Raw genomic sequence first — 56,794 nt, forward strand, 5'->3', positions numbered from 1 at the left:
CGCGAGCGCAGCCGCCAGCCCGCGCCCGTCGAAGAAGCCGCCCGCCGCGACAACCGGCACCTGCACCGCGTCGAGCACCTTCGGCAGCAGCAGCGTGGTCGGCACCGCGCCCGTGTGGCCGCCGCCTTCCGCGCCCTGCACGGTGACGATGTCCGCGCCGAGCTCGACCGCCTTCGCCGCATGCTTCGGTGCGCCGACCGTCGGCATGCAGACGATGCCGGCGTCCTTGAAGCGGCGGATCGTCTTCGCGTCGGGCCCGCGGCCGTAGCTGACCGCGCGCAGCCGGTGCTTGATCGCGAGATCGACGACCTGCTGCGCATTCTTCTGGAACATGTGGAAGTTGATGCCGAACGGCTGGTCGGTCAGCGACTTCACTTTCAGGATCTCGGCCTCGACCTGGTCGGGCTCGAGCGTCGCGCCGGCCAGAAAACCGAAGCCGCCTGCGTTGCCGGTCGCCGCGACCAGGCGCGCGTCGGCGACCCAGCCCATCGCGGTCTGCACGATCGGATAGCGGCAGCCGAGCAGGTCGCACAGCGGCGTATGAAGCGTCGTGCTCATGCGGCGGCTCCGTTGATGGCGGCCGGCGCCGCCGACGCGGTCGCCTCGCCGCGATCCGCGCCGTTCGGCTGCCGCTGCGAGCTGGCCATGCTGCGCGCGTCGTAGCCGCCGAGGCGATCGCCGCTGACCAGTTCGTTGTGCGCATGCGCGAAGTGGTGCCACGCGAACGCCGCGTCCATCGCCGCGCGCTTGCCCTGCAGCTCCTCGACGTGATTCAGCGCCTGCTTGGTCAGCGTCAGCCCGAGACGCGGCATCGTCGCGATCTTCGCGGCGATCGCATAGGTCGCGTCGCGCAGCCGCTCGCGCGGCACCACGCGGTTGACCATCCCCATCTGGTACGCACGCTCGGCCGGCATCCGCTCGCCGAGAAACAGGAATTCCTTCGCGATGCGCGGGTTCAGCTCGTACGCATGCGCGAAATACTCGACGCCCGGAATCCCCATCCGCACGACCGGATCCGCGAAGAACGCGTCCTCCGACGCGACGATCAGGTCGCACACCCACGCAAGCATCAAGCCGCCCGCGATGCACGCGCCCTGCACCATCGCGATCGTCGGCTTCGGCAGGTCGCGCCAGCGGCGGCACATGCCGAGGTAGACCTCCTGTTCGCGCGCATACAGGAACTCGCCGCCTTCCTTGTCGACGTGGTCGTACCACAGCGACGCGCGCTCGAACGACTCGTGGATGTCGCGGCCCGGCGTGCCGATGTCGTGCCCCGCCGAGAAATGCTTGCCCGCGCCCGCGAGCACGATTGCCTTCACCACGTCGTCGTGCGCCGCGCGCCGGAACGCCGCGTCGAGCGCATAGGTCATCTTCGAGTTCTGCGCGTTGTGGTATTCGGGGCGGTTCATCGTGATCGTCGCGATGCCGTCCTCGACCGCGTAGTCGACGACACCGTCGCCGAACGTCATCGGGGTCGCTTCCATGTCGGACCTCATCCCCGGCGCGGCGCCGGATTGTCGCGCACGATCGCCGCGCGCAGGTTGTGCGGATCGAGCGCACGCACGATGCGCAGGTCTGCCGCGCTCGGCGCGGGCGTCGTGCCGAGTTCCGGATGCGCAACCAGCGGGAAGCCGGTCGCGTCCTGCACCTCGGCGAAGCTGACGCCTGGGTGCAGCGAGCGCACGCGGATCGCGTGGTCGGGGCCGCCGAAATCCATCACGCACAGATCGGTGACGATGCTGCGCAGGTCGACGAAGGTCTTCATCCCCGGCACGCGTCGCGCCGGGTTGTAGCCGACCGTACACACCATGTCGACTTCGCCGGCGACAAACGTGCGCTTGCCGTGGCCGCTGACGAAGAACGAGTTCGCATGGTTCGTCGAGTTGCCGGGAAAGCCGCGCGCGCCGAGCAGCTGCGTCTTCGGACGCGCGTAGTCGTCGCCGAGCCACGAGATGTTCGCCTGGCCGAAGCGGTCGATCTGCGTCGGCATCACGAGCGCATGCCGGCGGCCGTGCCACAGGCAGTCGAACACGCGCTCGTAGGTCATCCAGCCGCTCGCCTTCACGCGATAGCCGTCGGGGCGCGGGCCGAGCGGCACCGGCTCCTCGACGAGATACGCTTCGCCGTCGGTCAGCATCAGCCCGTCGTTGTACGCGAGCCGCGCGAGGCCGGCCGCGAGCCGCGGGCCCGTGCCGATGCCGGTTGCCAGCACTTCGCCGTCGTCGCGCCAGAGTTGCGCGGCCGCGACGATCATCAGTTCCGCGAGGGAATGGTCGAGAGATTCGCTCACAGGCGCTCCTTTACAGAATCGGCAACGGCAGCGTCGTCACATGCGACAGCCCGCCGACGCCTTCGAGGTACTGACGTTCGTCGCGGCCGACCACGTCGCGCAGGTACGCCGCGGTTTTCTCGTCGTGTTCCGCGCTCGCGCAATACGCGCGCAGGTGCGGCAGGTCCCAGCCATAGGCCGGCGCGCACGAGGTCGGGTGTGCGCCGCCCGGTGCGTGCACGACGCCCGTGACGAGCGAGCGCTCGAACGGATTGCGTTTCGCGGCGTCGAGGTCTTCGCTCGCGAGCGACGCGTCGAGCGTTTCCGCCGATACGTAGCAGCGTTGCGCGGCGCGCGCCATCCACGCGTCGAAGAACGGATCGGGGCCGTCGATGCGCGTGTTGCCCTTCCAGTCGGCCGCGTTCACGTGCAGCAGCGCGACGTCGAGTTCGAGCGCCGGCATCGCGAGCAGCGTCTCGCCGTCGTCGTACGGCGATTTCACCGTGCGCAGCCCGGGCGCGTGATCGAGCAGCGCGGTGCCGAGCCCGGCGCGCGTCGGCAGGAACGGCAGGCGCGCGGCGGCCGCGCGCAGGCCGAGCTGCAGCATCCCTTCGTCGAGTTCGAGCACGTCGACGCGGCCCTGCTCGCGGGCACGGCGGAAATGCGGTTCGAGCGGAATCGCGTCGAGCGACACGAAGCCGAACACCACCTTGCGCACCTTGCCGGCCGCGCACAGCAGGCCGACGTCGGCACCGCCGTACGCGACGATCGTCAGGTCCTTCAGGTTCGAGCGCGCGATCTCGCGCACCAGCGCCATCGGCTTGCGCCGCGGCCCCCATCCGCCGATGCCGATCGTCATGCCGTCGGCGAGCTGCGCGATCACGTCGCGCGCGGACATCGTCTTGTCGAGAGGTTTCATCGTCATCGTGCTGGCTTACCGGTATCCGATGCTGAAATCGTGGCCCCACTGGCTCACCTTGGTGGCCTCGAACACCGCGTGCTTCGACCAGTCGACGGTCAGGCCGCCGCAGCCGTATTCGAGATCGAAGCCGCCGGGGGTCTTCATGTAGAACGAGATCATCTGGTCGTTGCAGTGCCGGCCGAGCGTCGCGGACAGCTTCACGTCGTGCGCGGCGACGCGATCGAGCGCGCGCCCCACTTCGTCCATCGAGTCGACTTCGGCCATCACGTGCACGCAGCCGGACGGCACCGCCATCTCGAACAGCGCGAGGCTGTGATGGCGCGCGTTGCGGCAGTGCATGAAATGGATGCGCTTCTCCGGTTCGGCCGGATCGGGCGTGAACTTCACGCGGTAGATGTCGGACAGCTCGAAGCCGAGCACGCCGCGCACGAACGCGTCGGTCGCGTCGAACTGCGGCGCGGGCAGCACCGCGTGGCCGAGCCCCATGCCGCCCGTGACGAAACGCGGCACGCCCAGCGGCGACGCGAAGCGGCGGAAGTCGCAGCGCGCGCCCCAGTAAAGCTCGTGGCGGTTGCCGGACGGGTCGGTGCACCACGCCATCGCCTGCACGCGGCGCAGCGCGGCCTCGTCGCGGCTGGCGCGCACGGCCTCGACGCCGGCCTGTTGCAGCGCAGCCAGCGCGGCGTCGAACGCGGCGCCATCGGGCAGTTCCCAGCCCGACGCGAAATAGCGGTCGGTCGTGCCGGGGACGATCAGGTAGCGAAAATCGCGCTCGTCCATCTTCAGGTACAGCGCGCCGTCGGGCGCGTCGAGCGCCTGCATGCCCAGCACGTCTTCCGCGTAGCGGCGCCACGCATCGACGCGGGTCGCCTCGACGACCACGTAGCCGAGTGCACGGACATCGATCATGTCGGCCTCCTCCTGGTTCAGAATCCGTTGTTCGTGAAGGGATTCTGGCCGCTCGGGGATGGCGTCACATCGTCTGTTGGGACGAGAGGCGGCGCGGAACCGGGAAAGCGCGACGACGCGCGAAAGCCCGGCGGGACGGGTTTCGCGGATAGAAACGAACGGGGAACGGGGGTAGCTTGCCGCCGCCGGGTTGCGGCGCGGCAAACGGCATCAGTCGAACGGGTTCAGGAGTTTCACACCGGTTCGCGCGAAATCGCCGACGTTGCGGGTAACGACCGTCAGGTCGTGGATCAGCGCGGTGGCGGCGATCAGTTTGTCGAGTGCGTGATCGGGCTGCGGCACGCGCAGGCGGCCCCAGAGCTGCGCGATTTCGGCGTCGACGGTCAATACATGGCGCGCGTGGTCCTGCACGATCGTCGCGAGCCACGCGTCGAGCCGCGCCGCCTGTTTCGCGTCGCCGCGAGAGCGCACGAGATCGACGCCGCGCTGCAGCTCGGAAATCGTCACGATCGACAGGTACAGCGGGTCGTGGTTGTCGCGCGCGTGCCGGAAGAACGACAGCACGCCGGCATTGGCGCGCGATTTCTTGCGTGTTTCGCTGATGACGTTCGTGTCAATCAAATACATGAGAACCCTCGCCGGAATCGTCCCGGCGCTCGAAATCGGCGTCTTCGCCCACGTTCGGCATGCTTGCCAGCACCTCGGCCAGGCTTCTGCGTTTCGGGCGGTGCAGCGCGTCGGCCAGGATGGCCCGATGCTCCGCTTCCGCACTGCGGCCGTGCGCCGCGGCCTGCTCACGCAGACTCTGGATGACGGTCTTGTCTACATTTCGCACCAGAAGATCAGGCATGTTTCACCTCCACTCGAATTGATAGCGATGATATCAATCGGTGTAAGAAATGCAAGCATTGCTATCACCCGATGGCCGTCCGGCTTTGCTACCGAACGCAGACCAACGCCGGCGTTCAGTGCGCCGGACAGGTTGGACTGCTGTCTGCTGCAATGTAGACGCCCGGCACCGGCAGCGTAAGCTGGCCGTCCGGCCAGCGCGGCGCCCCTCAGAACCGATACGAAATCCCGATCTGCAAAACCGGATACCACCGATAGCGCGACATCACCTTGTTCAGTTCATCGAGACCGCTCGCAATCAGGATCTGGCTCTTGACCGGGCCGGCCGCGGCCGCCAGTTCCGGCGACAGCGTATACGAGCATCTCGGCATCCCGTATGCGACGCCGAGGTCGGCGACGAACCCGAGCCCTTTCGACGCAGGCCGATGCCCGTAGCCGATCCCGACATACGGCATCACGGTCGGATAGCGCGCCTGCGCGGTCGCGTACATCCCCGGCAGCGCCGGATAACGCTTGCCGCCGAATGTATAGGTGCCGTTGGTCGGCACCGACACGCCGGTGACCTCGTCGTCGTTGAAGCGCAGCCCGACGGTGGCGCGAAAGCCGCTGCCGCGCCACGGGAAGATGTCCGCATACAGGCCGCCCTGTCGCAGTTTCACGTCGTCCTGATAGAGATTGCCGGCCACCGAGAAGTCGTGCGACAGGTTGATCGCATTGAAGTCCGCGTGCGCGCCCAGCATCGAATTGAAGCTGACCGCTGCACCGATGCCGGCGCCCTGCGTGCCGCCTTGCAGGAAAATCTCCTGCGCATGCGCGCTGACCACGAACATCGCCCCCAGCACTACCCATTGGTTCATTGTGATTTTCACGGGCGTCTCCCCCGATAGGCGCCGGGCGCGCATGACCGCCGCACGCGATCGCTGTCGCGATGCATCGCGCGTCCCCGACACGGCACTTCGCAAGCAAGCTTGCTTTTCGACGGATCGATCGCGTGTTGCCCGGTCGCGTTGCCGATACGGCACGCTCCGCACGTGCCTCGCGACAGGCGGCCGACCGCGGTGAATCCGGTCCCCGTTTGTTTCGTTTTCCGCTGCGTCGACGGCCGCCCATGCATCGCCGCGCAGGCCCGGCACGGTTTGCATGGACGCATCGACTTCATCGCAAGCGATGTGCCATATCGCGCAAGGTGAATCGGGGCAAGCGTTGCCGCGATCCGGCGCACGCGATGCGGGCCGGAATCGGCGGAAATGTTTCAGGAACGTATCGATATTCGATGCGCGTCGACGGAAGCGCGGCGTCGAGCGGATCGGAGGCGCGCGACGCGATAGCCGCCGGACCAAGCCGGGCGGCATTCAAAGCGCGCAAACGCGTCTCGACGACGCATCGCGCGCTGACGTCCATCGTCGAAAATGTTGCAGCGACGTGACCTCGGGCGGGTCAAAGGAAGTGCGGATGCACGCTCGTCGCCGCGAAGGCAGGGAGACTACCGATGTGTGCGCATCCATCTGTCGCGCCTGAAGCCGGACGATGCGCGTCGAGCCGAGCGTCGCGGCTCAGCGTTTTCTGGAACGCTTCCGCGAAGTGTTCCAGAAAACGCAGCAGTCGCGTCGGGCCGAAGAAACGCAGGCTGTTCCATTCGGCTGGAGGTGCTGTTCCAGCGCAATGCCGCCGTTCTGCACGAGCGGCTCCCGCCGAACCTCACCCCCGCATCCCGACCACCACACCCGCCGCGATAATCACCAGCACGAGCAGCGAAAGCAGCGCATACGTCCGATCACGCTCGCGCACGAACCACCCGAGCAGCAATACGACGCGCGCAACCGGCAGCAGGATGAACAAGCCGACGCCGGCCTTCGCGAATGCCGCGCCGCTCCGCGCGAATTCGCTCGCGCCCGCCGCCGGCTGCCACGCGCCGAGCAGCATCCCGACGGCGATCAGCACGCACGCGCACACCGTGCCGCCGCGGAGCAGCGCGGCGACGGCCCGCTCGCGACGTTCGACGCCGTCGGCCGCGCGCGTCATGCTGCGCCTCCGGGCGCGTGCACGCCCAGCGCGGTCGCGAGCATGTCGATCGCGAGCAGCAGCAGCACGACGACGAAAAAGACCCGCAGCTTGTCGGCCGGTACGCGCATCAGCAGACGCGCGCCGACGATCGCACCGATCACCGAGCCGAGCGCGATCGGGCCGGCCACGCGCATGTCGATGTCGCCGCGCACGAAATAGGCGCCCGCGCTCGCCGCCGCCGTCACGCCGATCATGAAGTTCGACGTGGCCGACGACACCTTGATCGGCAGCCGCAGCGCCGTATCCATCGCCGGGATCTTCAGCACGCCCGAGCCGATGCCGAGCAGCGCGGAAATCAGGCCTGCGCCGTACATCAGCGCCATCCCGAACGGCACGCGCCCGACCTGGTAGCGAATCTCCCGGCCCGACGCCGGATCGGGAAAGCTCGCATGCAGTCGCAGCACGCTTGCCCAGCTCGCGGCATCGGGCGGGCCGTCGGCACTCGCGTCGCGACGCCGCGCCAGCATCTGTTTCGCGGACACCGCGAGCACGCCCGCAAACAACGCATACAGGAACGCCACCGGCACGCGGCCGATCAGCAGCACGCCGGTGAGCGCGCCGAGCGTCGTCGCCGTTTCGAGCACGATCGCAAGCCGGACGTTGATCAGTCGCCCCTTCAGGAACGACGCCGCGCTGCTGCACGAGCACGCGATCACCGACACGATGCTCGCGCCGATCGCCGTCTGGATGCCGACGCCGAACAGCAGCGTCAGCAACGGCACGACAAAAATCCCGCTCGCCATCCCGAGCACGCCGCCGAGCGCGCTGGCGCCGAATGCGGCGACGAACAGCCACAGCGCTTCCATGCCGCGCGCCCGCTACGAGCGCTCGCCGGCGCGCCGGCTCAGGCGCGTGACGAAGCGGATCAGGTCGCCGCGGTAATAGAGCTTCTCGAAGTCGATCGGCCGGTTCGCGTGCGTGTGCGACGTGCGTTCGATCAGGAACACCGGACTGCCGGGCGCGATCGCGAGCGCCTGCGCGACCTCCGGCGGCGCCGCGACGGCCTCGAGGCGGTATTCGGCATCGACGAGCGGCACGTCGTAGCGCTGCTCGAGCAACGAGAAGATCGGTTCGGCCTCCAGATCGTGCGCGACGATCTGCTCGCCGAGTTCGCGCGGCAGATAGGTTTCGTCGAACGACACCGCGACGCCGTCTGCCAGGCGCACGCGCCGGATCCGCATCACGTCGGTGCCGGGCGGCAGCGCCAGTTGCCGGGCGACTGCGGCATCGGCCGCGACGATCCGCTGGTCGACGAGCCGCGCGGTCGGGGTCCGTCCGAGCGCGTGCATGTCCTCGACGAAGCCGGTCAGCTCCGTCAATTCCTGCGTGATCTTCGGTTCGGCGACAAAAGTACCCTTGCCGCGCCGAATCTCGACGAGACCGCGTGCAACGAGGTTTTCGACCGCCTTGCGCACGGTCGTCCGGCTCACGCCGAAGCGCTCGATCAGGCGCTCCTCGGGCGGAAGCTGGCTGCCGGGCGGCAGCGCGGCGGTCGAGATTTCGGCGGCCAGCGCGGCCTCGACTTTCGCATAGAGCAGCGCGGTATCGGATTCGGGTTTCATGCCAGACATCATGACGTCACGACGTCATGATGTCAATCGGTCGTTACAGCCCGTAGCCGCCCGAAACATTCAACTGCTGCCCGGTGATGTAATCGGCCCGGTCCGACGCCAGAAACACCGCCGCGCGGCCGACGTCGTGCGCCTTGCCCCAGCGCTTGAGCGCGAGCATCTTCTGCGTTTCGTCGATCCATGCCTGGTCGAACTGCCCTTGTTCGAGCAGCACCGGAAACATCCCCGCCTCGATCACGCCGACCAGGATCGAGTTCGCGCGAATGTTGTAGCGGCCCTCCTCGCGCGCGAGCCCCTTGACCAGCGCCTCGTTCGCCGCCTTCGGCGCGACCGACAGCCCGTCGCGATCGGGCCAGCGCAGATGGCCGGCCGAGCCGAGCGTCACGAACGAGCCGCCGCCCGACGCGCGGAAATGCGGCAGCGCCGCCTTCGCCGCGCCGAAGAAACCGATCGTCTCGACCTCGATCGCGCGGCGCCAGTCGTCGTGCGTCAGGTCGCCGATATGGCGCTGGTTCACGAACGGGCCGGCCGCCCACACGACCGTATGCACGCGGCCATGCGCGTCGATCGCGGCCGCGAACGCGGCGTCGAGCTGCGCGGGATCGGTCACGTCGACGCGATGCGTGGTCGCCGCGACGCCTTCGTCGCGGATGTCGCGCGCGACGCGCTCGGCCACGTCGGCCTTGCTCCGATAGCCGAGCGCGACCGGCACGCCGGCGCGCGCGAATTCGAGCGCAACGCCCTGCCCGATTCCGCCGCTGCCGCCGAACACCAGCACCGCGCCCTGCGGAAATCCGTTGTCGTTCATCCGTTCATCCCGTTGAAGTGGCGTGGCGGCGCTCAGGCCGCCGCTTCGCTATCCGCGCGCAGCCGGTACTTCAGCACCTTGCCGGCCGCGCTCGTCGGCAATTGCTCGACGAACGTGAAGTGCCGCGGCACCTTGTAGTTCGCCATGTTGCGGCGCGCCCAGTCGTTCAGTGCGTCGGCATCAGCGTGGGCGCCCGGCCGCAGCACGACGTACGCATGCCCGACCTCGCCGAGCCGCGCATCGGGCACGCCGACCAGCGCGACCTGCGCGATCGCCGGATGCGCGGCGAGCAGCCGCTCGATCTCGGCCGGATAGCAGTTGAAGCCGCCGACGATGAACATGTCCTTGATCCGGTCGGTGATCTTCAGGTTGCCGTTCGCGTCGACGCAGCCGAGATCGCCGGTATGCAGCCAGCCGTCCGCATCGACGGTTTCGCGCGTCGCATCCGGCTGGCCGAAGTAGCCGCGCATCACGTTGTAGCCGCGCACCCAGATCTCGCCGGTCTGATCCGGCCCGAGCGCCGCGCCGCCCGGTCCGGCGATGCGCAGCTCGACGCCCGGCATCGGCCGGCCCGACGTCAGCGCGACCGTCTGCGCGTCGTCGCCTTGACGGCACAGCGTCGCAAAACCGCACGACTCCGTCAGCCCGTAGCCGGTCAGCACCGTCTCGAAGCCGAGCTCCGCGCGCATCCGCTCGATCAGGCTCGGCGCGATCGCGGCCGCGCCCGTCACCGCGATCCGCAGCGACGACAGGTCGCGCGTCGCGCGATCGGGCGCATCGAGCAACGCGTAGTACAGCGTCGGCGGGCCGGGCAGCACCGATACGCGGTCGTCGGCGACGCGTCGCAGCACGTCGGCCGGCTGGAACACGAGGTGCGGCAGCACGGTCGCGCCGCTCGACAGCGCGGCCAGCCAGCCGGCCTTGTAGCCGAACGTATGGAAGAACGGATTGACGATCAGGTAGCGATCGTCCTGGCGCACGCCGGCGATGTGCGCCCACGCCTGCGCGGCGCGCAGGTTCTGGCCGTGCGCGGTCATCACGCCCTTCGGGCGGCCAGTCGTACCCGACGTGAACATCAGGTCCATCACGCTATCGGGCGTCACCTGCGCTTCGCGCGCACGCACCGCGTCGAGCGGAATCGCCGCGCCGCGCGCGAGAAACGCGTTCCAGGTTGCATCGTGCGCGCCGGCCGGCGGCTCGCCGTCGAACACGACCACGCATTCGAGCGTCGCCGGCCGGTGCGGCGCGAGCATCGCCGGATAGGATTCGCCGAGGAAGGTGCCGCAGCAGAACAGCAGCCGTGCGCCGCTGTCCTGCAGGATGCCGCCGACCTCGATCCCCTTCATGCGCGTATTGATCGGCACGAGGATCGCGCCGACGGTGTGGATCGCGAGCGTCGCGACGATCCACTGCGGCAGGTTCGGCGCCCAGATCGCGACCCGGTCGCCGGCGTCGATGCCGCTCGCGAGCAGCGCGCGCGCCGCATCGAGCCGCGCCGCATCGAGTTCCGCGTAGGTCAGCCGGCCGTGCTCCGACTCGATCGCCGGATGCGCGCCGTGGCGCGCGGCGGCCCGCGCGATCAGCGCGGGCGTGGTCAGGATTTCGTTGTCCATCGTCGTATGCATCGTCGAAACAGGAAGGCCGTGCGCGCCGCCGGCGCGGCACGGCTCAATCGGGAAACACCACGCGCAGCGCAGCGCTCGCGGGTCGCGCACAACAGGCCAGCGTCCAGCCGGCGGCGATCTCGTCGTCGTCGAGCACGTGATTGCCGTCGAGCGCGACCTCGCCGCGCTCGACCCGGCACATGCACGCGCCGCACTGCCCCATCCGGCAGGAATTCGGCGCCGGCAGCCCCGCGCGCAGCATCGCGTCGAGCAGCGTCTCGCCGGGCGCACTGTCGAGCGCGAATGCCGCGCCGTCGAGCACCGTCTCGATCGCCGCGCCGTCGCCCGACGCGGTAGCGGCCGCAGGTCCGGCCTGCGCGGGCGCCGGCGTATCGGGCAGCGACGCGAAGCGCTCGACATGCACGCGCGCACGCGGCAGGCCGAGGCCGAGCATCGCGGCGAGCGCGTTCTCCATGAACAGCGCGGGCCCGCAGATGAACGTCTCCTGCTGGCTGAACGGCCGCGCGAGTTCTTCGAGATGCCGCTGCTGCGGGATGCCCTGCACGCTGTCGAGCCAGTGGATCACGCGCAGCCGGCCCGGATGACGCTGGGCGAGCTGCTGCAGCTCGTCGCGGAAAATCACCGAGCGCTCGTCGCGGTTCGCATAGATCAGCGTCAGCATCCCGCGCCCGTGCACCAGCGCCGACTTGAGGATCGACAGCACCGGCGTGATGCCGCTGCCGCCCGCGAACAGCAGCAGGTCGCCGTCGAGCGTGCGCGGCGTGAACACGCCGGCAGGCGCGAGCACGTCGAGCGCATCGCCCGCCCGTATGCGATCGCACAGCCAGTTCGACGCGCGGCCGTCGCGCACGCGCTTGACGGTGATCTTCGGCGCGGCGTCGATGCCGGGCGCGCTCGACAGCGAATAGCAGCGCGCGACGGCCGCCTCGGCGCACGGCACGTTCAAGGTCAGGAACTGCCCGGGCCGGTACGCGAACGCATCGCGCAACGCGGCCGGCACGTCGAAGACGAACGAGCACGCGTCGTCGCTTTCGGCGATCACTTCGGCGACGGTCAGGCGGTGGAAGCGCGAATCGCTCATGGCCGGCTCCTCACGCGCTGCCGGCCACGCGCCGGCCGCCGTCGGTCCCGCCGGCTGCGCCGCTCGCGAAATGCGCTTCGTTCGATGCCAAAGCCGGCGCGACGCATGCGAACGCGTTCAGCACGTTCGCGGCCGCGCCGCCCAGTACGCGCACGACATCACGCACGCTCGGCATGCCGGAATCGTACGGTGCGCGGCGCGCGAGCGGCGGCATGGACGTGATGCGCGCGCCGGCGACGGGCGCGGTTTTGCCGTTCGGTCTGCTGATCATGATCGTCTCTTGCTGATACGGGAAAACGCGCATCACGCGGCCGCGCGGCTCGCGGGCGCGCCGGGCGTCGTATACGCGCCGTCGAGATAGACGAGCGGATCGACGTCGCCGCTCATCAGCACCTCGCGGATGCGCCCGATGAACACCGTATGCGTGCCGTATTCGAAGCGGCCGTCCTGCTCGCAGACGAAGCTCGCCTGCGCATCGCGCAGATACGGCACGCCGAGCGACGAGGCCTGCCAGTCGCCGGTCGTGAAGCGCGCTTCGCCCTTCAGGCGGCCGCTGCAGTCGATCGCGATGCCTTCGTGGCGCGCCGACAGCACGTTCACGCAAAAGCCGGCGCCCGCATCGAGCGGCGGGTGCAGCGACGCGCTGCGGTTGATGCAGATCAGCAGCGACGGCGGATCGGTCGACAGCGAATCGACCGCCGTCGCGGACATCGAGTAGCGGCGGCCGTCGTGCGCGCTGCTGATGACCGTGACGGAGCGCGCGAGGCGGCGCATCGCGAGCAGCATGTCGGTGCGCAGCGGATGGATGGAGAGATCGCTCATCATTGGACTCCGTCAAGTTCAGTCGTGGATGGCCGGAGCGGCCGGCCGCCGGCCTCGGCCGCCTGCGCGGCCAGGTGGTCGGCGGCGATGAACCCGAAGGTCATCGCCGGACCGAGCGTCGAGCCCGCGCCGGGATAGCTCGCGCCCATCATCGACGCGCTCGTGTTGCCGATCGCGTAAAGACCGTCGATCGGCGCGCCGTCCGCGCGCAGCACACGGGCCTGCGCGTCGGTGACGAGCCCGCCCTTCGTGCCGATGTCGCCCGCGTCGATCCGCACCGCGTAGAACGGCGCCTGGTCGATCGGCCCGAGGCACGGGTTCGGCCGGTTGCGCGGATCGCCGTAGTACGTGTCGAACGCGTTGTCGCCCTTGCCGAATGCTTCGTCGATGCCGGTCGCCGCATAGCGCGCCATGTCGCGCAGCGTGTCGTGCAGGCCGGCCGCATCGACGCCGATCCGTGCGGCGAGCGCATCGATCGTGTCGGCTTTCACGAGCACGTCGCGAAACGCGGCGGGAATCCGCGCGTCCGGCATCATCGAGGCGGGCATGATCGGCCCGCACGGATAGTTGCGCCGAAAACGCGCGTCGAACACCATCCACGCGGGCACGCTCGCGCCGGTGCGCGCATGGTCGCGATACATCGCCGGCACGAATTCGGAATACGGCGCCGCCTCGTTGACGAAGCGCCGGCCCTGGCCGTTGACGATCACGCAGCCCGGCAGGTTGCGCTCGACGAACAGCGCGCGCTGCTTCTCCTCGCCCGCGACGCCGACCGTCGGCGCGCCCCACACGTGTTCCATCAGCGCCAGCGCGCCGCCGAGCCGGTGCCCTTCGGCGATCGCGTCGCCGGTGTTGGCCGGCGGCGTCGCGCTCCATTCCGTGCGCGTCGGCTGCGGCAGGTAGCGTTCGCGCATCGGCTGGTTGCGCTCGAAGCCGCCCGCCGCGAGGATCACGCCGCGCCGCGCGACGAGCGTCACGAGCTGGCCGAGACGCTGCGCACGCACGCCCGTCACGCGGCCGTCGGTCTCGATCAGGTCGCGCATCGGCGCATCGAGCCAGACCGGCACGTTGCGATCGAGCAGCGCGCGGCGCAGGCCGCCGACCAGCGCGTTGCCGAGCGTCAGGCGCCGGTCGCGGCGCGTACGGCGGCGCATCCGGACGTCGAGCCAGTAGCGGCCGAACTGGCCGAGCGCGAGCTTCATGAAGCCCGGCCCGCGCGAGAACAGCGTGTGCGCTTCCTTCGACGTCACCGCGACGCGTCCGCCGATCAGCGTGCCGGGCGACGGCGGCCGCAACCGCTCGAATTCGTCGCCGAGCAGCGCGCCGTCGAACGGCAGCGGATCGAGCGCGCGATAGCCCGGCATTGCGCCCGGCAGTTTCTGGAAGTAGTCCGCGTACTTCGGCAGCGCCTGGTAGCGCACCGGCGTGTTCGCTTCGAGATAGCGCAGCATCTGCGGCGCGTGGTCGAGATACGCATCGAGCTTGTCGGCCGGCGACGCGCCGGCCGTGCACGCGTCGAGATAACGGCGCGCCGCCTCGCGCGAGTCGGTCGCGCCGAGCTCGGCGATATGGTGGTTGCACGGCACCCAGATGCCGCCGCCCGAGATGGCCGACGTGCCGCCGTACAGTGCGGTCTTCTCGATCACGACGACGGACAGGCCGCGATCGGCCGCGCGGCACGCGGCCAGCAGCGCGCCCGCGCCCGACCCGACGACCACGACGTCGAACACATGTTGCCGAGCTTGCGTGTCGTTCATCGCGGCCTCGTCAGATGAAGTAGTCGGTGTTCTCGCGGCCGAGCATCACGGCGCCGAGGTTCTGGCCGAAGCGGTCGACGTTGTTCGCGTAGTGCGCGCGCGCAGCATGCAGGTCGAGGAAGCGGCGCACGAGCGGATTGCGGTGATAGATGCCGTTGCCGCCCGCATAGCGCAGCAGCGCGTTCGCGGCCTGCGCGCAGCGCTCGGCGACCTGCGCGGACTGGTAGCGGAAATGCACGCGGCGCTCGATCGACACGGCCGGGCCGCCGGTAACCGACGCCATCAGTTCGGCGAAATTGCGCCTGAGCAGCAGCTTCATCTCGTCGATCGCGACCGCCGCGTTCGCGCACGCGTTCTGCGCGCCCGGATCGTCGGTCGTCTTCGCGCCGCTGTTGGCCGACACGCGCGTCGCCGCATACGACGTGAAATCGTCGAGCGCGCCCTGCAGCGCGCCGATGCACGACGTGCATACCGCGCGCACGAAGATCTGCGCGAACGGCAGCTTGAACAGCGGCGCGTCGTTGACCGCGAGGCCGGGGCTGGTGCCCATCATCCCGTCGATCGCCTTGTGCGTGCGGTACGCGGGCACGAACACGTCGTCGACGACGATGTCGTGGCTGCCCGTCGCGCGCAGGCCGAGCACGTCCCAGTCCTGCTCGATCCGGTAATCGGATTTCGGCAGCAGGAAGGTGCGGTATTCGGGCGGCTGGCCGGCCTCGGCGGGCGGCACCAGCGCGCCGAGGAACACCCATTCGCACAGTTCGCTGCCGCTCGAGAACTTCCAGTGCCCGGACAGCCGGAAGCCGCCGTCGACCGGCGTCACGCGGCCGACCGGCATATAGGTCGACGCGATCAGCGTCGCCGGGTCCTTGCCCCAGACATCCTGTTGCGCGCGCTCGTCGAACAGCGCCAGTTGCCAGTTGTGCACGCCGACGACGCCATACACCCACGCGGTCGACATGCAGCCGCGCGCAAGCGCCATCTGGATGTCGAAGAACGTCTGCGGATCGAGTTCGTGGCCGCCGTAGCGTTTCGGCTGCAGCACCTTGAAGAAGCCGGCGGCCTGCATGTCGGCGATCGTTTCGGCTGGAATGCGGCCCTGCGCTTCGGCTTGCGCGGCGCGGGCGGCGAGCGTCGGCGCGAGTGCCTCGGCGCGGGCGATCAGCGTGGCGGCGAGTGCGTTGGAATCGTTGTCGCGATGCACGTGTGTCTCCTGTCGATCAATGGGTTCGGCGCGACCATCGCCGCGAGCGAGGTTTCTCGCGTTCGATGGTCGCCGCCGCACGACCGCGCCGCATCGTCCGAAGGGACGACGGGCACAGCCAGCGTCGCGTCACGCGCAGGCGCGCTCCTTCACCTTGTTGAAGAACGGAATCACGTGCTCGCCGATATTGCGGATCGTCTCCATCTGCGCGTCGTGCGGCACCGTGCCCATCTGGCACAGGAACAGCACTTCGTCGACGCCGGCTTCCTGCAGGCGGCCGACATAGCCGATGCAGTCGTCGACCGTGCCGTACGCATGGTTCGGGTTCATCATCGCGAGCGCCGGATCGGCGAAGTTCACGACCACCTCCTCCGACGCGAAACGCGAGCGGATCACCATCTCGCCGGTGTCGGCCTGCACGAGGTCGTCGCCCCACTTGTCCGGGTCCGGACGCTCGCCGCCCGTGTACCAGTAAGCGAGCGACTCCATGAAGTAGCGCTGGCCGCGGATGCCGATCTTGCGGGCCTTCTGGCCATCGGCCATCACGACCGTCGGGCACAGCGCCGCCAGATGCTGCGTCGGGCGGAAGCCGACCTGGTCTTCCGGCTTGCGGTTCGCCCACGCGTCGCGATAGACCGCGTTCTTCTTCGCGACCTCATCCGGGCCGCCGAAGCCGAGCACCAGCGCGCCCAGCCCGCGCTGGCCCGCGCGCAGCAGCGCGTCGGTGTTCGTGCACGCGAGATACATCGGCGGATGCGGATCCTGCAGCGGCTTCGGATGGATCGGGCGCTTCGGAATCTTGATGTAGGTGCCGTCGTGCTCGATCTCGTCCTGCACGAACATCTTCGGCACGAGGTACATCGATTCGTCGATCATCGGCTGCAACTCGTTGAGGTCGTAGCCGAACGCGCCCGCTTCCTGCTGGCTGCCGCCCTTGCCGACGCCGAAATGCACGCGGCCGCCCGACAGGATGTCGAGCAGCGCGACGCGCTCGGCGACCTTGATCGGATGGTTCATCGCCGGCGGCAGGCACACGACGCCGTGACCCAGCCCGATGCGCGTGGTGCGGCCGGCCAGGTACGCGAGGAAGGTTTCCGGCGCGCTCATGTGCGCATAGTTGGTCAGCGACGTGTGCTCGACGCACCAGATCGTGTCGAACCCGACCTGCTCGGCGAGCAGCGCCTGCTCGACCGTTTCCTTGAACACCCGATGGTCGCCCTCGCGCGACGCGTCGGTGGTCTGGGCTTCGTAGATGAGGGAAAACTTCATTGCGTGCGTCTCCATGTATGTTGGACGAGTCGGGGTCGCGCAGGCCGTCCGCACGATACGGACGAATAGCGACGGTCCACGGATGGAAGTGTCGGCGTGCGGGCCGGTGCAGGCATCGTCTGTTTGGAGTAACGGCGTGCAAGCGGGGACAGAGGGGTTTCACCGTCGTCCGATCGGACTGCGTGACACCGTGCACGGCGCGCTAGCATCGAACGGCGGCGCGTTGCGTGTCGCGCACCACGACAAGGGAGAGACGGAAATGAAGGTATCGATGCTGCTGTATCCGGTCGACGATATCGACACGGCGTTGCCGCTGTTCGTCGACGGACTGGGCCTCGGCGTGAAGTTTCGCGACGGCGACCGCTACTGCGCGCTCGACGCCGGCCCGCTGACGATCGCGCTGGTCGCCGGCGACGAGCAGATCGTCGAGCGTGCGGCGCTGACGCTGCGCGTCGACGAGGACGACGACCTCTACGCGGCGATGGCGCGGGTCGTGAAGGCCGGCGCGTCGGTGCGCGTGCCGGTGCAGGCCGGGCCGCACGAATACCGCGCGGTGCTGGAGGACAGGAACGGCGCGCTGCTCGTGATTTCGCAGAAGCGCGCCGCGTGACGCAGGCCGGCCGCGCGCGCGACGGCGCGCGTCACGCGGCGGCCGTGCCCGGCGCGCGCAGGTCGCTTGCTTCGAGCAATTCGAGCAGCGTGCCGGCCGGCTGGCTGAGCCGCTTCGCGGCCAGCGCGATGAATTCGATGTCGGGCAGCGCCGGCAGCGCGTCGCCGTTGACCAGCGGCGCCAGGCCGCGCGTCGACAGGTAGTGCGACGTCGCGGTGAGCCCGAGCCCCGCACGCGCCGCCGCGATGCAGCCGGGCTGGCTGCTGCTCGAACAGACGACTTCCCAGCCGATGCCTTTTTCCGCGAGCGCGTTCAGCACGACCGCGCGCGTGACGCTCGGCTCGGCCACCAGCACCAGCGGCAGCGGCCGCTCCAGATCGACGACGGTGCCGGGCCGCGCGACCCACTCGAGCCGCGCGCGCAGCAGCGGCGTGCCGCGCCGCTCGCCGAGCCGCCGCTTGCCGATCATCAGGTCGAGCGCGCCCGCGTCCAGCAGTTCGTAGAGCCGGCTCGTCATGCCGGTCGTGATTTCCAGCGCGACGTCGGGGTGCGCGGCGCGGAACCCGGCGAGCACGTCCGGCAGCGCGACGAGCGCGAGGTCGTCCGGCGCGCCGAGCCTGACGCGCCCTTTCAGGCGCGGCTTGCGAAACTGCGATTCGGCGCGGTTCAGCGCCTGCAGGATCACGTTCGCATGCACGAGCAGCGCCTCGCCGTCGGCCGTCATCGCGATCGAATGCGTGTCGCGCACGAACAGCCGCCGGCCGACGCTCTCCTCGAGACGACGGATGTGTTCGCTGACGCTCGACTGGTTGAGCCCGAGCTGCCGCCCCGCTTCGGTGAAGCTGCGGCAGTTGGTGACGGTCGCGAACGTCTTGAGCCAGACGGGATTGAGCATCCCGCATTGTCATCGGCATTACCGATGACAGTCAACGCCTTAAGGCAGCTTCCCGATGACCGGCGGAATCGGTACCATCGAGCGCTTGAAGGATCGGCCGGCCGCCGCAAGCGCCTCGCCGCCGGTCCGGCCGTCGCACCACGAATTTCGTCATGTCCCGGGAATCCTCACACTCCGCGCTGCTCTGGATCGTCGCCGCAGCATTCTTCATGCAGTCGCTCGACACGACGATCGTCAACACGGCGCTGCCGTCCATCGCGCAAGCGCTGCATGCGTCGCCGCTCGCGATGCAGCCCGTCGTGGTCGTCTATACGCTGACGATGGCGATGCTGACGCCGGCGTCCGGCTGGCTCGCCGATCGCTTCGGCACGCGCCGCGTGTTCTCGCTCGCGATCCTCGTGTTCGTGCTCGCGTCGGTCGGCTGTGCGGCATCGCATACGCTCGGCCAGCTGGTGGCCGCGCGCGCGGTACAGGGCATCGGCGGCTCGATGCTGCTGCCGATCGGACGGCTCGCCGTGCTGCGACGCGTGCCGGGCGAACAGTACGTGTCGGCGCTCGCGTTCGTGTCGATCGCCGCGCAGCTCGGGCCGATCGTCGGGCCGACGCTCGGCGGCTGGCTTACGCAGGCGATTTCGTGGCATTGGGTATTTATCGTCAACGTGCCGGTCGGCGCGATCGGCCTCGTCGCGGTGCAGCGCTACCTGCCGCACGACCAGGCGACGCAGCCGCCGCGGTTCGACTTCGTCGGCTGTGCGCTGCTGTCGGTCGCGATGGCCGCGCTGTCGCTCGCGATCGACCCGCCGATGCCCGCGCATCGCGGCGCGTGGTCGGCCGGGCTGGCCGCCGTCGGGCTGGCGAGCGCGCTCGCCTACCTGCCCCACGCGCGGCGCCGCGCGCAGCCGCTGTTCCGGCTCGGGCTGTTCCGCGAGCCGAATTTCGGTTCGGGGCTGCTCGGCAACCTGCTGTGCCGAATCGGCACGAGCGCGCTGCCGTTCATGCTGCCGCTGCTGATGCAGGTGCAGCTCGGCTACACGCCGCTGCAATCGGGGCTGATGATGCTGCCGGCCGCGATCGCGGGCGTGATCGCGAAGCGCTGGATCGCGCCGCTCGTGAAGCGCTTCGGCTATGCGGCGTTTCTGGTCGTGAATACGGGAATCGTCGGCGGCGCGATCGCGGGGTTCGCGCTGGTGTCGGCGCGGCCCGCGCCGGCGCTGGAGATCGCGCTGCTGGTGGTGTTCGGCGCGGCCAATTCGATGCAGTTCGCCGCGATGAACAGCGTGACGCTCAAGGGCCTGTCGCATGCCGATGCCGCGAGCGGCAACAGCCTGTTTACGATGATGCAGATGCTCGCGATGGGCCTCGGCGTGTCGATCGGCGGTGGCCTGATCAACCTGTTCGCCGCGCTGTGCGGATCGACGGCGAGCGGCTTCATGCTGTCGTTCGTCTGCATGGGCGCGGTCACGCTGCTGTCGTCGCTCGTGTTCCGGCGCATCGATACGGCGGCGCCGGCACGCCCGGCGGTGTCGCAACCGTCCGCATAGCCGCGCCCGCCCGTCAGTTCGCCGGGCGGCGCTCGACGACGCGCTTGAGCACCCAGCGGATCGACGAACCGTCGGCCGGCGGCTGCGCGACGCGGTATTCGTCGATCTCGAGCGTGTACTGGTAGCCCGGCTGGTACGCGAAGCCCTCGATACCCGCGTACCAGAGGCTCCACGGTTCGTTCGGGCTGCTGCGCACCTGCATGCACGCCATCGGCGCGACGCCGGTGCAGCGCACCGGCTGCGGCGCGACGTAAACGGTCTTCGTCACGGGCCGGGCATCGGACGGGCGCGCCACGTGGGCGTCGGTCGCGGCCGCGTTGGTCTGGCATCCGGCCAGCAGCGCGCCGCCTGCCATGACGGCGGCGCCGAGCAGCGTTCGGGTCTTGCGCATCATCTGAGGTTCCTTCGAAAGCGTTGGCGGGGCGATTAGACGAGCCGCTCGCCGCGAAAGTTCACAAACGGCTTACAGAAAACGCGCCGCCCCCCATTCGCAGGATGTCCCGCGCGCGCCGGCACGCTACCGTACGCCGGTGCGGGTGCGCGCGCCGCCGCCGGCGGTCCGGACGCGCATGCGCATCCGCATGCCCGGCGCACCCGTCGATCGCCGCCTCGCATCGTTCCGCCGTCGACGCATCGCGGATCGCCAGTCCCGGCCCCCCATCGTGTACCATCGGCGCTTCCGTCCCGATACGTTTCATCGCGCGGCGTCGCCGGTCCGGTCGTCGACGACCTCGACCGGCCGCGACAGCCGCCGCGTCCCTGCCCCGCATGACGCCACCCGCTCCACCCGACACCGTGCTGCGCCCGCTGCCGATCGATACGCTGATCGTGCCGGCCGCGCTCGACGGGCGCGCCGGCACGAACCGCGCGACAGGCGCGCACGCGCAGATCGCCGCGCGCAACGATCTCGACGCGGTGCGCGCGTGGCTCGCGCGCTTCGTCGATACGCCGACCACGTTCCAGAACTATCGCAAGGAAGCCGAGCGCCTGCTGTTATGGGCGCTGATCGGATGCGGCAAGCCGCTGTCGTCGCTCACGCACGAGGATCTCCTCGTCTACCGGCAGTTCCTGCTCGCGCCTGCGCCCGCCGAGCTGTGGTGCGCGAACGGCGGCCGCAAGCATCCGCGCGGCGATCCGCGCTGGCGGCCGTTCTACGGGCCGCTGTCGGCGGCCAGCCAGCGGCAGGCGATGGTGATCCTGAACGTGATGTTCTCGTGGCTCGTGCAGGCCGGTTATCTGGCCGGCAATCCGCTCGCGCTGTCGCGCCAGCGGCAACGGCGGCCCGCGCCGCGCGTCACGCGCCATCTCGGCGCGCCGCTGTGGCAGTCGGTGAAGGACGCGATCGCCGCGATGCCGCGCGACGATGCGCGCGCGTGCATTCACGCGGACCGCGCACGCTGGCTGTTCACGCTGCTGTATCTCGGCGGCTTGCGCATCAGCGAAGCGGCCGATACGACGATGGGCCGGTTCTTCTGCCGGCGCGATGCGACCGGGCGCGAACGCTGGTGGCTCGACGTGACCGGCAAAGGCGGCCGGCAGCGCCTCGTGCCGGCTACCGACGAGATGATGGCCGAACTCGCGCGCTATCGCCGCGCGCACGGTCTCGCCGCATTGCCGGCCGACGGCGAGGACACGCCGCTCGTGCTGCCGGTCGGCCGCACGCGCAAACCGCTCACGCGCGCGGCGCTGCACCGGATCGTCAAGCAGGTGTTCGCGCTCGCTGCGGAGCGGCTGCGCGCGCAAGGCGAAGCCGGCGCGCAACAGGCGTGCGTGCTCGAACAGGCGTCCGCGCACTGGCTGCGCCACAGCGCGGGTTCGCACATGGCCGACGGACGCGTCGACCTGCGGCTCGTGCGCGATAACCTCGGGCACGCGTCGCTCACGACGACGAGCCAGTATCTGCATGCGGACGACGACTGGCGCCATCGCGAAACCGAGGAGAAGCACCGAATCGGGTGGTGAACGGCCGGGCGCGGCAGGGTTCGGCGATAGGCGGATAGTCCGCGTTGCGCCGACCGCCGCTGAACTGTCACATCGCGGCAAAACTGCCTGCCGACAATGGGCATCGCCGGAATCCCGCTCGTTTCCGGTCCACGCCGCGGCCGGATGCGCATTCGCGCGATGCCGGGCGGTTTCCCCACCCTCGCGTCCCAATCAACGAACATCCCGATCATGTCGAACCAGGACCACGACCCCATCCAGCCGAACGAGCCGGCCGCTTCCGTGTCGCGCCGCGGCTTCCTGAAACTCGCCGGCGCGTCCGGCCTCGCGACCGCCGCGGGCGGGCTCGCGGCCGCCGGCAAGGCCGCCGCGTCGAATCCGGACGGCACGCCCGAACAGGTGCACCTGACGTGGGGCAACGACCCGAGCGCCGAAGTCGTGATCTCGTGGGCGTCGCTCGCGGCGGCCGTCAATCCGCGCGCGCGCATCGTCGCGGACGGCGAACCGCCGCGCACCGTGCACGGCGTGCAGCGCATCTACACGGACGGCCTCAACGGCGAGACGGTGTTCACCTATCACGCGCGCGTGCACGGCCTGAAGCCGAATACCCGCTACCGCTACGAACTCACGGCCGACAACGACGGCAACGCCGCGCAGCCGTTTGCCGCGACCTTCACGACCGCGCCGCGCGGCCGCGCGCCGTTCCGCTTCACGAGCTACGGCGACCTCGCGACGCCGAACGGCGCATGGGTGCTGTCGTCGCCGCAGAGCCGCTTCGCGGTGCAGGCCGTCGAGCAGTTCCAGCCGCTGTTCCACCTGCTGAACGGCGACCTCTGCTACGCGAACCTGAACCCCGCGCACCAGCCCGAGGTGTGGCGCGATTTCAGCAACAACAACCAGGCGTCGGCCGCGAATCGCCCGTGGATGCCATGCCCCGGCAATCACGAAATCGAGTTCAACAACGGCCCGCAGGGGCTCGACTCGTATCTCGCGCGCTATACGCTGCCCGAGAACGGCACGCGTTTTCCGGGCCGCTGGTACAGCTTCCGCGTCAGCTCGGTGCTGTTCGTCTCGCTCGACGCGGACGATGTCGTGTACCAGGACGCGGCCGCGTTCGTCGCCGGGCCCGACCCGCTCGTGCCGGCCGCGAGCACCGGGCGGCCGCCGATCGCACCCGGCACGTCGTTCTACGTGCGCGGCTACAGCAACGGCGAGCAGACGCGCTGGCTCGAACGCACGCTGCGCCACGCGGCGCACGACGACGATATCGACTGGATCGTCGTGCAGATGCACCAGGACGCGCTGAGCTCGTCGAAGACGGGCAACGGCTCGGACAAGGGCATTCGCGAAGCATGGCTGCCGCTGTTCGACCGCTACGGCGTCGACCTCGTGCTGTGCGGGCACGATCACGACTACGAGCGCAGCTATCCGGTGCGCGGCTGCAATCACCGCGCCGGCGTCGACGCGGCGACCGGCGAAGTGGTCGAGACGCTGCAGCCGCGTCCGGTCGGGCCGACCGATCCCGGTCGCACGCAGTTCGACACGAGCCACGGCACGATCCACCTGATTCTCGGCGGCGGCGGCACCAGCGCGCCGCTCGACGTGTACGGCGAGAACCCGGCCACCGGCAACGCGCAGGCGAAGATCTTCACGAAGCCGAACCGGCCGGTGCCGGGCACGGCGACGAACACGTTCGTGCGCCAGCCGGCCGACGCGCTCGAGGACGCGATCTGGTCTGCGCGCCGCGATACGGGCACCGGCTACGGCATCGCGGTGTTCGATCACGATCCGGGCAAGCCGGGCGGGCAGACGACGATCACGATGCGCTACTACCACGCGCCGGGCGCGGATCAGCATCCGACCGCGCAGTACGAACTGTTCGAGACGGTCGAGCTGAGCAAGAAGCGGCGCGAACGGTGACGTGACGGACGCCTGCCGCGCGCAATGCGCGGCGGGTCGAATCCGTGTCGGCGGAATGCCGATACGCGCCCGCTGCGCCCCATTCGGCAGCGCGACGCCGGACGGGGCGCCGCCCGGCGATGACATGCGATGTAATTGGCGCACGACGCCCGCGCGCCTACTCTGCGACTGTCGCGCCGCCATTCCGGCGACGCCCGCCGTCCTGGAGACATCATGTCCCGCTATCCCGTCCACACGCCCGAATCGGCGCCCGTGCAATCGCGCCCCGTACTCGCGCGGCTGCGCCAGACGTTCGGCACGATCCCGAACATTGCCGCCACGATGGCCGGCTCGCCGGTGCTGATCAACGGCTTCATCGGCCTGTTCGAGCAAGTTCATTCGAGCAGCCTGACCGAGCCGCAGATCCAGACGCTGCTGCTGACCAACGCGGTCACCAACGCCAGCGAATGGCCAGCCGCGTTCCATACCGCGCTCGCGCTGACCGCCGGCGTGTCGCGCGCCGACGTCGACGCGATCCGGCACGGCGCGCTGCCCGGCGATGCGCAATTGTCCGCGCTGTCGGCGCTGGCCCGCACGCTGATCGAAAAGCGCGGCCGCGTAACCGAAGCGGACCGGAATCGCTTCGCCGACGCAGGATTCAGCGCCGAGCAGATACTGGAGGTGGTCGCCGTCGTCGCGGCCTCGACGATCACGAACTACACCGCCGGCGTGACGCGCCCGCCGCTCGAAGCGCCGTTCGATGCATTCGCGTGGCATGCGCCGACGGCGTAAATTCACGTCACGTATCCCCCTCGACAGGCAACGCCGATGAATGCAGCCCGTCCCGACCCGACAGCGCCGTCCGACGGCCTCGGCAATCTGCTGCGCTACTGGCGCGACCTGCGCGGCGTCAGCCAGCTCGATCTGTCGCTCGACGCAGGCATCTCGCAGCGTCAGATCAGCTTCATCGAAAGCGGACGCAGCGTGCCGGGCCGCGACACGCTGCTTACGCTCGCGCAGACGCTCGACGTGCCGCTGCGCGAGCGCAACGCGCTGCTGCTGGCGGCCGGCTATGCGCCCGTCTATTCGGAAGCGCCGTGGGATGCGCAGGACATGCAGTGCGTCGTTCGGGCGCTGGAGCGCGTCCTGCGCCAGCACGAGCCGTTTCCCGCGATCGTCCTGGACCGCTACTGGAACGTGCTGATGACCAACGGCGCCGCCCCTCGCTTCTTCGGCCGCTTCGTCGACATGGCTGCCGGCGGCGGACCGCGCAACATGCTGCACCTGATCTTCGATCCGCGCCGCATGCGCCCGTTCGTCGACGACTGGGACACGGTCGCGCGAAGCCTGCTGCAGCGCGTGCACCGCGAATCGGTCGGCTACGCGGTCGATGCCGGCACGCGGCGCCTGCTCGACGAACTGCTCGCCTATCCGGACGTGCCGCGCGACTGGAATACGCCGCCCCGACCGGCCGCGTCGCCCGCGATGCCCGTGATTCCGATCGGCTTCATCGGCGACGGCGTCGTGCTGCGCTACTTCTCGATGGTCACGACGGTCGGCGCGCCGCAACACGCGGCGGCGCAGGAACTGCGCCTGGAGTGCCTGTTCCCGGCCGACGACGACACCGAAGCGCGCCACCGGCGGTTCGTGGCCGGACCGGCGGCCGGCGGCCGGGGCGCGCGCGCGGTACCGCCGCGCAAGACGCGTTAGACTGTCCGGATGGAACAATGCCGTTACTGCCACCGAATCCGCGACGAATGGGACTGCCACGGCGACGACTGCCGCCGTGCGATCGCAAAGGCGCTGCGCCGGCAGCGCGCGGGCCTGCCGATGGTGCCCGACCGCATCCGCAACGAAATCCCGTCCGGCGCCCCGACCCAGCAAGTGATCGCGGTGCTGTCGCGCCAGCGCCTGCGCGCGCGCCGCGGCAACGAAGAGCGCCGCGAGCGCAAGGAAATCGACGACGACGGGGTCTGAGCCACCCGTCTCCCGGCTCTGCCTCCCGGTTTTCCCCGCCGGCACGCCGCACGCGCCGCCGTACGCCGGTCCGTGCGCGACGCGCTGCCCGCCGCCGGTTCTCGCCGATTCCTTGCATCCCCTGCAAGCAGAAACGGGGACGGACCGCGTTTATCCCGAAATTATTGCCTCGGCGGCAACGATCTTTCGCCGAAATCCACGTTTACCCTAGGTCCGTCGAAGCCTACGATGTAATCAACCGCTGACGACATGGTGTCGAACGCGGAAAGCCAATACAAACATCGGAGGTCATCATGAAATCGCTCGTTTATGCAGTCGTCGCTGCCACCGCCCTGTCCGCTTCGGCCGGCGCGTTCGCCCAAAGCAACGTGACCCGCGCGCAAGTGCGCAACGAACTGGTCCAGCTCGAACAAGCCGGCTACAAGCCGAGCCAGTCGAGCCCGTACTACCCGGCCGACATCCAGGCCGCACAAGCCCGCGTCGCCGGCGACAACAGCGGCTACGGCGCGCAGCCGGCCCCGGTCGTCCAGGGCGGTGCGCCCGCCGCGAAGGTGCAGAACCCGCGCGACTCGGTCTACTTCGGCCACTAAGCCTGCCGCCGCTGCGCGCGTCACGCGCAGCGGGCCTGCCCCGCAACGAGCCCGTCCCGCGACGGGCTCGTTGCATTTGCGCCGCGGCCGGACTGCCCGCGCGCCGGCGAACGCCTGCAACCGGCGGCGGGCGAGCTCAATCGCCACGCAGGCCGTCGACGCGCCCCAGCGCCGCGCCGGCCCCGCCGCCGAGAGTCCCGCCGTCCGTACTACCGCCGTCGTTGCCGTCCGCGTCGTCGCCGTTCGCGGCGGCCGGCGCGAGCCCGTCCCGGTCGTCCTGCACGTGGACGCCGCTCAGCAATTCCTGATAACGCACGCACGCGCGCTGCCCGGTCGCCTTCGCCGCATACATCGCCGCGTCGGCCTTGACGAGCAGTTCCTCGGCGGACTCGCCATCGGCCGGAAACTCGCTGACGCCGATGCTCGCGCCGATCGCCATGCGCCGACCGCCCAATTCGAGTTCCTCGGCCATCATCGACTGGATGCGCGACGCGACGTCGCCGATCACCGCCGGCGAGCGCACGTCCTGGATCAGCACGACGAACTCGTCGCCGCCGAGCCGCGCGACCATGTCGTCGCTGCGCAGCACGAGGCTCAGGCGCTTCGCGACCATCACGAGCGTGCGATCGCCGACGGAATGACCGTGCTGGTCGTTGATCAGCTTGAAGCGGTCGAGGTCGACGAACATCACCGCGAGTCCGCCGCGCACGCCGGCCGCGTGCCGGATCGCGGCGTCGAGACGCTCCATGAACAGCAGGCGGTTCGGCAGCCCCGTCAACGGGTCGTGCCCCGCGAGATGCGCGAGCTCCTGCTGCTTCGCGCGCAGCATCGCAACCTGCGTGCGGATCTCGACGCGCATGCTGTCGAAACAGCGCGCCAGCACGCCGATCTCGTCCGCGCGCGAAACCGGCAGCCGGTCGGCAGCCGGATCGTCGAACACGTGCGTCGCCGCGCGCGCGAGCGCCTGCAGCGGCCGCGTGATCGCGCGCGCAAACAGGATCGCCAGGATGCCCGCCAGCACGCTCGATACCAGCACCATCCTGACGATCCGGTCGCCGAGCCGGCCTGCCGGCGTCAGCACGTCCGCGAGCGGGCGCGCAGTGCCGAGCACGACGAAGCGGTTGCCCTCGTCGTCGCCGAACCGCGTGCGCACGAACGCGAGCATCTGTCCCGGCGCATCGTCGGGTCGCGCCAGTCCGTTCAGCGTCACGTTCGTTCGCGTGCCGTCGAACAACGCGCGCGTGACGGGGAAACTGTCCTGCATCAGCACGCGCCGCCCGCGATCGAAACCGAAGGTCTGCGACGGATCGGGATGCACGAGAAAATCGCCCCATTCGTTCGCCAGATACACCGAATAGTCTTCCGGCAGATCGCGTTCGAGCCGCTCGAACACGCGCGACAGCTCGACGTCGACGACCAGCGCGCCGACCGTCCCGCCGCCGGCGTCGACGATCGGCGTGCCGACGCGCACGATCGGCAGCCCTTCGGCCGCATGCGAGCCGGTCTCGTGATTGATCACGATCGGCGACAGATAGATATGCCCCGGCGGGATCGCCAGCGTGTCGAACACGTAGGAAAACTGCCCCTTCTCCTGCAGCGCGCGATCGGGCACCACGACAATGCCGTGCGCATCGCGATCGATGCGGATCCGCTCCATGCCGAAATGGCCGCGCTCGATCAGGCGAATTTGCAGATACTCCGGGTGGTTCGCCATGAAGCTGCAATACACCTGTTCGAGCCGCACGCGCGGCGGGCCGCCCCGGTCGTCGCCGCGCGCGACCATCACCGACGACGGCATCTGCGCGAGCACCAGCGCATCGTCCGCGACATCCGACAGCGCGGTCGCGAAGCGCTGCCCGAGCAGTTGCGTCGACATCAGCAGGCTGTGCTGCGCCTCCTGCACGAGCATCGCGCGGTTCGCGCGATACGCGTAGTAGCCGGTCGCCCCCGACGCGACGACGCCGAGGCACGCAAACAGCAGCGCCAGCTTCGACGTGAGCCCGAGCCTGATCATTTGCCGAGGCGCTCGGGCAGGTCGCCCGACACGATGCGGTTCCACAGCGCCTCGCGCCGCGCGATGTTCTCGACCGGCTGAATCCAGACGAGCTGGTGCCGCCCGACGTCCTGGCCGTGCGGCGGCGCCAGCGTGTTCGCAAGCCCCTGACGCGTGGTCAGCAGTGCGCCGATCGCGGGTTGAAGCATGTAGTCGATCCACGCGTACGCGAGGTCGCGGCGCGCCACCCCGCGCGTGATGGCCCAGCAATCGAGCCAGGCGAGCGCGCCTTCGTCGGGAATCACGTAGCCGACGTCGGCGCCGGCGCGGCGCAGCAGCTCGACCTGCTGCGTCCCGTAGTTGCCGAACATCAGCGCCGCGTGATGCCGGACGAACAGCGCGGTCGCCTCTTCCGGAAGCGTGTAATAGGTCAGCAGATTGCGGCGCAGGTCGATCAGCTTGTGCGCGACGGCGAGCGTCTGCGCGGGCGACAGATGAAACGGATCGGGATAGCCGAGCGCGAGCGCCGTCAACGAGAAATTGTGCTGCGCGCTGTTGAAGTCGAGCACCTTGCCTCGATAGCGCGGATTCCACAGCTCGAGCATCGAGCGCGGTGCGACCGGCACCTGCTTGCGGTCGTAGATCAGGCCCATCGACGAATACGTGAACGGAATCCCGTAGGTCGCACCGTGCTGCACGAGCCCGCCGATCGTCGCGAGCTGCTGGAAGTTCGGCAGCTGCCGGCGGCGGCTCGGGATGCGCGACAGGTCGATCGGCGCGAGCAGGTCGTCGCGCGCATAGCGCTGGATCTCGGCCGTGTTGGCGGCCAGCACGTCGTAAGGCGGCGGCGACGCACCGTGCATGTGCGCCCACAACGCTTCGTCGGAATCGACGAACGTCACTTCGACCCGCGCATGGAACTGCGCCTCGAACGCGCCGACGATATCGGGATCCGCGTAGCCGGGCCATGCGAGCACGCGCAGCACGTTGTCGTTCGCCGTGTCGGCCGGCGCAGCGATGACGGGCAGACAGAGCAGGCCGAATGTCAGGACGACGAGCAGCCGACGCGCGACGACGCATTCGCGCGAATGCGCGTCATTTCCGCAGATCAATCGGTCCCCGCCCGAATCGCCCGGCTGCATTCGACTGTCCTTTTTCGAGTCGATGCGATATCGTGCAACGACACCATAAAAAGGTCGGCGGCGCAATTGGCACAAGCCGTACATGGCGGCACCGCGCCGGTTTCGGCACACGGGTTGCGCCCGTCAATGGTCAGGCGAAAGCATGTCATGCGGCGGTCATCTGCCGCTCGTTTTCCGCTCATCGTCGATACTGCGACGCGAAGCGCACCCCCGACGGGCATCGCTTCGCCGCCTCGCTGCCCGGCTCACGCGCGCAGCCGTCAGCCGCGCGCTTCGCCACGGCCGTCGATGCTGCGCGGCACATTCAGCGGATTCGCATCGCGCAGCGCATCGGGCAGCAGTGCGTCGGGCACGTCCTGATAGCAGACGGGGCGCAGGAAACGCGCGATCGCCAGACTGCCGACCGACGTCGAGCGGCCGTCCGAAGTCGCCGGATACGGACCGCCATGCACCATCGCATGCGCGACCTCGACGCCCGTCCCGAAACCGTTCACGAGGATGCGCCCCGCGCGCCGCTCGAGCAGCGGCATGAACGCGCGTGCATCGCCCCGGTCGGCTTCGTCGAGATGCAGCGCCACCGTGAGCTGCCCGTCGAGCCGATCGACGAGCGCGTACATCGCGTCGAGATCCGGACAGCGCACGACGAGCGACGCAGGACCGAATACTTCGTCGTGCAGGCCGGCGTCGCGCGCGAACGCGTCCGCATCCGTCGCGAACAGCGCGGCGCGGCCCGCATGGCACACCGCGCCGCCGGTCGCGCCCTGCGCGATCCGCGCCACGCCGGGATGCGCGGCAAGCCGCTCGACCGCCGCATCGTATGCGCGATGTATGCCGGGCGTCAGCATCGCGGTAGCCGGCATCTCGGCCAGCGCCGCGGCTGCCGCGTCCTCGAAGCGACGCAGCGCGGGGCCGTCGACGCCGACGATCAGCCCCGGGTTCGTGCAGAACTGGCCCGTGCCGAGCGTCAGCGACGCGGCGAACGCGCGGCCGATCGCTTCCGCGCGCGCGTCGAGCGCATGCGGGAACAGCAGCACGGGATTCACGCTGCTCATCTCCGCATAGACCGGAATCGGCTGCCGCCGCGCGGCCGCGAGCGCCATCAGCGCGACACCGCCCGTGCGCGAGCCGGTGAAGCCGACCGCCTGGATCCGCGGATGGCTCACCAGTGCCGCGCCGACCTCATGGCCGTCGTCGAACAGCAGCGAGAACGTGCCGTCCGGCATCCCGCATGCGCGCACCGCCTGCCGGATCGCATGCCCGACGAGCGCCGACGTGCCCGGATGCGCGGGATGCGCCTTCACGACCACCGGACAGCCGGCGGCGAGCGCCGCCGCGGTGTCGCCGCCCGCGACCGAGAACGCCAGCGGGAAATTGCTCGCACCGAACACCGCGACAGGCCCGAGCGCGACGTGCTGCAGCCGCAGGTCCGCGCGCGGCAGCGGCTGGCGCGCCGGTTGCGCGGGATCGACGCGCACGCCGAGAAAACCGCCGTCCCGCACCACCTGCGCAAACATCCGCAACTGCGCGACGGTGCGGCCGCACTCGCCTTTGATGCGCGCGCGCGGCAGGCCGCTTTCCGCGACGCAACGCTCGATCAGCGCATCGCCGAGCGCGAGCAGCTGCTCGGCGATCGCGTCGATGAAGGTTGCGCGCGCATCGATTGGCAGGGTGCGGTACGCGTCGAACGCGTGTGCGGCGAGCGTGCACGCATCGTCGACATCCTGCGGCGACGCACGGCCGAACACGGGTTCGAGCATCGCGCCGGTGGCCGGGTCGATCGCGCGAAACCCTTCGGTACCGGCAACATTGCGCTGGCCGATCAGGGAAGCACCGGAAATCTGCATGAATCGTCCTTGTTGAATCGTGTAGTCATTCGTTGATGCATGGCAGCGTCGAGGCGACGCGTCGGGCACGCCGTTCAGCGGCCCCAGCGCAGCACGAGCGGATCGAGCGGCCGCGCGATCCGCAGCAGGCTCTCGCGCGTGGCCGGATGCATCGGCGGCAGCGGATGGCGCACCGCGTCCGACGCGATCACGCCGCCGGCCTTCATCAGCGCCTTCGCGGTCGCGATGCCGCCCTGGCGGTTCTCGTGATTGATCAGCGGCAGCCAGCGCTGGTACTGGCGCTCCGCTTCGGCCGCATCGCCGGCCGCCCATGCGTCGACGATCGTGCGGATGCCGTCCGGATACGCGCCGCCCGTCATCGCGCCCGTCGCGCCCGCTTCGAGATCGGCCATCAGCGTGATCGCCTCCTCGCCGTCCCACGGCCCGACGATCGCGTCGCCGCCGAGCGCGATCAGCTCGCGCAGCTTCGCGGCCGCCTGCGGCACCTCGATCTTGAAGTACGACACGTTCGGAATCTCGATCGCCATCCGCGCGAGCAGGCCGGCCGACAGATGCGTGCCGCTCGCCGGCGCGTCCTGGATCATGATCGGAATGTCGATCGCATCGGACACGGTGCGGAAGAACTCGACGATCGCCGTCTCGCTCGCGCGAAACGTCGCGCCGTGATACGGCGGCATCACCATCACCATCGCGGCGCCCGCGTCCTGCGCGCGACGGCTGCGCTGCGCGCACACCGTCGTGCCGAAATGCGACGTCGTGACGATCACCGGCACGCGGCCGGCCACGTGCTCGAGCACGCAGTGCATGACTGCGTCGCGCTCGTCGTCGGCCAGCGAGAACTGCTCGGAGAAGTTCGCGAGCACGCACAGGCCGTTCGAGCCGGCATCGATCATGAAATCGACGCAGCGGCGCTGCCCGTCGAGATCGACGCGGCCGTCGTCGGTGAAGATCGTCGGCACGACCGGAAACACGCCGCGATAGCGCGGGGTTGATACGTTCGATTGCATCGGAAGGAATCCTTGTCGAAATTTTGAGTTCAGGTGATCGCGCCGATCTGCCACGGCACGAACTCGTTCTGTCCGTAGCCGTGCAGTTCGCTGCGCGTCGCACGACCGGACGCCGCGTCGAGCATCATCCGGAACAGCGTCGCGCCGAGTTCGTCGATGCGCGCGCCGCCGTCGAGCACATCGCCGCAGTTCAGGTCGATGTCGTCGGCTTGCCGGCGCCACAGCGCGCTGTTGGTCGCGAGCTTCAGCGACGGCGTCGGCGCGCAGCCGTACGCGGAGCCCCGTCCCGTCGTGAAGCAGATCAGGTTCGCGCCGCCCGCGACCTGCCCGGTCGCGGAGATCGGGTCGTAGCCGGGCGTGTCCATGAACACGAGCCCTTTCGCGCGCACCGGCATCGCGTATTCGTAGACGTCGACGAGGTTCGTGCTGCCGGCCTTCGCGATGCCGCCGAGCGACTTTTCCAGCACGGTCGTGAGGCCGCCCGCCTTGTTGCCGGCCGACGGGTTGTTGTTCATCGCGGCATGGTGGCGCGCGCAATAGTCTTCCCACCAGCGAATCCGCGCGACCAGCTTCTCGCCGACGTCGCGCGACACCGCGCGGCGCGTCAAGAGGTGCTCGGCGCCGTAGATTTCCGGCGTTTCCGACAGGATCGCGGTGCCGCCGTGCCGCACCAGCAGATCGACCGCCGCCCCGAGCACCGGGTTCGCGGTGATGCCCGAATAGCCGTCGGAGCCGCCGCACTGCAGGCCGACCGTCAGGTGGCTCGCGCTGACCGGCTCGCGCCGCACGTCGTTCGCGGCCGCGAGCATCGACTCGACGATCGCGATGCCCTTTTCGATCGTCCGGCGCGTGCCGCCGCTGTCCTGGATCGTGAACGTGCGCAGCCGTGCATGCTCGGTCAGCCCCTGCGTTTCGAGCAGGCGCGGAATCTGGTTGGTCTCGCAGCCGAGCCCGATCACGAGCACCGCCGCGAAATTCGGATGGCACGCGTAACCGCCGAGCGTGCGCTGCAGGATCGCCAGCGCGTCGCCGTCGGGATCGACCGCGCAGCCGACGCCGTGCGTCAGCGCGACCACGCCGTCCACGTTCGGAAACGCGGCGAGCGCGTCCGGATGAATGTCGCGCCGGAAATGATCGGCGATCGCGCGCGCCACCGTGGCCGAGCAGTTCACGGAGGTCAGGATGCCGATATAGTTGCGCGTCGCGACGCGGCCGTCGTCGCGCACGATCCCGTCGAAGCGCGCGCGCTGCGCGTCCGGCACGAAATCGGTCTCGTGCGTGCCTTCGCCGAACGCGTAATCGCGCGCGAACTCGCCCATGTCGAGATTGTGCGTATGGACATGCTGGCCGGGCCGGATCGGCTGGCTCGCGAAGCCGATGATCTGGCCGTAGCGCCGCACCGGCGCGCCGGCGTCGAGCGCGCGCGTCGCGACCTTGTGGCCGGCCGGGATCAGGCCGGCGACGGTCACGCCTTCGTCGTCGAGACGCGTGCCGCCGACCAGTTGCTCGACGGCGACGACGACGTCGTCGGCGGGATTGAGCCGGATCGTGCGCGCCCGCGGCGCGGCCGGCGCCGCGGGCGTTTCGATGGAAAGGGACGACATGGTGGTTCCTGGTTGATTCGTGCGATCGGGCGCTCAGTCGAGGCCGCGGTCGCGATAGTCGATGAGGCTCGCGCAGACGGCCAGGCCGAACGCGGCGACCACGAAGAACATCAGCGCGAGGAAATAGGTGCCGGTGAACTGCACGATGAGGCCGATCAGGATCGGCACGATCACGCCGACGATGTTGCCGCTGAAGTTCATCGCGCCTGCCAGCAGGCCCGCGCGGGACTGGCCGCCGAGCGTGGCCGGCACGCCCCAGAACATCCCGCACCAGCGGATGAAGAACAGCGCGATCGACAGCAGCACGACGACGCTGACGAGCCCCTTCGCGAAGCTCACCGACAGGATTGCTGCGGCCGCCACGAAGCCCGCGACCGAGAACATCGAGCGCATCACGCGGTTCGGCGCGCCGCCTGCCGCGCGCCACTTGTCGGCAAGCCAGCCGCCGAACAGCTCGCCGACGAAGCCGCACATGAAGATGATGAAGGTCGCGCCGCCCATCTGCTTCAGGTCGAAGCCGTGCGCCTTGTGCAGATAGCTCGGCATCCACGTCATCAGCCCGTAGAACACGCTGTTGTAGCAGGCCCAGCTCGCGAACATGCACAGCACCGAACGGTCGCGCAGCAACTCGCGGAACGGCACGCTCGCCTTCGGCTCGCCGGTGCGCGCCGCCGCCGCATGCGCGGTCACGTGTTCGAGTTCGGCGGCGTTCACGCCCGCATGCTCGGACGGATGATTGCGGATGTACCACCACGCCGCGATGCCGACCACGATCGTGCCGACGCCCGCGACGACGAACGCGAGCCGCCACGAGCCGAGGCCCGCGATCAGCGCGGTGATGATGATCGCGCCGCACGCCGAGCCGAGCGGTGCGCCGCCGTCGAGCAGCGCCGCGCCGCGGCCGCGCTCGGACGGCGTGAGCCACGCGCCCGCGAGCTTCGCGCCCGCCGGCATGATCGGCGACTCCGCGATGCCGAGCCCGAGCCGCGTCAGCAGCAGCGGCACCCAGCTGAAGCAGGCGGCCGCGACGGCCTGGCAGGCGCCCCAGCCGATCGTCGCGAGGCCGACGATGGTGCGCGCCTTGAAACGGTCGACCAGCAGCCCGCTCGGGATCTGCATCAGCGCATAGGTCCAGAAGAACGCGCTGAGCAATACGCCTTCCATCGCCGGCGACAGGCTGAATTCGGTCGAGATGATCGGCAGCGCGACCGACAGCGACGCCCGGTCGATGTAGTTGATCGACGACAGCAACAGCAGCAGCCAGAAAATCCGCCAGCGCACGGCGGTCGGCGCGGCGGTCGTGGCATGGGCCGTCTGGCGGGGTCCGGCTGAGTCTTCGAGATGCATGCATGTCTCCTGGGGGTAGTCGCCGGCCGCGCGTTCTCCGATACGTTGGCCAACTAATATATTAGTTGGCGATTATAGAGATGAGTGGAGGCGACGTCACCCGGGTAAACCCGCTGAACGACGCGCTCGATCCGCCGAATTGCCGCGCGGCGTACCGAAAGCGGTCCGCGCACTAATATACTGATCGACCTGCGTCCGTCCGGGCGCGCCGGGCGCGGCACCGGCGGACGCCGGCTGCCTGCCCTCTTTTTGCCGATTTATGAAGTCAGAAACCCCCGTCCAGGACGCGTTCATCGCCCGCCTCATCCCCGCCGGTTACGCGCTGGAGCGCTCGCAGCCGCTGTCCGTGCAGATTCACGCGCTGCTGCGCGACGCGATCGTGACGATGACGCTGCATCCGAACGACGTGATCTACGAGCGCGCGATCGCCGAAGCGCTCGGCGTGTCGCGCACGCCGGTGCGCGAGGCGCTGCTGCAGCTCGCGCGCGAGGAACTCGTGCTGATCGCCGCGCAGTCGGGCACCTTCGTCGCGCCGGTGCGGCGCGAGCAGTTCGTCGAAAGCGCGCTGATCCGCAAGGTGCTCGAAACCGCCGCGATCCGCCGCGCCGCCGAAATCGTCAGCACGCGCGAGCTCGAACAGCTGCACGACATCCAGGAAGCGCACCGGCGCGCGATCGCGCGCGACAACGCGGTCGCCGCAATCGCGTGCGACAACGCGTTTCATGCGACCGTCAGCGCGGCCGCGCGGCTGCCGCGCGTGCAGCAGCTCGTCGAACTCGTGCGCGCGCCGATCGACCGCGTACGGCATGTGACCGTGCGCGATCCGGTGGTCGGCGAAGTCACGCTCGCGCAGCACCAGAAGCTGCTCGAAGCGCTCGAACGGCACGATGCCGATGCGGCCGAACGCGCGCTGCACGAGCACCTCGACGATGCGTATGCGCGGCAGCAGCGCGCATACGACGCCAACGTCGCGCTGTTCGAAGGCCGGTGAAGCCGCGCGACGACGCAGCGCGCCCGCGATGCCGATGAAACGCTACGAAACCCTCGCCCGCACGATCGCCGACGACATCCGCAACGGCAACCTCGCGGTCGGCACGCGGCTGCCGTCGCTGCGGCAGATCATCGCGCAGCACGGCGTCAGCCAGTCCACCGTGTTCCGCGCGTACTACCTGCTCGAACAGTGGGGGCTGATCCGCGCGCGCGAACGCTCGGGCTACTACGTCGCGCCGGGCGCACAACCGCCCGCGGCGCAGCGCGCGGGCCGCGCCGCCGCGACGCGCAAGGTCGACATCAGCGACCTCGTGTTCTCGGTGCTCGACGCCGCGACGCAGCCGGGCATCGTGCCGCTCGGCTCCGCGTTCCCGTCGCCGCAGCTGTTTCCGCTGCAACGTGTCGCGAAGTCGCTCGCCCAGGCGACGCGGCAGGTCAGCCCGTGGAGCACGGTCGTCGACCTGCCGCCCGGCAACGAAGCGCTGCGCCAGCAGATCGCGCGGCGCTATCTCGCGACCGGCATGTCGCAGCCGGTCGACGAGATCGTCGTCACGAACGGCGCGCTCGAAGCGCTGAACCTGTGCCTGATGGCCGTCACGCGGCCCGGCGATGTCGTGGCCGTCGAGGCGCCCGGCTTCTACGCGGCGTTGCAGGCGATCGAACGGCTCGATCTGCGTGCGGTCGAGATTCCCGTCGATCCGCGCACGGGCCTCGATCTCGATGCGCTCGCGAACGCGCTCGAACAGCACGACATCCGCGCATGCTGGTTCATGACCAATTTCCAGAATCCGACCGGCGTCACGCTGTCCGCCGACAAGAAGCGCGCGCTGGTCGAACTGCTCGCGGCGCGCGACGTGCCGCTGATCGAGGACGACGTGTACGGCGAGCTGCATTTCGGTCCCGACTATCCGCTGCCCGCGCGCGCGTACGACCGGCACGGCCTCGTGATGCACTGCAGTTCGTTCTCGAAGACGCTCGCGCCCGGCTACCGGATCGGCTGGGCCGCCGCCGGCCGTTTCGCGGAGAAAGTGCAGCGGCTCAAGCTGATGACGACGCTGTCGGCCAGCATCCCCGCGCAGGCCGGCATCGCGAACTATCTGGAGCACGGCGGCTACGACCGCCATCTGCGCAAGCTGCGCGGCGTGCTGCACGAGCAGCGCGAGCGGATGGACGACGCGCTGCGGCGGTGGCTGCCGGCCGGCGTCGACTGGACGCAGCCGGAAGGCGGCTACTTTCTGTGGCTGACCTTCCCGGACGCCATCGATGCAATGGAACTGCACCGCCAGGCCATCGCGCGCGGCATCAGCTTCGCGCCCGGGCCGCTGTTTTCCGCCGCGCACGATTTCGAGCGCTGCGTGCGCGTGAACTTCGGCCACCCGTGGAGCGCCGAAATCGAACGCGCGATCCGCGTGCTCGGCGAACTGGTGGCGGAGCCGGGCGTGCGCAAGTCCGGATAGGCGTTGTGCGAACGCCCCGCCGGCGCCGCATCGATGCAGACGATCGTGGTGCACGGTACATTGCGGGTCTCGTCATTCTTTCCCCTCTCATGAGCCCACTGCCCTATCTCGATCACGACGCGCTGCTGCAATTGGCCTCCGCAGCGGCGCACGTCACGCAGCCGTGCACATGCACGAAGACGCCGCTTGCCGGATGGACGACCCTGCCGCTGTCGCTGCCGGATACGCAACTGGTCGAAGTGGGCACGCTCGCGCCGCCCGGCGACGCGGAGCCGACCCATGCCGAGCATCACCCCGCCGGCACGCACTACGCGTCGGACGATGCGCCGATCGCGCTGCGCCACTTTCCGTACAACCGCTGCACCGTCAGCCGCTGCCGTGAATGCGGACGCCTGTTCCTGCGTTATCAGGAAGGCGGCGGCTACTTCGTCGACCAGCGCATCCGCGCGCTCGACCCGTCGCTGATCGTCGACGCGCAGGCGTAAGCGGAGAGACCGCGGCAGGACGCAGCGGCAAACGGGAACCCGACAGCCCGAGCGGCCCGGGCGCCCCAATGAAAATGGGCGGCACGACGGCCGCCCGAACGATGTTTCGAAAACAGACCGCCGGCGCTGCCGCGAAGCGGCCGCCGGCCTGCGCGTTCAGCGCGCCGCGACCGGCTTGCCGAACGCGCCGAGGATCTTCTTCTCGAGCGCGATGTAGTCGTGGCCGAAGTGGTGATCGCCCTCCGTCCTGACCACGTCGATGCCGCTGTTCACGAGCGCCGGACACATCGTGTCCTTTTCCTCCGCGCCGTAGAAGCACTGCACGATGCCCGGCGGCACCTTCGCAAGCTCCGGCGCAACCTTCAGCGCCTTGTCGCTCGCCGGCATCCCGAGCCAGCCCGTCACGCGGATCTGGAAATCGGCCGCCGGCGCGAAACCAAGCAGCGACATCACCGACACCTTGTCGCGCAGGTCGGCCGGCAGCCGGTTGTACGCGAACGGCATCACGTCCGCGCCGAACGAATAGCCGACCAGCGCGACGCGACTCGCGTGCCAGCGCGCCATGTACGTGCGCATCACGCGCGCGAGATCGCGGCTCACCTGCGCCGGCGGCTTCTCGCTCCAGAAGTAGCGCAGGCTGTCGATCCCGACCACCGACACGCCGTCGCGCTGCAGCGCCTCGCCGATCGTCTTGTCGAGATCGCGCCAGCCGCCGTCGCCCGAGATCACGATCGCGAGCCGGTCGCTGCCGCCCTTGGCCGGCAGTTCGACCAGCGGCAGATCCGACACGTCGAGCTCGTCGCTGCTGCCGACGTCGTGCAGATGCGCGGTGACCAGCGACACGAGCTTCGCGGTATCGCCCGCGGCGGCCGTATCGACGAAGCCGGGCATCGCGCGGCGCACGATCGTCGGATCGGGCGGGCACGGCTTGAAGCGCGGATCGAGCTTCGGCGCCGGATCGACCGACACCACGCCGGCGATCGTGTTCTCCGGCGCCATCGCGAGGATCTGCTTCGCGATCGCACCGCCCTGACCCACGCCCGCGACGATCGGCGTGTAATAGTGCGACGACTGCGCGAGCCGTTCGAGTTGATGGCTGACCGCTTCGGCATCGCCGTCGAGGTGGTGACAGGTTTCCTGCTTCGCGGCGAGATTGCGCGCGTAGCGTTCGGCATCCACGCCGACCGTCATCGCGCCGGCTTTCGCGAGCGCATCGGCTGCCTGCTGATCGGCCGCGCTCCAGCCGGCCTCACGCGAGAACAGCACGACGAAGCCGCGCAGCGGACCGCTCGGCTTGGTCACCGTGACCGGCCCGTAGCGGCCGCCCGACACCGTTTCCGCCTTCACCGCCGCCGGCTGCGCCGCATGCGCGGCGCCGGCCAGCATCAATCCCGCGCAGGCGGCTGCCGCCCGCGCGATTCCCTTCCTTGACATCATGAACGCCGACCTCCAGCCAGCAGGGACAGATCCGCGAGCGTGACGAACACGCCGACCGAGCCCGAGGCCGCGAGGTAGCGCGGCTCCCAGTGCGGCTCGAACTTGCTCTTGAATGCACGCAAGCCGCGGAAGTTGTAGAAGCGTCCGCCGAAGCGCCAGACCATCAGCCCGAACCGGTGCCACGGCGACGGCATCTTCGCCGCCCCCATGCCCGAGAACGGCGCGATGCCGAGGCTCAGCTTGCGGAAACCCGCTTCCTTCAGATGCAGCGCGAGCTGCGTAAACAGATACTCCATCGCGTACGACGACGCTTCCGGCAGATGACGCATCACGCCGACCGTCGCCTCGGTATTGAGGTCGGTCGTCATGAACGTGACGAAGGCGATCGGCTTGTCGGCCTGCCGCACCAGCATCACCGACTGCGTCGCCAGATAGCCGTCGTGGAACGCGGCGACCGAGAAGCTTTTCTCGCGCGCGTCGCGGCTGTCGAGCCAGCCGTCGGAAATGTCGCGCAGCGCGGGCAGCGCGGCCGGCACGTCGCTCGGCGCGATCACCTCGACCGTCAGCGCGTCCTTGTCGCCGCGGCGCAGCGCATAGCGCAGATGCGAGCGGTGCGAGCCCTTCAGGTCGAACTCGTCGAGCGCGATGTGGGCCTCCTCGCCGAGCTTCATCAGCGTGAGGCCCGCGTCGAGATACAGCGGCAGCGCGTTCGCGCGCACCTGGTAGAACGCCGCGCGCCCGCCGTGCTTGTGCGCCAGCGCGATGAACTTCGCGATCAGCGCAGGCCATTCGTCGCGCGGGCCGACCGGATCGTACAGCGCGGCCCAGGTGCGGCCGTACTTCGCATACATCAGGAACGCCTGGCGCGATTCGGAAAACAGGAAGGTCTTGTCGCCCATCAGCGCAAGGCCTGCATCGCTGCACTCCTGCGCGCGAATGATCTGCTCGGCGTCGAGCAGGTCCTGCGGCGCCGGCTTCATGAAACGGCCCGGCGCCGGACGCAGCAGTTGCCACAGCGCGAACATCGCGACGAACACGCCGGCCGCGAGCGTCGCGCGCAGCGCGCGCGGCGCGCGTGCATCGAACGAGAAGTGCGACCACAGGTCGCGCGTGTACGGCACGTCGCGGAACGCGAAGCACAGCACCCACACCGCGAGGATCAGCACCATCGTCACCGACACGAACCAGCCGATCGTGAAGCGCTCCGCGAACAGCGACGAATGACGGTTGAAACGGCGACGGCTGACCAGCAGCAGCACCAGCAGCGTGCCGAGCACGCCGGCCTCGACGAACGCGAGGCCCTTCGCCAGCGACAGCGCGAGGCTTGCGATCGTCAGCGCGAAGGTCATCCACCACGCGCCGTCGAGACGGCGCAGCAGCCCGCGCGCGACGAACAGCAGCGCGACGCCGAGCACGCTGCAGATTACCTGCGAGCCTTCGAGCACCCACAGCGGCACGACGTTGCGCAGGATCGCGATCCGATGCCAGAACGCCGGCGTCGCGCTCGAGATCACCAGCATCCCGCCGACCGCGAACGTGACGAGGCTCAGGAACAGCGGCGCGAGCTGCGACACGCGTGCGGCCTGCCGCGACACCAGCCGGCGGCGCAGCGCGCGGCCCTCGAATGCAGCGAGCAGGCCGGCCGACAGCACGAGCGGCACGCCGAAGTAGATCGCGCGATACGCGATCAGCGCGGCGACCATTTCGTGCGCGGGCACCGCGCGGCCGAGCGTGAACACCATCGCGGCCTCGAACACGCCGATCCCGCCCGGCGTATGGCCGGTCATGCCGAGCAGCAGCGCGGCCGCATAGACGGTGATGAAGGTCGGGAAACCGACCGGCGTGCTCGGCAGCAGCACCCACAGCGTGAGGCCCGCCGCGACGACGTCGAACACCGCCGACACGATTTGCGCAACGAAGTCGCGCCGGGCCGGCACGTCGAACGCGAGCCACTTGAAGCGCGTGACGACCGGACGCGCGGCCTTGCCGCACGTCGCGGCCATCGCAGCCAGCGCCGCCAGCAGCGCGGCGCCGCTCCACATCAGCACGCCGGGCGCGACGTGCAGCATCGCGGCGAGCGTCTGCGGCACGCAGACCATCCCGATCGCCGTCATCAGCACCAGCGCGAGTGCGAGCGTGACGCTGGTAAATACCGTCATGCGGCCGATCTGCGCGGGCGTCACGCCCGACACGCCGTAGACGCGCGCGCGCACCGCGCCGCCGGTCAGCGCGCCGAAGCCGGTCGCATTGCCGAGCGCGGAGCCCGCGATCGCGCCGATCCACAGCGCGGCGCGCGGCACCTTCGCCGCGACATAGCGCAGGCCGACCGCGTCGCGGGCGACGAGCGCGAGATAGCTGAGAGCGGTCGCAGCAAGCGACGCGCCCCACTCGCCGACGGACATGTGGCGCAGCTCGCGGATCACCGACCGATAGTCGACGGATTGCGACAGGTGCTGGAACACCACGATCAGCAGCAGGCCGATGCCGAGCGCGAGCAGCGGCGACAGCACGCGCTCGTTGCGGATCAGCGCCGAGATACGGGCGATCGCCGCCGCGGCACGGCCGGGCGGACCAGGGTGGCGGGAAGACATAGGTTATTCGTGGTGGTGCATAGCATGTCGCGGCGCGGGGGGCCAGGCGGCGACGAATCTGGTTGTTCTGCGTGGGCGGTCGGCCGAAGAAAGGAGGCAGCAGCGCCTGGATCAGAACTTACGAGTATACGGAACTAATATTACAAAATCTTTCGGTCTCGCTTTGTGCGCATTTGTGGTGCCGCGTGCATAAACGTCGTATCGGTTTCGGCGGCACAATCGCGCGCGAGGTGCGCATCATACCGGGAACCGGCGCGGATTTTTCATCGGACGAATGACTTGTGGCGGATTTGGGAGAAATTTGCCGGATGCGGCGCGGCGGAGGAGGACAAAACCGCACAGCGGTACGGGTTCGGGAAATGGGGCGGGGGTGAGACGGGCGACTCGGACTATCCGGCCCCCGCCCGCTCCCGCAACACGTCGATAAACGCCCGCAACTTTGCCGGCACGTGCTTGCGATTCACGTAATACAGCCACATCGGCGGCAGCGCGCGGCACGCACCGGGCAGCACCTCCACCAGCGTCCCGTCGCGCAGGTCGCGCTCGATGCGCTCCCGCATGAACGCAAACGCAATGCCGACGCCCGCGCGCGCGGCATCGATCACCGCATCGGCGTCGTTCGTCACGAACACGCCCTCCGGATCGAGATCGACCTCGCGTCGCCCATCGCGCAGCAGCCACTTGTGCAGCCGCCCGCTCTCCGAGAACCTGAAACGGACGCACGCGTGCCGCTCCAGCTCGGCGATCGACTTCGGCGCGCCATGCCGCGCCACGTAATCCGGCGACGCAACCAGCGCACACGTCAGCTCGGGCGCGATCCGCACGCCGATCATGCCGGGCTGGAGCCGGTCGGCAAGGCGGATCCCCGCGTCGAAGCCGTCCTTCGCGATATCGACCAGCTCGTTCTCGTAGCGAATCTCGAGCCGGACCTTCGGGTAGCGCTGATGAAAGCTCGCCAGAATCGGCGCGATCACGAGCGTACGCGCAAGCGGCAATGCGGTCACGCGCAGCAGCCCGCCCGGCTCGCCGCGCAGGTCCTTCAGCTCGTCCCGGGCCTGGACGATCTGCCGGTAAGCGGATTCCGTCTGCCGCAGATAACGCTGCCCCGCTTCCGTCAGGCTCACGCCGCGCGTGCTGCGGTTGAACAGTTTCACGTTCAGCTCGCTCTCGAGCTGCCCGATCGCAAGACTAACGGCGGCAGGCGTCAGCCCCAGCGCGGCGGCGGCCCGCGTGAAGTTGCCGGCCGTCGCGACGCTCATGAACACGTGCAGCCCCGTCATCGGATCGCGTCGGCTCATCATTAAAAAAAACTTGAAACTCATTCGAGCGGAATGCCGATTCTCGCATATACCCGGACTGCCTACACTGGCCATGCCGTCCCCACCGGAGCCTCGAATGAACGCCCTGTCCAGCCCCGTACTGTCGCTCGCCGCCGCCCGGCGCACGATCGAAACCGGACTCGCGCACGCCGCGTCGCTGCAGGTCGCCGACGTCGCCATCGCGATCGTCGATGCCGGCGCAAACCTGCTCGCGTTCGCGCGCAGCGACGACTGCTTTCTCGGCGCGATCGATCTCGCGCAGCGCAAGGCGCTGACGGCGGTCCGCTTCCGCGCGTCGACCGCGTCGCTCGGCGCGCTGTCGGGCGACGGCGGCCCGCTGCGCGGCATCGAGCACAGCCACGGCGGGCTCGTCACATTCGGCGGCGGCGAACCGCTGGTCGACCACGACGGGCGCTGTGTCGGCGCCATCGGCATATCGGGCGGCAGCGTCGACGAAGACCAAGCGATCGCGAAACACTGCCGCGCCCGCTTCCTGGCCACTCTCCATCACGAAAGGTAAATCCATGACCCGGAAACACATCCTCATCACCGGCGCGACGTCGGGCTTCGGCCGCGAAGTCGCATTGCGGCTCGCCGAGCGCGGGCATCACGTGACGGCAGGCGTGCGCGCCGTCGCCGATATCGAAGGTCTCGCGGCCGAAGCCGCGCAGCGCGACGCGGCGCTGCGGATCGTCAAGCTCGACGTCACATCCGCGTACGACCGCGCCCGCGCGGCGGAGCAGGATTTCGACGTGCTGGTCAACAACGCGGGCACCGGCGAAGCCGGCGCGCTCGTCGACTTGCCGGTCGAGATCGTGCGCGAGCTGTTCGACGTGAACGTGTTCGGCCCGCTCGAACTCACGCAGCAGGTCGCGCGCGGGATGCTCGCGCGCAAGCGCGGCAAGATCGTGTTCGTGTCGTCGATCGCAGGCCTGATCACCGGGGCGTTCACCGGCGCCTATTGCGCGTCGAAGCATGCGGTCGAATCGGTCGCCGAGGCGATGCACGCGGAACTGGCGCCGCACGGCATCAAGGTCGCGGTCGTGAACCCCGGCCCGTACAGCACCGGCTTCAACGACCGGATGATGGACACGCCGCGTCGCTGGCGCGATCCGGCCGTCCATCACGTGACGCCCGAGCGGCTGACGTTCCCGCTCGAGCAGCACGATCCCGAGGAAATGATCGCGAAGATGGTCGACGTGATCGAAAGCGACGACGGCGCGTTCCGCAACCTGCTGCCGAAATCGGCCGAAGCGTTCGTCCGCGCGGAACAGGCGCACGCGTGGGATCGTCGGCAGTGACGACCGGCATCGCGGCGCAAAGCCGCGACGCGACGTGCACAGCGTGGCGCGGCAGCCGTCTCGCCGCGCAAGCCGGACCACAGCCAGTTAGCGCTCAGTACACATCGCGCACATAGCGCCGCGCCTTCGCGAGCCGCGCGACATATTCGTTCGCGCCGTCCGCGGACATCCCGCCGTGCTCGGCAATCACCGACTTCAGCGCCGCGTCGACGTCCTTCGCCATGCGCGCGGCGTCGCCGCACACGTAGAAGTGCGCGCCCTCCTCCAGCCACGCGTACAGCTCGGCGCCGTGCTCGCGCATCCGGTCCTGCACGTAGATCTTGTCGGCCTGGTCGCGCGAGAACGCGAGGTCGAGCCGCGTCAGGAAGCCGCTGTCGCGCATCGCGGTCAACTCGTCGCCGTAGTAGAAGTCGGTCTGCGCATGCTGCTCGCCGAAGAACAGCCAGTTGCGTCCGCGCGCGCCGCTCGCCTGCCGTTCGTGCAGGAAGCCGCGAAACGGCGCGACGCCGGTGCCGGGGCCGACCATCACGATCGGCACGTCGCCGCTCACGGGCGGACGGAAATGCGCGGACTTCTGCACGAACACCGGCACGCGGCCGTCTTCGGCGCGATCGGCGAGGAAGGTCGACGCGACGCCTTTGCGCGCGCGCCGGCCGTTGTGATAGCGCACCGCCGACACGGTCAGGTGGATCTCGCCGCGATGCGCGCTCGGGCTCGACGCGATCGAATAGAGACGCGGCTGCAAGCGCTTGAGCATGCCGACCAGTTCGCCGCCGGACAGCTCGACCGGGAACTCGTGCAGCACGTCCGCGAGCTGCTGGCCCCACAGCCACTGCTTCAGGTCGGCCTTGCGGTCGTCGCCGAGCAGCGCCTTCAGCGCGCCGTTCGCGCTGCGCGATGCGATGAACGCGAGCGTGTCGGGATGCGGGCGCGTGATGTCGCAGTGGCGCGCGAGCGCGTCGCCGAGGCGCAGCTCGCCGATGCCCGGCAGCGACACGGGCGTATCGGCCTTCAGCGCGGTGACGGCGAGCAGTTCGTCGACCAGTTCCGGGCAGTTGGTCGGCCACACGCCGAGCGCGTCGCCGGTTTCGTATTCGAGGTTCGCGCCTTCGGTCGACAGCGACACGTAGCGCGTATCCTTCGCCGCGCCCGGGCGGTTCAACCGCAGGTTCGCGACGAGCTTCGACGGTGCGGGATGCGCCTTGGTCGGCAACAGCCCCGTCGCGCCCGCCGCGGCGGCCGGCACCGCGTGCAGCGCGGCATCCGCTTCCTTGATCCGCGCGATCACGCGTTCGAGCCACTGGTCGGCGTCGCGCTGGAATTCGACGTCGCAATCGACTCGCGCACACAGGCGCGCCGCGCCGAGTTCGGCAAGCCGCGCATCGAGCCGGCGGCCGTGCCCGCAGAACTGGTCGTAGTTGCGATCGCCGAACGCGAGCACCGCGAACCGGGCGCCGTCGAGACGCGCGGCCGATGCATCATGCAGCGCGTCCGAGAACTCGCGGCCGTTGTCGGGCGGATCGCCGTCGCCGAACGTGCTCGTCATCAGCAGCACGTACTGCGCGCCCGCAAGCGACGCGACCGGATAGTCGGACATGCATGCGGTGCGGATCTCGAAACCGGCGTTCATCAGTTGCGTCGCGTAGTCCTCGGTCAGCGATTCGATGTTGCCGGTCTGCGACGCCCACAGCAGCACGACCTTCGGGCGCGTCCGCACGATCCGCACGCCGCCCGGCGCGGCCGCCGGCGCATCGGCCGGCAACGCGGGCGACGCGGCGTCGGTCACGCGCGCGGGCGTCGAACGGCTGAACAGCCCCGCCAGCATCCCGTCGAGCCAGAGCCGCACCGGCGGCGTCAGCGGCGCGAGCGCGGGCAGCACCGGCACGCCGCCGTCGCGCCGTCCGGCGCTCGCCTTCAGCCCTTCGACGAGACCGGCTACGTACAACCGCTCCGCATTGCTCAGCGGCGGCGGCGCGAAGTCGGCCACGCCGAGCGCGACCGCGAATGCATCGATATCTGCCATATCGGGTTCCTGTGAGGCGACGGCCGGCGCGGGCCGCGCGGCGTCGGCGGACACGTCGGGACGCGCCGTGGCGTCGTCGGCGGACGCGAACGCATCCGTTTCGACGCGGGCCAGCGCGACCGCGCAGTATTTCAGTTCGGGCTGCTGCGATTCGGCATCGATCGCGTCGTTCGTCACCGCGTTGATGCACAGGTCGTCGCCGTACACGTCGTTCCAGTGCATCGGCGCGAAGCAGTTGCCGCGCTGCACGCGGTCGGTCACGACGGCCGGCAGCACCGCACGGCCGCGCGCCGAGCGGATCTCGACGCTGTCCCTGGTCGCGATGCCGAGCGTGTGCGCATCGTCCGGATGAAGCTCGACGAACGGGCGCGGATTGAGCTTGTTCAGCATCGCGACCTTGCCCGTCTTCGTCATCGTGTGCCACTGGTGCTGCAGCCGGCCGGTGTTCAGCACGATCGGGAACGTGTCGTCCGGCCGCTCGGCCGGCGCGACATGCGGCCGAGCGTAAAAGCGCGCCTTGCCCGACGGCGTCGGAAACGCGATGCGCGGCGGGCGCGCCGCATCGCCGTCGGGCGCGGTGCGCAGCGTCTGGCTCGCGCCGTCGTTCAGATAACGCACCGGATGCCGGTCGCGCGCGGTGCCGGGCGCGACCGGCCACTGCACGGGCCCGTCGCGCAGCGCCGCGTGGCTCGCGCCGCGCAGGTCGTAGCCGGTCGCCGGATTCGAGAAGCGCACGATCTCGTCGAACACGTCGGCCGCCGACGCATAGTCGAATGCGCCGGCGAAGCCCATCGCACGCGCGACTTCCGCGACGATGCGCCAGTCGGGCAGCGCATCGCCGGGCGGTGCGATCGCGGGCCGCATCAGCGTCATGTTGCGCTCGGAATTCACCATCACGCCGTCGCCTTCGGCCCACAGCGCGCCCGGTAGCAGGATGTCCGCGTAGCGGTTGGTCTCGGTGTCGAGGAACGCGTCCTGTGCGATAACCAGTTCCGCGGCCTGCAAGCCGGCGATCACGTTCTGCCGGTTCGGCACGGTCGCGACCGGGTTCGTGCAGATGATCCAGCACGCCTTCACGTCGCCGGACTTCATCCGCGCGAACAGGTCGACGGTACCGCCGCCGGTTTCCGCACGCAGCGTACCGGACGGTACGCGCCACAGGTTCTCGACGAAGCGGCGATCGTCGGCCGACAGCGTCGAGCGCTGCCCCGGCAGCCCCGGTCCCATGTAGCCCATCTCGCGCCCGCCCATCGCATTGGGCTGGCCCGTCAGCGAGAACGGCCCGCTGCCGGGGCGGCAGATGCGGCCCGTCGCGAGATGCAGGTTGCAGATCGCATTGGTGTTCCACACGCCGTGCGTGCTCTGGTTGAGGCCCATCGTCCAGCAGCTCGTCCATTCGGGCGCGTCGCCGATCCATTGCGCGGCGGTGCGGATGTCGGCCTCGGCCAGCCCCGTGATCGCCGCGACGCGCTCGGGCGTGTAGTCGGCCAGGAACGCGGGCATCGCGTCCCAGCCTTCGGTGAATTCGGCGATGAAGGACACGTCGGTGCGGCCGTTCGCATGCAGCAGGTGCAGCAGCCCGTTCATTAACGCGAGATCGGTGCCGGGCCGGATCTGCAGGAACAGGTCGGCCTTGTCGGCGGTGCCGGTGCGGCGCGGATCGACGACGATCAGCTTCGCGCCGGCCTTCACGCGATCCATCATCCGCAGGAACAGGATCGGATGGCAGTCGGCCATGTTCGCGCCGATCACGAAGAACAGGTTCGCGCGATCGAAGTCCTGGTACGACCCGGGCGGGCCGTCCGCGCCGAGCGACTGCTTGTAGCCGGTGCTCGCGCTCGCCATGCAGAGGCGCGAGTTCGACTCGATGTTGTGGGTGCCGACGAAGCCCTTCGCAAGCTTGTTGACCAGATACTGCGCCTCGATCGACATCTGGCCGGACACGTAGAACGACAGCGCGTCGGGGCCATGCGTATCGAGCACCGCGCGCAGCCGGCGCGCGGTCTCGGCGATCGCGTCACGCGCCGGCAGCGGCACGAGGTCGTCCTCGCGCGCGCGGCGCACGAACGCGCGGTCGAGCCGCCCGGAACGGCGCAGCGCGACGTGCGCCGACGAACCCTTCGTGCACAGCCGCCCGAAGTTGGCCGGATGGTCGGGGTCGCCGGACACCTTGACGACCTCGCCGTCCTCGACATGCAGCACCATCCCGCAGCCGACGCCGCAGTAAGGGCATACGCTTTTGACGGGGGTGGCGGTCATGCGCGCTCCGGGTCCGTCAGGCCGCAATCCACACGAAGCCGTCCTCGACCCGCGACGGATACGCGTTCACCGACTGCTCCGGCGCCTCCACGCATTCGCCGGTGCGCAGGTCGAAGTGCTGCTTGTAGAGCGGCGACGCGACGACCACCCGTTCGCCGAGGCTGCCGATCAGCCCGCGCGACATCACGGCCGCACGCGACACCGGGTCGACGTTGTCGATCGCGAACACGCCGCCGGCTTCGGCATGCGCGACATGGAACACCGCGACCTGCTCGCCGTTGACGAGCGCGCACACGCCGGTGTTCGGCACGATATCGTCGAGGGCGCACACGCGGGTCCACGACAGCGGAAGACGATCGTTCATGATGCTCTCCTTGAAGATGAGGTTGGCGTCGGTCAGGCGGTTTCGGATTCGGCGACGGCTTGCGGCACATCCGCGGCGACGACCGGAATCGCGATGCGCTTGCCGCGCATGCGCTCTTCCGGCGTCGCGGGACGGATCTGGCCGCGCGTCTCGACGAACGCGATGTTCGCGTCCGGCGTATCGCTGTTCACGAAATGCCGGAAGCGCTTGCGCGTGTCGGGATCGGCGACGGCCTTCTTCCATTCGCATTCGTAGGTATCGACCACGTGCTGCATGTCGGCCTCGAGCTCGGCCGCGATGCCGAGCCGGTCGTGCACGACGACGTCGATCAGGTAGTCGAGGCCGCCTTCGAGGTTGTCGCGCCACACGCTGGTGCGCTGCAGGCGATCGGCGGTGCGCACGTAGAACATCAGGAAGCGGTCGATATAGCGGATCAGCGTCGCGCGATCGAGATCGGCGGCCAGCAGTTCCGCATGGCGCGGCTTCATGCCGCCGTTGCCGCACACGTAGAGGTTCCAGCCCTTCTCGGTCGCGATGATCCCGACGTCCTTGCCTTGCGCTTCCGCGCACTCGCGCGTGCAGCCCGACACGCCGAACTTGATCTTGTGCGGCGCGCGCAGCCCCTTGTAGCGATGCTCGATGTCGATCGCGAGGCCGACCGAATCGTCGACGCCGTAGCGGCACCACGTCGAGCCGACGCAGGACTTCACGGTGCGCACGGCCTTGCCGTATGCGTGGCCCGATTCGAAGCCGGCCGCGATCAGCTCCTCCCAGATCGACGGCAGCTGCTCGACGCGCGCGCCGAACAGGTCGACGCGCTGGCCGCCGGTGATCTTCGTGTAGAGCCCGTATTTCTTCGCGACCTGCCCGACCGCGATCAGCCCTTCGGGCGTGACCTCGCCGCCCGGCATGCGCGGCACGACCGAGTAAGTGCCGTCGCGCTGGATGTTCGCGAGGTAGTAGTCGTTCGAATCCTGCAGCCCCGCGTGCTCCTTCTTCAGCACGAACTCGTTGAAGCACGACGCGAGAATGCCCGCGACGGCCGGCTTGCAGATGTCGCAGCCGAGGCCGCGGCCGTGCTTCGCGAGCAGTTCGTCGAAGGTCGTGATGCGTTCGACGCGGATCAGGTGGAACAGCTCCTGGCGCGAATGCGGGAAGTGCTCGCACAGGCGGTTGTCGACCGCGAGGCCCTGCTTCTTCATCTCGGCCTTCATGATCTGCGTGACGAGCGGCACGCAGCCGCCGCACGACGTGCCGGCGCCCGTACACGACTTCAGCGCGCCGACGCTCGTCGCGCCGTCGGCGACCGCCGCGCAGATCTGCGACTTCGACACGTTGTTGCACGAGCAGATCTGCGCGCCGTCCGGCAGCGCATCGACGCCGACCGCGGGCTTCGCCGCGCCGTCCGACGACGGCAGGATCAGGAACTCCGGCGACTCCGGCAGCTCGATGCGGTTCAGCATCATCTGCAGCAGCGTGCCGTATTCGGCCGCATCGCCGACCATCACCACGCCGTGCAGGAACTTGCCGCAGTCGGACACGACGAGCTTCTTGTAGATTTGCCGGCGCTCGTCCGCGTACTGGTAGACGCGGCTGCCGGCCGTCGTGCCGTGCGCGTCGCCGATGCTCGCGACGTCGACGCCCATCAGCTTCAGCTTGGTGCTCAGGTCGGCGCCCGCAAATGCGGTGGCTTCGTCAGGGTGGCCCGCGAGCCGCTTCGCGACCACGCGCGCCATGTCGTAGCCGGGCGCGACGAGGCCGTACACGGTGCCGTTCCATGCCGCGCATTCGCCGATCGCGTAGATGTCGGCGTCGCTGCTGCGGCATGCGTCGTCGATCGCGACGCCGCCGCGCGGGCCGATTTCCAGCCCGCTTGCGCGTGCCAGCTCGTCGCGCGCGCGGATGCCGGCCGAGAACACGATCATGTCGGTATCGAGATGCGTACCGTCGGCGAATACCATCCGGTGCGCGCCGGTTTCGCCGTCGACGATCTCCAGCGTGTTCCTGCCCGTATGCACGGTCACGCCGAGCGCCTCGATCTTCGCGCGCAGCATCCGGCCGCCGCCGTCGTCGACCTGCACGGCCATCAGCCGCGGCGCGAATTCGACGACGTGCGTGTCGAGCCCCATGTCGCGCAGCGCCTTCGCGCATTCGAGGCCGAGCAGCCCGCCGCCGACCACGACGCCGCGTTGCGCATGCGTGCCGCACGCCTGCATCGCTTCGAGATCCTCGATGGTCCGGTACACGAAGCAGCCGGCGCGATCGTGTCCGGGCATCGGCGGCACGAACGGGCGCGAACCCGTCGCGAGCACCAGCTTGTCGTAGGCGAGCGTTTCACCGGACGCGAGCGTGACCGTGTGCGCGACGCGATCGATCGACGCGACGCGCGCATTCAAGCGCAGGTCGAAGGCCGGATGACGCTCGAAGAAACCGGCTTCGACGAGCGACAGGTCGTCCGCCGACTTGCCCGCGAAGAATTCGGACAGATGCACGCGGTCGTAGGCCGGGCGCGGCTCCTCGCCGAGCACGGTGACCTGCAGCCGGCCGGCCGCGCCCGCTTCCGCCGCGATGCATTCGAGGAGCTTGTGGCCGACCATCCCGTGGCCGATGACGATGAGTTTCATGATGACGTTCCTTCGATCGATCAGTTCGCGGCGTTGGCGGCAGAGAGCGCGCGGTCGCGCAGCTCGGCTTCGCGTGCCTTGTGTTCCTCGCTGAAGCGCACGGCCATCGCGCACAGCGCGGTCGCGGTGACGGCGAGCCCGAGCAGGCTCAGCGTGTGCTGCACGTCGCCGACGCCCTTGAGCAGGAAACTCGCGGCGACCGCGCCGACGTTGCCGCCCGCGCCGACGATCCCCGCGACGCCGCCGAGCGCCTTGCGGTCGATGAACGGCACCAGCGCGTAAGTCGCGCCGCATGCCATGTGCGTGAACAGGCCGAAGGTGAGCATCGCGACGAGCGCGAGGCCGACGCTTTGCGCATGCGAGAACCACACGAGCCCGAGGCCTTCGCCGACGATCAGCGCGCACAGCAGCGTCGCGCGCACGTCGAGGCTGCGGCGCGCGGCGATCCGGTCGGACAGCCAGCCGCCAAGCGCACGGGCGAACAGCGCGAGCAGCCCGAACAGGCCGGCTGCGAGGCCCGCATCCTTCAGCGACAGGCCGAAATGATCGACGTAGTACAGCGCGGCGATGTTGTGGATGAACACCTCGACGCCAAAGCACGCGCCGTACGTGACGAACAGCATCCAGACGCGATAGTTGCCGCATGCGGTGAAGAAGCTCGCCCAGCCGCCCTTCTTGCCGCTGTCGACGGTCACGCCCTGCCGGCGCAGCGCGACGAAGTCGCCTTGCGGGCAATCCTGCGTGTAGCGCCAGTACGCCCAGGCCATCGCCAGCATCGCGATGCCCGGCACGACGAGCGCGACACGCCACGACGCGTCGTCGCCGAAGCCGAGCATCATGCCGGCCGCAACGAGCAGCGGCATCAGCGCCTGCGTCGCGCCCGCGCCGGCGTTGCCCCAGCCGGCCGTCGTCGCATTCGCGGTGCCGACCACGTTCGGCGCGAACATCACCGACGTGTGGTACTGCGTGATCACGAAGCCCGCGCCGATCGCGCCGATGCCGAGCCGGCAGATCAGGAACGACAGGTAGTCGTGCGTGAACGACACCGCGAACACGGGAATCGCGCCGAGCACCAGCAGCCCCGCATACACGCGGCGCGGCCCGAAGCGGTCGCACAGCGGGCCGACCAGCAGCCGCACGGCGATGGTCGCGGCGACCGCCGCGATGTTGATGTTCGCGACTTGCGCGGCGCTCAGGTGGAATTCGCGCGCGATGAGCGGCATCAGCGGCGCGCACGCGAACCACGCGAAGAAACAGACGAAGAACGCCATCCACGTCAGGTGAAACACGCGCATCGGCGCGGTGCGGAGGCTGAAGAGATCGATACGGGTAGCTTTGTCGGTCATGTCATCCGCCAAACGAAAAACGGCGTCCTGCGCACCCGGTCTCGTCGAGACCCGATGCGAAGGACGCCGTTGCCCATGAAGCCCGTTGCCGGGCGCGTCGGTATTCGGTGCTGCGAACGGATCGCCATTGATCCGCCCGGACCTGCTGACGCAAACGCCATGCCAGGCTGGCGCGATTGACGCGCGCGTGCCCGCCGCGCAAGGCTCGGCGGACGATACGCGTGACTCCGCCGCGCACCGCCCGCGATGCGTCGTGACGCAGCGAAGCACAGTTGTGGTGCGCTGCAGCACTGTCGCCGTGCGACATCGCGGTGCGCATTGGCCGGCCGCGACGCACCCCGATGCGGCATTGCGTCCCCCGGCGCGATGCGGCTGGACGCGCATGCAGCGTCGTCGCACGCCGCGTCTTGCCGGGTGCGACCCACGCTGGCCCGGATATTGCTGAATCCGGTTCATGCCACCGGCAAAGGCGCCGGTGGGCAGTCCCAGCAAGATCAGGCCCGTCGTCGCGGACGGGCTCGTCAGGACAACGGCGTCCGTTCGTGCGTGGCACGGCCGGATGCCGTCGTCGCTTCGGCTGCCTGCCGCTGCCGCGCACTCAATGCGTTATCGACCGCCGCGTGCAAGTGGCAATGGAACACGACATGACGACTGGCAAAGTCACCCTGCTGGGCGCCGGGCCCGGCGACCTCGATCTCCTCACGCTGAAGGCCGTGAAAGCGCTCGCCGCCGCCGACGTGCTGCTGCTCGACGATCTCGTCGATCCCGGTATCGTCGACCTCGCGCCGCGCGCGCGCGTGGTACGGGTCGGCAAGCGCGGCGGCTGCCGCTCGACGCCGCAGGCATTCATCGAGCGGCTGATGCGCCGCTGCGCGCTGCGCGGCGCGCACGTGGTGCGCGTCAAGGGCGGCGACGCGCTGCTGTTCGGCCGCGCCGGCGAGGAGCTCGCGATGCTGCGCGCCGCCGCGATTCCGGTCGAGATCGTCAACGGCATCTCGTCGGGCTTCGCGGCCGCCGCGAGCCTCGGCGTGTCGCTCACGCATCGCGAGCACTGCCACGGCGTCACGTTCGTCACCGCGCACCGGCAGGACCACGGCGAACCCGACTGGTCGCGCGTCGCGGCAGCCGGCACGACGCTCGCGATCTACATGGGCATGAGCCGCATCGAACGAATCGCCGCCGGCCTGCTCGACGTGCTGCCTGCCTCGACGCCGGCCGCGGCCGTCCAGTGGGCCGGCACGCCTGCCGAACGCCGCTGGACCGGCACGCTCGGCCGGCTCGCGCCCGGCGTCGCGGAAGCGGGGCTCGGCAGCCCGGCCGTGATCCTCGTCGGCGCGGCGATCGGCGAGGCGGTCGCGCAAGGCCTGCCGGACGCGGGCGCCGCGCGCGCAACGCCGCTGTCGCAGGCCGCGTAGCATGCGCGACGTCACGCGGCACCGGCCGCCTACCCTTCGTGCAGACAGCGGCGATCGCGCTGCCACCGCGTGCGGCATCGACCTGCGATCCGCGCCGCCCGCCACGCTTTTGCCGCCGCCGTTCGCGTCATGAATACGTCTGCCTCGCCCCTGCGCCTGCGCGTGCTGCTCGTCACCGATACCGACAAGCCGATCGGCGAGCTCGGCGCCGCGCTCGCGCGGCTCGGCTACGAGATGCTGAACGACGTCGCGACGCCCGCGCGGCTGCCCGCCGCCGTCGAGGAGCAACGCCCCGACGTCGTGATCATCGACACCGATTCGCCGTCGCGCGACACGCTCGAACAGCTCGCGGTGATGCATGCGACCGCGCCGCGCCCGGTGCTGATGTTCAGCCACGACGCCGACCAGCAACTGATCCGCGCGGCGGTCGGCGCGGGCGTCAGCGCGTATCTCGTCGAAGGCCTGTCGGCCGAGCGCCTCGCACCGATTCTCGAAGTCGCGCTCGCGCGCTTCTCGCACGACGACGCGCTGCGCCGCCGCCTCGCCGACGTCGAGCGCGAACTCGCCGATCGCAAGCTGATCGACCGCGCAAAGCGCCTGCTGATGGATCAGCGCAGGCTGTCCGAGCACGACGCGTATGCGACGCTGCGCAAGCGCGCGATGGATCAGGGCCTGCGCATCGTCGACGTGGCGCGCCAACTGCTCGACGCGTCACCTCAGCCATGAACGCCATGAACCCATCCCTTCCCGCCGCGCCGGAACGCGCGCACCTCCGCCTCGGCTTCGTCGCGCTCAGCGACGCGGCGCCGCTGATCGTCGCGCAGCGGCTCAACCTCGGCGCACCGCACGGCCTGACGCTCGAACTGAGCCGCGAGCCGTCGTGGGCCGCCGTGCGCGACAAGCTGCTGAGCGGCCAGCTCGACGCCGCGCATGCGCTGTACGGGCTCGTCTGCGGGCTGCAGCTCGGCATCGGCGGGCCGCAGGCCGACATGGCGGCGCTGATGGTGCTGAACCGCAACGGCCAGGCGATCACGTTCTCTCGCGCGCTGGCCGATGCGTATCGCGCCAGCGGCAGCGTGCGCGACACGTTCGCGACGCTCGGCCGCAAGCCGCTGCTCGCGCAGACCTTCCCGACCGGCACGCACGCGATGTGGCTGAACGCGTGGCTCGCGTCGCACGCGATCGATCCGCTGCGCGACGTGCGCAGCGTCGTGATCCCGCCGCCCGAGATGGTCGCGGCGCTGGCGAGCGGCGAGCTCGACGGCTTCTGCGCGGGCGAGCCGTGGCACGCGGTCGCCGAAGCGTGCGGCGCGGGCCGCACCGTGGCCGTCACGAGCGAGATCTGGCCCGATCATCCGGAAAAGGTGCTCGCGAGCCGGCGCGATTTCGTCGCGCTGTATCCGGCGACGGCGCGCGCGCTGATCCGCACGCTCGTCGACGCGTGCGCGTGGCTCGACAGCGCCGCGCACCGCGCCGAAGCGGCCGGCTGGCTCGCGTCGCCCGACGCGCTCGGCGTGCCGGCCCGGCTGATCGCGCCGCGCCTGCTCGGCGACTACGGCGCGGGACCGTTCGCCGAACCGCCGCTGCCGATCCGCTTCCACGACGGCGGCACGGCGAACCGGCCGGAGCCGCGCGACGGACTG

General features: G+C 69.6%; 51 protein-coding genes (2 of these 51 only partly in view). 16 read left to right on the top strand and 35 right to left on the bottom strand.

The features are described from left to right. From BST28156_RS06985 to BST28156_RS07080, 20 genes are all read right to left on the bottom strand, one after another. On the bottom strand, positions 1-558 hold the 5' portion of the coding sequence (locus tag BST28156_RS06985; RefSeq protein WP_174901834.1) for an NAD(P)H-dependent flavin oxidoreductase. 531 nt of this gene lie to the left of the window's left edge; 558 of the gene's 1,089 nt are visible here — the first part of the coding sequence; it begins with the start codon at positions 556-558; its stop codon lies off the left edge, out of view. Further along, positions 555-1,484 carry an enoyl-CoA hydratase gene (locus BST28156_RS06990; protein WP_174901835.1) on the bottom strand — a complete coding sequence of 310 codons (930 nt, stop codon included), beginning with the start codon at positions 1,482-1,484 and terminating at the stop codon, positions 555-557. The genes BST28156_RS06985 and BST28156_RS06990 overlap by 4 nt, the downstream gene beginning before the upstream one ends. Positions 1,485-1,492: 8 nt before the next feature. Further along, positions 1,493-2,290, bottom strand: coding sequence for a CoA-transferase subunit beta (locus BST28156_RS06995; protein ID WP_174901836.1), 798 nt, complete (start codon positions 2,288-2,290; stop codon positions 1,493-1,495). A gap of 10 nt (positions 2,291-2,300) precedes the next feature. Next, on the bottom strand, positions 2,301-3,194 hold the full coding sequence (locus BST28156_RS07000; RefSeq protein WP_174901837.1) for a CoA transferase subunit A: 894 nt from the start codon (positions 3,192-3,194) through the stop codon (positions 2,301-2,303). A 9-nt stretch (positions 3,195-3,203) separates the two neighbouring features. After that, the gene (locus BST28156_RS07005; RefSeq protein WP_174901838.1) at positions 3,204-4,100 is read right to left on the bottom strand and encodes a VOC family protein; all 897 of its coding nucleotides are present in this window, start codon (positions 4,098-4,100) and stop codon (positions 3,204-3,206) included. A 210-nt stretch (positions 4,101-4,310) separates the two neighbouring features. Continuing rightward, entirely contained in the window at positions 4,311-4,727 is a 417-nt protein-coding gene (locus BST28156_RS07010) for a type II toxin-antitoxin system VapC family toxin (RefSeq protein WP_174901839.1), read from the bottom strand. Further along, positions 4,714-4,950, bottom strand: a complete 237-nt coding sequence (locus BST28156_RS07015) for a FitA-like ribbon-helix-helix domain-containing protein (protein WP_060237566.1) — start codon at positions 4,948-4,950, stop codon at positions 4,714-4,716. The genes BST28156_RS07010 and BST28156_RS07015 overlap by 14 nt, the downstream gene beginning before the upstream one ends. A gap of 208 nt (positions 4,951-5,158) precedes the next feature. Beyond that, positions 5,159-5,806, bottom strand: coding sequence for a hypothetical protein (locus BST28156_RS07020; protein ID WP_254596353.1), 648 nt, complete (start codon positions 5,804-5,806; stop codon positions 5,159-5,161). A 298-nt stretch (positions 5,807-6,104) separates the two neighbouring features. Then, the gene (locus BST28156_RS07025; protein ID WP_174901841.1) at positions 6,105-6,350 is read right to left on the bottom strand and encodes a hypothetical protein; all 246 of its coding nucleotides are present in this window, start codon (positions 6,348-6,350) and stop codon (positions 6,105-6,107) included. 297 nt (positions 6,351-6,647) lie between these two features. Then, positions 6,648-6,971, bottom strand: a complete 324-nt coding sequence (locus tag BST28156_RS07030) for a DUF1634 domain-containing protein (protein ID WP_174901842.1) — start codon at positions 6,969-6,971, stop codon at positions 6,648-6,650. Further along, a complete protein-coding gene (locus tag BST28156_RS07035; protein WP_060237556.1) occupies positions 6,968-7,819 on the bottom strand; it encodes a sulfite exporter TauE/SafE family protein in 852 nt (283 codons plus the stop codon). The genes BST28156_RS07030 and BST28156_RS07035 overlap by 4 nt, the downstream gene beginning before the upstream one ends. Before the next feature lie 12 nt (positions 7,820-7,831). Further along, positions 7,832-8,575 carry a GntR family transcriptional regulator gene (locus BST28156_RS07040; protein WP_174901843.1) on the bottom strand — a complete coding sequence of 248 codons (744 nt, stop codon included), beginning with the start codon at positions 8,573-8,575 and terminating at the stop codon, positions 7,832-7,834. A gap of 43 nt (positions 8,576-8,618) precedes the next feature. Then, the gene (locus BST28156_RS07045; RefSeq protein ID WP_174901844.1) at positions 8,619-9,392 is read right to left on the bottom strand and encodes an SDR family NAD(P)-dependent oxidoreductase; all 774 of its coding nucleotides are present in this window, start codon (positions 9,390-9,392) and stop codon (positions 8,619-8,621) included. A 32-nt stretch (positions 9,393-9,424) separates the two neighbouring features. Then, positions 9,425-11,005, bottom strand: a complete 1,581-nt coding sequence (locus BST28156_RS07050; RefSeq protein WP_174901845.1) for a FadD3 family acyl-CoA ligase — start codon at positions 11,003-11,005, stop codon at positions 9,425-9,427. A 55-nt stretch (positions 11,006-11,060) separates the two neighbouring features. Then, positions 11,061-12,098, bottom strand: a complete 1,038-nt coding sequence (locus BST28156_RS07055) for a ferredoxin--NADP reductase (RefSeq protein WP_174901846.1) — start codon at positions 12,096-12,098, stop codon at positions 11,061-11,063. Between the two features lie 10 nt (positions 12,099-12,108). Further along, the gene (locus BST28156_RS07060; RefSeq protein WP_174901847.1) at positions 12,109-12,369 is read right to left on the bottom strand and encodes a hypothetical protein; all 261 of its coding nucleotides are present in this window, start codon (positions 12,367-12,369) and stop codon (positions 12,109-12,111) included. A gap of 32 nt (positions 12,370-12,401) precedes the next feature. Continuing rightward, complete coding sequence (locus BST28156_RS07065; RefSeq protein ID WP_174901848.1) at positions 12,402-12,920, bottom strand: flavin reductase family protein; 519 nt, start codon at positions 12,918-12,920, stop codon at positions 12,402-12,404. Beyond that, entirely contained in the window at positions 12,920-14,677 is a 1,758-nt protein-coding gene (locus BST28156_RS07070; protein WP_174901849.1) for an FAD-dependent oxidoreductase, read from the bottom strand. Before BST28156_RS07070 ends, BST28156_RS07065 begins: the two co-directional genes overlap by 1 nt. A 10-nt stretch (positions 14,678-14,687) precedes the next feature. Further along, positions 14,688-15,881 (bottom strand): acyl-CoA dehydrogenase family protein, encoded by a 1,194-nt coding sequence (locus BST28156_RS07075; protein WP_174901850.1) that lies wholly within the window; start codon positions 15,879-15,881, stop codon positions 14,688-14,690. Positions 15,882-16,010: 129 nt separating this feature from the next. Continuing rightward, the gene (locus BST28156_RS07080) at positions 16,011-17,150 is read right to left on the bottom strand and encodes an LLM class flavin-dependent oxidoreductase (RefSeq protein WP_060239011.1); all 1,140 of its coding nucleotides are present in this window, start codon (positions 17,148-17,150) and stop codon (positions 16,011-16,013) included. A 259-nt stretch (positions 17,151-17,409) separates the two neighbouring features. Here BST28156_RS07080 and BST28156_RS07085 point away from each other — a divergent pair, with 259 nt between their 5' ends. After that, positions 17,410-17,760, top strand: coding sequence for a VOC family protein (locus BST28156_RS07085; RefSeq protein WP_060239008.1), 351 nt, complete (start codon positions 17,410-17,412; stop codon positions 17,758-17,760). Between the two features lie 31 nt (positions 17,761-17,791). On the opposite strand, the gene BST28156_RS07090 is transcribed toward BST28156_RS07085, so the two are convergent. Next, complete coding sequence (locus BST28156_RS07090) at positions 17,792-18,655, bottom strand: LysR family transcriptional regulator (RefSeq protein WP_060237528.1); 864 nt, start codon at positions 18,653-18,655, stop codon at positions 17,792-17,794. 152 nt (positions 18,656-18,807) lie between these two features. On the opposite strand from BST28156_RS07090, the gene BST28156_RS07095 reads away from it, so the two are divergent. Then, on the top strand, positions 18,808-20,196 hold the full coding sequence (locus BST28156_RS07095) for a DHA2 family efflux MFS transporter permease subunit (protein WP_174901851.1): 1,389 nt from the start codon (positions 18,808-18,810) through the stop codon (positions 20,194-20,196). A 13-nt stretch (positions 20,197-20,209) separates the two neighbouring features. On the opposite strand, the gene BST28156_RS07100 is transcribed toward BST28156_RS07095, so the two are convergent. Next, positions 20,210-20,590, bottom strand: coding sequence for a DUF4377 domain-containing protein (locus tag BST28156_RS07100; RefSeq protein WP_174901852.1), 381 nt, complete (start codon positions 20,588-20,590; stop codon positions 20,210-20,212). A gap of 374 nt (positions 20,591-20,964) precedes the next feature. Between BST28156_RS07100 and BST28156_RS07105 the strand changes: the two genes are divergently transcribed. The 6 genes from BST28156_RS07105 (at position 20,965) to BST28156_RS07130 (ending at position 26,603) form a co-directional block, all read left to right on the top strand. Continuing rightward, positions 20,965-22,158 (top strand): tyrosine-type recombinase/integrase, encoded by a 1,194-nt coding sequence (locus BST28156_RS07105; RefSeq protein WP_174901853.1) that lies wholly within the window; start codon positions 20,965-20,967, stop codon positions 22,156-22,158. A 210-nt stretch (positions 22,159-22,368) separates the two neighbouring features. Beyond that, positions 22,369-24,057 carry a purple acid phosphatase family protein gene (locus tag BST28156_RS07110; protein WP_174901854.1) on the top strand — a complete coding sequence of 563 codons (1,689 nt, stop codon included), beginning with the start codon at positions 22,369-22,371 and terminating at the stop codon, positions 24,055-24,057. A 213-nt stretch (positions 24,058-24,270) separates the two neighbouring features. Beyond that, positions 24,271-24,828, top strand: a complete 558-nt coding sequence (locus tag BST28156_RS07115; RefSeq protein WP_174901855.1) for a carboxymuconolactone decarboxylase family protein — start codon at positions 24,271-24,273, stop codon at positions 24,826-24,828. Positions 24,829-24,864: 36 nt separating this feature from the next. Then, on the top strand, positions 24,865-25,746 hold the full coding sequence (locus BST28156_RS07120; RefSeq protein WP_060237509.1) for a helix-turn-helix domain-containing protein: 882 nt from the start codon (positions 24,865-24,867) through the stop codon (positions 25,744-25,746). 9 nt (positions 25,747-25,755) lie between these two features. Beyond that, on the top strand, positions 25,756-26,013 hold the full coding sequence (locus BST28156_RS07125; RefSeq protein WP_060237505.1) for a hypothetical protein: 258 nt from the start codon (positions 25,756-25,758) through the stop codon (positions 26,011-26,013). A gap of 293 nt (positions 26,014-26,306) precedes the next feature. Continuing rightward, positions 26,307-26,603: a DUF4148 domain-containing protein gene (locus tag BST28156_RS07130; protein WP_174901856.1), complete on the top strand. Its 297-nt coding sequence runs from the start codon at positions 26,307-26,309 to the stop codon at positions 26,601-26,603. A gap of 136 nt (positions 26,604-26,739) precedes the next feature. Here the strand turns inward: BST28156_RS07130 and BST28156_RS07135 are convergent, their stop codons facing one another. From BST28156_RS07135 to BST28156_RS07160, 6 genes are all read right to left on the bottom strand, one after another. Continuing rightward, the gene (locus tag BST28156_RS07135; RefSeq protein ID WP_081077002.1) at positions 26,740-28,617 is read right to left on the bottom strand and encodes a sensor domain-containing diguanylate cyclase; all 1,878 of its coding nucleotides are present in this window, start codon (positions 28,615-28,617) and stop codon (positions 26,740-26,742) included. Beyond that, positions 28,614-29,738 (bottom strand): ABC transporter substrate-binding protein, encoded by a 1,125-nt coding sequence (locus BST28156_RS07140; RefSeq protein WP_174901857.1) that lies wholly within the window; start codon positions 29,736-29,738, stop codon positions 28,614-28,616. Before BST28156_RS07140 ends, BST28156_RS07135 begins: the two co-directional genes overlap by 4 nt. A gap of 260 nt (positions 29,739-29,998) precedes the next feature. Beyond that, positions 29,999-31,582, bottom strand: a complete 1,584-nt coding sequence (locus BST28156_RS07145; protein WP_174901858.1) for an aldehyde dehydrogenase (NADP(+)) — start codon at positions 31,580-31,582, stop codon at positions 29,999-30,001. A gap of 74 nt (positions 31,583-31,656) precedes the next feature. Beyond that, positions 31,657-32,589, bottom strand: coding sequence for a dihydrodipicolinate synthase family protein (locus tag BST28156_RS07150; protein ID WP_174901859.1), 933 nt, complete (start codon positions 32,587-32,589; stop codon positions 31,657-31,659). A gap of 29 nt (positions 32,590-32,618) precedes the next feature. Next, complete coding sequence (locus BST28156_RS07155; protein WP_174901860.1) at positions 32,619-34,193, bottom strand: UxaA family hydrolase; 1,575 nt, start codon at positions 34,191-34,193, stop codon at positions 32,619-32,621. A 33-nt stretch (positions 34,194-34,226) separates the two neighbouring features. Further along, positions 34,227-35,540, bottom strand: coding sequence for an MFS transporter (locus BST28156_RS07160; RefSeq protein WP_174901861.1), 1,314 nt, complete (start codon positions 35,538-35,540; stop codon positions 34,227-34,229). A gap of 259 nt (positions 35,541-35,799) precedes the next feature. Between BST28156_RS07160 and BST28156_RS07165 the strand changes: the two genes are divergently transcribed. From BST28156_RS07165 to BST28156_RS07175, 3 genes are all read left to right on the top strand, one after another. Beyond that, positions 35,800-36,531, top strand: coding sequence for a GntR family transcriptional regulator (locus BST28156_RS07165; protein ID WP_060237481.1), 732 nt, complete (start codon positions 35,800-35,802; stop codon positions 36,529-36,531). 34 nt (positions 36,532-36,565) lie between these two features. After that, a complete protein-coding gene (locus tag BST28156_RS07170) occupies positions 36,566-37,987 on the top strand; it encodes an aminotransferase-like domain-containing protein (protein WP_174901862.1) in 1,422 nt (473 codons plus the stop codon). An 89-nt stretch (positions 37,988-38,076) separates the two neighbouring features. Beyond that, positions 38,077-38,472, top strand: coding sequence for a hypothetical protein (locus BST28156_RS07175; protein WP_174901863.1), 396 nt, complete (start codon positions 38,077-38,079; stop codon positions 38,470-38,472). A gap of 156 nt (positions 38,473-38,628) precedes the next feature. Here BST28156_RS07175 and BST28156_RS07180 read toward each other — a convergent pair whose 3' ends face one another. The 3 genes from BST28156_RS07180 to BST28156_RS07190 form a co-directional block, all read right to left on the bottom strand. After that, a complete protein-coding gene (locus tag BST28156_RS07180; protein WP_174901864.1) occupies positions 38,629-39,909 on the bottom strand; it encodes a virulence factor family protein in 1,281 nt (426 codons plus the stop codon). Next, positions 39,906-42,500 carry a bifunctional lysylphosphatidylglycerol flippase/synthetase MprF gene (gene mprF, locus BST28156_RS07185; protein ID WP_174901865.1) on the bottom strand — a complete coding sequence of 865 codons (2,595 nt, stop codon included), beginning with the start codon at positions 42,498-42,500 and terminating at the stop codon, positions 39,906-39,908. Before mprF ends, BST28156_RS07180 begins: the two co-directional genes overlap by 4 nt. A gap of 389 nt (positions 42,501-42,889) precedes the next feature. After that, complete coding sequence (locus tag BST28156_RS07190; RefSeq protein WP_174901881.1) at positions 42,890-43,798, bottom strand: LysR family transcriptional regulator; 909 nt, start codon at positions 43,796-43,798, stop codon at positions 42,890-42,892. Positions 43,799-43,895: 97 nt separating this feature from the next. On the opposite strand from BST28156_RS07190, the gene BST28156_RS07195 reads away from it, so the two are divergent. Further along, a complete protein-coding gene (locus BST28156_RS07195; RefSeq protein ID WP_060237462.1) occupies positions 43,896-44,339 on the top strand; it encodes a GlcG/HbpS family heme-binding protein in 444 nt (147 codons plus the stop codon). A gap of 4 nt (positions 44,340-44,343) precedes the next feature. Then, entirely contained in the window at positions 44,344-45,120 is a 777-nt protein-coding gene (locus tag BST28156_RS07200) for an SDR family oxidoreductase (protein ID WP_174901866.1), read from the top strand. A gap of 94 nt (positions 45,121-45,214) precedes the next feature. Here BST28156_RS07200 and BST28156_RS07205 read toward each other — a convergent pair whose 3' ends face one another. From BST28156_RS07205 to BST28156_RS07220, 4 genes are read right to left on the bottom strand one after another with little or no spacing between them, the layout of a single operon-like run. Then, the gene (locus tag BST28156_RS07205; RefSeq protein ID WP_174901867.1) at positions 45,215-49,402 is read right to left on the bottom strand and encodes a bifunctional nitrate reductase/sulfite reductase flavoprotein subunit alpha; all 4,188 of its coding nucleotides are present in this window, start codon (positions 49,400-49,402) and stop codon (positions 45,215-45,217) included. 16 nt (positions 49,403-49,418) lie between these two features. Beyond that, a complete protein-coding gene (gene nirD, locus BST28156_RS07210; RefSeq protein WP_009693447.1) occupies positions 49,419-49,766 on the bottom strand; it encodes a nitrite reductase small subunit NirD in 348 nt (115 codons plus the stop codon). 32 nt (positions 49,767-49,798) lie between these two features. Then, positions 49,799-52,390, bottom strand: coding sequence for a nitrite reductase large subunit NirB (gene nirB, locus BST28156_RS07215; RefSeq protein ID WP_174901868.1), 2,592 nt, complete (start codon positions 52,388-52,390; stop codon positions 49,799-49,801). A gap of 20 nt (positions 52,391-52,410) precedes the next feature. Continuing rightward, positions 52,411-53,736, bottom strand: a complete 1,326-nt coding sequence (locus BST28156_RS07220; RefSeq protein WP_060237451.1) for an MFS transporter — start codon at positions 53,734-53,736, stop codon at positions 52,411-52,413. A 644-nt stretch (positions 53,737-54,380) separates the two neighbouring features. Here BST28156_RS07220 and cobA point away from each other — a divergent pair. The 3 genes from cobA to BST28156_RS07235 form a co-directional block, all read left to right on the top strand. After that, positions 54,381-55,151, top strand: coding sequence for a uroporphyrinogen-III C-methyltransferase (gene cobA / locus BST28156_RS07225; protein WP_174901869.1), 771 nt, complete (start codon positions 54,381-54,383; stop codon positions 55,149-55,151). Between the two features lie 129 nt (positions 55,152-55,280). Then, positions 55,281-55,877, top strand: coding sequence for an ANTAR domain-containing response regulator (locus BST28156_RS07230; RefSeq protein ID WP_060237449.1), 597 nt, complete (start codon positions 55,281-55,283; stop codon positions 55,875-55,877). Between the two features lie 5 nt (positions 55,878-55,882). After that, positions 55,883-56,794, top strand: the 5' portion of a protein-coding gene (locus BST28156_RS07235) for a CmpA/NrtA family ABC transporter substrate-binding protein (RefSeq protein ID WP_174901870.1). It continues 132 nt past the right edge of the window; the window shows 912 of its 1,044 coding nt (coding positions 1-912); it begins with the start codon at positions 55,883-55,885; its stop codon lies off the right edge, out of view.

It is taken from the genome of Burkholderia pseudomultivorans, from assembly GCF_902499075.1.
GTDB lineage: Bacteria > Pseudomonadota > Gammaproteobacteria > Burkholderiales > Burkholderiaceae > Burkholderia > Burkholderia pseudomultivorans.

Bases quoted from the DNA above. Each gene is read 5' to 3' on its own strand.
- BST28156_RS06990 (WP_174901835.1), bottom strand. From the start codon at position 1,484: ATGGAAGCGACCCCGATGACGTTCGGCGACGGTGTCGTCGACTACGCG.
- BST28156_RS07000 (WP_174901837.1), bottom strand. From the start codon at position 3,194: ATGACGATGAAACCTCTCGACAAGACGATGTCCGCGCGCGACGTGATC.
- BST28156_RS07005 (WP_174901838.1), bottom strand. From the start codon at position 4,100: ATGATCGATGTCCGTGCACTCGGCTACGTGGTCGTCGAGGCGACCCGC.
- BST28156_RS07010 (WP_174901839.1), bottom strand. From the start codon at position 4,727: ATGTATTTGATTGACACGAACGTCATCAGCGAAACACGCAAGAAATCG.
- BST28156_RS07015 (WP_060237566.1), bottom strand. From the start codon at position 4,950: ATGCCTGATCTTCTGGTGCGAAATGTAGACAAGACCGTCATCCAGAGT.
- BST28156_RS07020 (WP_254596353.1), bottom strand. From the start codon at position 5,806: ATGAACCAATGGGTAGTGCTGGGGGCGATGTTCGTGGTCAGCGCGCAT.
- BST28156_RS07025 (WP_174901841.1), bottom strand. From the start codon at position 6,350: ATGGACGTCAGCGCGCGATGCGTCGTCGAGACGCGTTTGCGCGCTTTG.
- BST28156_RS07030 (WP_174901842.1), bottom strand. From the start codon at position 6,971: ATGACGCGCGCGGCCGACGGCGTCGAACGTCGCGAGCGGGCCGTCGCC.
- BST28156_RS07035 (WP_060237556.1), bottom strand. From the start codon at position 7,819: ATGGAAGCGCTGTGGCTGTTCGTCGCCGCATTCGGCGCCAGCGCGCTC.
- BST28156_RS07040 (WP_174901843.1), bottom strand. From the start codon at position 8,575: ATGAAACCCGAATCCGATACCGCGCTGCTCTATGCGAAAGTCGAGGCC.
- BST28156_RS07045 (WP_174901844.1), bottom strand. From the start codon at position 9,392: ATGAACGACAACGGATTTCCGCAGGGCGCGGTGCTGGTGTTCGGCGGC.
- BST28156_RS07050 (WP_174901845.1), bottom strand. From the start codon at position 11,005: ATGGACAACGAAATCCTGACCACGCCCGCGCTGATCGCGCGGGCCGCC.
- BST28156_RS07055 (WP_174901846.1), bottom strand. From the start codon at position 12,098: ATGAGCGATTCGCGCTTCCACCGCCTGACCGTCGCCGAAGTGATCGCC.
- BST28156_RS07060 (WP_174901847.1), bottom strand. From the start codon at position 12,369: ATGATCAGCAGACCGAACGGCAAAACCGCGCCCGTCGCCGGCGCGCGC.
- BST28156_RS07065 (WP_174901848.1), bottom strand. From the start codon at position 12,920: ATGAGCGATCTCTCCATCCATCCGCTGCGCACCGACATGCTGCTCGCG.
- BST28156_RS07070 (WP_174901849.1), bottom strand. From the start codon at position 14,677: ATGAACGACACGCAAGCTCGGCAACATGTGTTCGACGTCGTGGTCGTC.
- BST28156_RS07080 (WP_060239011.1), bottom strand. From the start codon at position 17,150: ATGAAGTTTTCCCTCATCTACGAAGCCCAGACCACCGACGCGTCGCGC.
- BST28156_RS07085 (WP_060239008.1), top strand. From the start codon at position 17,410: ATGAAGGTATCGATGCTGCTGTATCCGGTCGACGATATCGACACGGCG.
- BST28156_RS07090 (WP_060237528.1), bottom strand. From the start codon at position 18,655: ATGCTCAATCCCGTCTGGCTCAAGACGTTCGCGACCGTCACCAACTGC.
- BST28156_RS07095 (WP_174901851.1), top strand. From the start codon at position 18,808: ATGTCCCGGGAATCCTCACACTCCGCGCTGCTCTGGATCGTCGCCGCA.
- BST28156_RS07100 (WP_174901852.1), bottom strand. From the start codon at position 20,590: ATGATGCGCAAGACCCGAACGCTGCTCGGCGCCGCCGTCATGGCAGGC.
- BST28156_RS07105 (WP_174901853.1), top strand. From the start codon at position 20,965: ATGACGCCACCCGCTCCACCCGACACCGTGCTGCGCCCGCTGCCGATC.
- BST28156_RS07110 (WP_174901854.1), top strand. From the start codon at position 22,369: ATGTCGAACCAGGACCACGACCCCATCCAGCCGAACGAGCCGGCCGCT.
- BST28156_RS07115 (WP_174901855.1), top strand. From the start codon at position 24,271: ATGTCCCGCTATCCCGTCCACACGCCCGAATCGGCGCCCGTGCAATCG.
- BST28156_RS07120 (WP_060237509.1), top strand. From the start codon at position 24,865: ATGAATGCAGCCCGTCCCGACCCGACAGCGCCGTCCGACGGCCTCGGC.
- BST28156_RS07125 (WP_060237505.1), top strand. From the start codon at position 25,756: ATGGAACAATGCCGTTACTGCCACCGAATCCGCGACGAATGGGACTGC.
- BST28156_RS07130 (WP_174901856.1), top strand. From the start codon at position 26,307: ATGAAATCGCTCGTTTATGCAGTCGTCGCTGCCACCGCCCTGTCCGCT.
- BST28156_RS07135 (WP_081077002.1), bottom strand. From the start codon at position 28,617: ATGATCAGGCTCGGGCTCACGTCGAAGCTGGCGCTGCTGTTTGCGTGC.
- BST28156_RS07140 (WP_174901857.1), bottom strand. From the start codon at position 29,738: ATGCAGCCGGGCGATTCGGGCGGGGACCGATTGATCTGCGGAAATGAC.
- BST28156_RS07145 (WP_174901858.1), bottom strand. From the start codon at position 31,582: ATGCAGATTTCCGGTGCTTCCCTGATCGGCCAGCGCAATGTTGCCGGT.
- BST28156_RS07150 (WP_174901859.1), bottom strand. From the start codon at position 32,589: ATGCAATCGAACGTATCAACCCCGCGCTATCGCGGCGTGTTTCCGGTC.
- BST28156_RS07155 (WP_174901860.1), bottom strand. From the start codon at position 34,193: ATGTCGTCCCTTTCCATCGAAACGCCCGCGGCGCCGGCCGCGCCGCGG.
- BST28156_RS07160 (WP_174901861.1), bottom strand. From the start codon at position 35,540: ATGCATCTCGAAGACTCAGCCGGACCCCGCCAGACGGCCCATGCCACG.
- BST28156_RS07165 (WP_060237481.1), top strand. From the start codon at position 35,800: ATGAAGTCAGAAACCCCCGTCCAGGACGCGTTCATCGCCCGCCTCATC.
- BST28156_RS07170 (WP_174901862.1), top strand. From the start codon at position 36,566: ATGAAACGCTACGAAACCCTCGCCCGCACGATCGCCGACGACATCCGC.
- BST28156_RS07175 (WP_174901863.1), top strand. From the start codon at position 38,077: ATGAGCCCACTGCCCTATCTCGATCACGACGCGCTGCTGCAATTGGCC.
- BST28156_RS07180 (WP_174901864.1), bottom strand. From the start codon at position 39,909: ATGATGTCAAGGAAGGGAATCGCGCGGGCGGCAGCCGCCTGCGCGGGA.
- mprF (WP_174901865.1), bottom strand. From the start codon at position 42,500: ATGTCTTCCCGCCACCCTGGTCCGCCCGGCCGTGCCGCGGCGGCGATC.
- BST28156_RS07190 (WP_174901881.1), bottom strand. From the start codon at position 43,798: ATGAGCCGACGCGATCCGATGACGGGGCTGCACGTGTTCATGAGCGTC.
- BST28156_RS07195 (WP_060237462.1), top strand. From the start codon at position 43,896: ATGAACGCCCTGTCCAGCCCCGTACTGTCGCTCGCCGCCGCCCGGCGC.
- BST28156_RS07200 (WP_174901866.1), top strand. From the start codon at position 44,344: ATGACCCGGAAACACATCCTCATCACCGGCGCGACGTCGGGCTTCGGC.
- BST28156_RS07205 (WP_174901867.1), bottom strand. From the start codon at position 49,402: ATGACCGCCACCCCCGTCAAAAGCGTATGCCCTTACTGCGGCGTCGGC.
- nirD (WP_009693447.1), bottom strand. From the start codon at position 49,766: ATGAACGATCGTCTTCCGCTGTCGTGGACCCGCGTGTGCGCCCTCGAC.
- nirB (WP_174901868.1), bottom strand. From the start codon at position 52,390: ATGAAACTCATCGTCATCGGCCACGGGATGGTCGGCCACAAGCTCCTC.
- BST28156_RS07220 (WP_060237451.1), bottom strand. From the start codon at position 53,736: ATGACCGACAAAGCTACCCGTATCGATCTCTTCAGCCTCCGCACCGCG.
- cobA (WP_174901869.1), top strand. From the start codon at position 54,381: ATGACGACTGGCAAAGTCACCCTGCTGGGCGCCGGGCCCGGCGACCTC.
- BST28156_RS07230 (WP_060237449.1), top strand. From the start codon at position 55,281: ATGAATACGTCTGCCTCGCCCCTGCGCCTGCGCGTGCTGCTCGTCACC.